General features: G+C 72.0%; 61 protein-coding genes (1 of these 61 running past the window's edge). 32 read left to right on the top strand and 29 right to left on the bottom strand.

Going from position 1 to position 53924, the window contains the following annotated elements; translation table 11 throughout:
- The first annotated feature begins 260 nt into the window (after nucleotides 1-260).
- From LL648_RS36645 to LL648_RS36660, 4 genes are all read left to right on the top strand, one after another.
- Nucleotides 261-1073 (top strand): AfsR/SARP family transcriptional regulator, encoded by an 813-nt coding sequence (locus LL648_RS36645; RefSeq protein WP_232667438.1) that lies wholly within the window; start codon nucleotides 261-263, stop codon nucleotides 1071-1073.
- 88 nt (nucleotides 1074-1161) lie between these two features.
- The gene (locus LL648_RS36650) at nucleotides 1162-2361 is read left to right on the top strand and encodes a cytochrome P450 (protein ID WP_232667439.1); all 1200 of its coding nucleotides are present in this window, start codon (nucleotides 1162-1164) and stop codon (nucleotides 2359-2361) included.
- An 18-nt stretch (nucleotides 2362-2379) separates the two neighbouring features.
- The gene (locus LL648_RS36655) at nucleotides 2380-3201 is read left to right on the top strand and encodes an endonuclease/exonuclease/phosphatase family protein (protein WP_232667440.1); all 822 of its coding nucleotides are present in this window, start codon (nucleotides 2380-2382) and stop codon (nucleotides 3199-3201) included.
- A gap of 25 nt (nucleotides 3202-3226) precedes the next feature.
- The gene (locus LL648_RS36660; RefSeq protein WP_232667441.1) at nucleotides 3227-3931 is read left to right on the top strand and encodes an alpha/beta fold hydrolase; all 705 of its coding nucleotides are present in this window, start codon (nucleotides 3227-3229) and stop codon (nucleotides 3929-3931) included.
- Between the two features lie 66 nt (nucleotides 3932-3997).
- On the opposite strand, the gene LL648_RS36665 is transcribed toward LL648_RS36660, so the two are convergent.
- On the bottom strand, nucleotides 3998-4693 hold the full coding sequence (locus LL648_RS36665) for an alpha/beta fold hydrolase (protein WP_232667442.1): 696 nt from the start codon (nucleotides 4691-4693) through the stop codon (nucleotides 3998-4000).
- A 59-nt stretch (nucleotides 4694-4752) separates the two neighbouring features.
- On the opposite strand from LL648_RS36665, the gene LL648_RS36675 reads away from it, so the two are divergent.
- Nucleotides 4753-5475 (top strand): TetR/AcrR family transcriptional regulator, encoded by a 723-nt coding sequence (locus LL648_RS36675; RefSeq protein WP_255687280.1) that lies wholly within the window; start codon nucleotides 4753-4755, stop codon nucleotides 5473-5475.
- Here the strand turns inward: LL648_RS36675 and LL648_RS36680 are convergent.
- Genes LL648_RS36680 through LL648_RS36690 form a run of 3 tightly spaced genes read right to left on the bottom strand, consistent with a single transcriptional unit; the run spans nucleotide 5423 to nucleotide 8491 of the window.
- Nucleotides 5423-5767, bottom strand: a complete 345-nt coding sequence (locus LL648_RS36680) for a DUF202 domain-containing protein (RefSeq protein ID WP_232667443.1) — start codon at nucleotides 5765-5767, stop codon at nucleotides 5423-5425. The two genes, LL648_RS36675 and LL648_RS36680, sit on opposite strands and share 53 nt — an antisense overlap.
- Nucleotides 5764-6120: a YidH family protein gene (locus tag LL648_RS36685; RefSeq protein ID WP_232667444.1), complete on the bottom strand. Its 357-nt coding sequence runs from the start codon at nucleotides 6118-6120 to the stop codon at nucleotides 5764-5766. Before LL648_RS36685 ends, LL648_RS36680 begins: the two co-directional genes overlap by 4 nt.
- A 10-nt stretch (nucleotides 6121-6130) precedes the next feature.
- Nucleotides 6131-8491, bottom strand: a complete 2361-nt coding sequence (locus LL648_RS36690; RefSeq protein WP_232667445.1) for an arylsulfatase — start codon at nucleotides 8489-8491, stop codon at nucleotides 6131-6133.
- Nucleotides 8492-8686: 195 nt separating this feature from the next.
- On the opposite strand from LL648_RS36690, the gene LL648_RS36695 reads away from it, so the two are divergent.
- From LL648_RS36695 to LL648_RS36720, 6 genes are all read left to right on the top strand, one after another.
- Nucleotides 8687-9598 (top strand): LysR family transcriptional regulator, encoded by a 912-nt coding sequence (locus LL648_RS36695; RefSeq protein ID WP_232667446.1) that lies wholly within the window; start codon nucleotides 8687-8689, stop codon nucleotides 9596-9598.
- Between the two features lie 181 nt (nucleotides 9599-9779).
- On the top strand, nucleotides 9780-10748 hold the full coding sequence (locus tag LL648_RS36700) for an ABC transporter substrate-binding protein (protein ID WP_232667447.1): 969 nt from the start codon (nucleotides 9780-9782) through the stop codon (nucleotides 10746-10748).
- Between the two features lie 5 nt (nucleotides 10749-10753).
- Nucleotides 10754-11290, top strand: a complete 537-nt coding sequence (locus LL648_RS44605; protein ID WP_255687281.1) for an ATP-binding cassette domain-containing protein — start codon at nucleotides 10754-10756, stop codon at nucleotides 11288-11290.
- Nucleotides 11236-11976 carry a CBS domain-containing protein gene (locus LL648_RS44610; protein WP_308190442.1) on the top strand — a complete coding sequence of 247 codons (741 nt, stop codon included), beginning with the start codon at nucleotides 11236-11238 and terminating at the stop codon, nucleotides 11974-11976. Before LL648_RS44605 ends, LL648_RS44610 begins: the two co-directional genes overlap by 55 nt.
- On the top strand, nucleotides 11973-12893 hold the full coding sequence (locus LL648_RS36715) for an ABC transporter permease (RefSeq protein ID WP_308190443.1): 921 nt from the start codon (nucleotides 11973-11975) through the stop codon (nucleotides 12891-12893). Before LL648_RS44610 ends, LL648_RS36715 begins: the two co-directional genes overlap by 4 nt.
- Complete coding sequence (locus LL648_RS36720; protein WP_232667448.1) at nucleotides 12890-13711, top strand: formylglycine-generating enzyme family protein; 822 nt, start codon at nucleotides 12890-12892, stop codon at nucleotides 13709-13711. Before LL648_RS36715 ends, LL648_RS36720 begins: the two co-directional genes overlap by 4 nt.
- Before the next feature lie 43 nt (nucleotides 13712-13754).
- Here LL648_RS36720 and LL648_RS36725 read toward each other — a convergent pair whose 3' ends face one another.
- Entirely contained in the window at nucleotides 13755-14543 is a 789-nt protein-coding gene (locus LL648_RS36725) for an AraC family transcriptional regulator (RefSeq protein ID WP_232667504.1), read from the bottom strand.
- Between the two features lie 88 nt (nucleotides 14544-14631).
- Between LL648_RS36725 and LL648_RS36730 the strand changes: the two genes are divergently transcribed.
- From LL648_RS36730 to LL648_RS36740, 3 genes are all read left to right on the top strand, one after another.
- A complete protein-coding gene (locus tag LL648_RS36730; RefSeq protein ID WP_232667449.1) occupies nucleotides 14632-15504 on the top strand; it encodes an SDR family NAD(P)-dependent oxidoreductase in 873 nt (290 codons plus the stop codon).
- A gap of 72 nt (nucleotides 15505-15576) precedes the next feature.
- Nucleotides 15577-16155 carry a TetR/AcrR family transcriptional regulator gene (locus LL648_RS36735; RefSeq protein ID WP_232667450.1) on the top strand — a complete coding sequence of 193 codons (579 nt, stop codon included), beginning with the start codon at nucleotides 15577-15579 and terminating at the stop codon, nucleotides 16153-16155.
- Nucleotides 16152-17807: an amidohydrolase gene (locus LL648_RS36740; RefSeq protein WP_232667451.1), complete on the top strand. Its 1656-nt coding sequence runs from the start codon at nucleotides 16152-16154 to the stop codon at nucleotides 17805-17807. The genes LL648_RS36735 and LL648_RS36740 overlap by 4 nt, the downstream gene beginning before the upstream one ends.
- On the opposite strand, the gene LL648_RS36745 is transcribed toward LL648_RS36740, so the two are convergent.
- Both LL648_RS36745 and LL648_RS36750 read right to left on the bottom strand, forming a co-directional pair.
- On the bottom strand, nucleotides 17796-18212 hold the full coding sequence (locus LL648_RS36745; RefSeq protein ID WP_232667452.1) for a nuclear transport factor 2 family protein: 417 nt from the start codon (nucleotides 18210-18212) through the stop codon (nucleotides 17796-17798). The two genes, LL648_RS36740 and LL648_RS36745, sit on opposite strands and share 12 nt — an antisense overlap.
- A gap of 51 nt (nucleotides 18213-18263) precedes the next feature.
- Nucleotides 18264-20105, bottom strand: a complete 1842-nt coding sequence (locus tag LL648_RS36750; RefSeq protein WP_308190444.1) for an FUSC family protein — start codon at nucleotides 20103-20105, stop codon at nucleotides 18264-18266.
- Nucleotides 20106-20269: 164 nt separating this feature from the next.
- On the opposite strand from LL648_RS36750, the gene LL648_RS36755 reads away from it, so the two are divergent.
- From LL648_RS36755 to LL648_RS36770, 4 genes are all read left to right on the top strand, one after another.
- The gene (locus tag LL648_RS36755; protein ID WP_232667453.1) at nucleotides 20270-20605 is read left to right on the top strand and encodes an ArsR/SmtB family transcription factor; all 336 of its coding nucleotides are present in this window, start codon (nucleotides 20270-20272) and stop codon (nucleotides 20603-20605) included.
- Nucleotides 20605-20883 (top strand): hypothetical protein, encoded by a 279-nt coding sequence (locus LL648_RS36760; protein WP_232667454.1) that lies wholly within the window; start codon nucleotides 20605-20607, stop codon nucleotides 20881-20883. The genes LL648_RS36755 and LL648_RS36760 overlap by 1 nt, the downstream gene beginning before the upstream one ends.
- Nucleotides 20880-21920, top strand: a complete 1041-nt coding sequence (locus LL648_RS36765; protein ID WP_232667455.1) for an NAD(P)-dependent alcohol dehydrogenase — start codon at nucleotides 20880-20882, stop codon at nucleotides 21918-21920. The genes LL648_RS36760 and LL648_RS36765 overlap by 4 nt, the downstream gene beginning before the upstream one ends.
- 135 nt (nucleotides 21921-22055) lie before the next feature.
- Nucleotides 22056-22619 carry a DUF1097 domain-containing protein gene (locus LL648_RS36770; RefSeq protein WP_232667456.1) on the top strand — a complete coding sequence of 188 codons (564 nt, stop codon included), beginning with the start codon at nucleotides 22056-22058 and terminating at the stop codon, nucleotides 22617-22619.
- A gap of 73 nt (nucleotides 22620-22692) precedes the next feature.
- Here the strand turns inward: LL648_RS36770 and LL648_RS36775 are convergent, their stop codons facing one another.
- From LL648_RS36775 to LL648_RS36790, 4 genes are all read right to left on the bottom strand, one after another.
- The gene (locus LL648_RS36775) at nucleotides 22693-22911 is read right to left on the bottom strand and encodes a helix-turn-helix domain-containing protein (protein WP_232667457.1); all 219 of its coding nucleotides are present in this window, start codon (nucleotides 22909-22911) and stop codon (nucleotides 22693-22695) included.
- Nucleotides 22908-23381, bottom strand: coding sequence for a hypothetical protein (locus LL648_RS36780; protein ID WP_232667458.1), 474 nt, complete (start codon nucleotides 23379-23381; stop codon nucleotides 22908-22910). The genes LL648_RS36775 and LL648_RS36780 overlap by 4 nt, the downstream gene beginning before the upstream one ends.
- A gap of 93 nt (nucleotides 23382-23474) precedes the next feature.
- Nucleotides 23475-24284: a helix-turn-helix transcriptional regulator gene (locus LL648_RS36785; RefSeq protein ID WP_232667459.1), complete on the bottom strand. Its 810-nt coding sequence runs from the start codon at nucleotides 24282-24284 to the stop codon at nucleotides 23475-23477.
- Nucleotides 24167-26050, bottom strand: coding sequence for an ATP-binding protein (locus LL648_RS36790; RefSeq protein ID WP_232667460.1), 1884 nt, complete (start codon nucleotides 26048-26050; stop codon nucleotides 24167-24169). The genes LL648_RS36785 and LL648_RS36790 overlap by 118 nt, the downstream gene beginning before the upstream one ends.
- Before the next feature lie 183 nt (nucleotides 26051-26233).
- On the opposite strand from LL648_RS36790, the gene LL648_RS36795 reads away from it, so the two are divergent.
- Nucleotides 26234-26626, top strand: a complete 393-nt coding sequence (locus LL648_RS36795) for a DUF805 domain-containing protein (protein WP_232667461.1) — start codon at nucleotides 26234-26236, stop codon at nucleotides 26624-26626.
- 6 nt (nucleotides 26627-26632) lie between these two features.
- On the opposite strand, the gene LL648_RS36800 is transcribed toward LL648_RS36795, so the two are convergent.
- Nucleotides 26633-27457: an alpha/beta hydrolase family protein gene (locus tag LL648_RS36800; RefSeq protein ID WP_232667462.1), complete on the bottom strand. Its 825-nt coding sequence runs from the start codon at nucleotides 27455-27457 to the stop codon at nucleotides 26633-26635.
- A gap of 114 nt (nucleotides 27458-27571) precedes the next feature.
- Between LL648_RS36800 and LL648_RS36805 the strand changes: the two genes are divergently transcribed.
- Nucleotides 27572-28999, top strand: a complete 1428-nt coding sequence (locus LL648_RS36805; protein WP_232667463.1) for an MFS transporter — start codon at nucleotides 27572-27574, stop codon at nucleotides 28997-28999.
- Nucleotides 29000-29106: 107 nt separating this feature from the next.
- On the opposite strand, the gene LL648_RS36810 is transcribed toward LL648_RS36805, so the two are convergent.
- Nucleotides 29107-30612 (bottom strand): FAD-dependent monooxygenase, encoded by a 1506-nt coding sequence (locus tag LL648_RS36810; RefSeq protein ID WP_232667507.1) that lies wholly within the window; start codon nucleotides 30610-30612, stop codon nucleotides 29107-29109.
- 58 nt (nucleotides 30613-30670) lie between these two features.
- Nucleotides 30671-31270 (bottom strand): TetR/AcrR family transcriptional regulator, encoded by a 600-nt coding sequence (locus LL648_RS36815; protein WP_232667464.1) that lies wholly within the window; start codon nucleotides 31268-31270, stop codon nucleotides 30671-30673.
- Nucleotides 31271-31441: 171 nt separating this feature from the next.
- On the opposite strand from LL648_RS36815, the gene LL648_RS36820 reads away from it, so the two are divergent.
- Complete coding sequence (locus tag LL648_RS36820) at nucleotides 31442-31900, top strand: MarR family winged helix-turn-helix transcriptional regulator (RefSeq protein WP_232667465.1); 459 nt, start codon at nucleotides 31442-31444, stop codon at nucleotides 31898-31900.
- A 13-nt stretch (nucleotides 31901-31913) separates the two neighbouring features.
- Here the strand turns inward: LL648_RS36820 and LL648_RS36825 are convergent, their stop codons facing one another.
- Nucleotides 31914-32222 (bottom strand): hypothetical protein, encoded by a 309-nt coding sequence (locus LL648_RS36825; protein WP_232667466.1) that lies wholly within the window; start codon nucleotides 32220-32222, stop codon nucleotides 31914-31916.
- A gap of 98 nt (nucleotides 32223-32320) precedes the next feature.
- Nucleotides 32321-33826 (bottom strand): sodium:solute symporter family protein, encoded by a 1506-nt coding sequence (locus LL648_RS36830; RefSeq protein ID WP_232667467.1) that lies wholly within the window; start codon nucleotides 33824-33826, stop codon nucleotides 32321-32323.
- Between the two features lie 194 nt (nucleotides 33827-34020).
- On the opposite strand from LL648_RS36830, the gene LL648_RS36835 reads away from it, so the two are divergent.
- From LL648_RS36835 to infA, 3 genes are all read left to right on the top strand, one after another.
- Nucleotides 34021-34248, top strand: coding sequence for a DUF3311 domain-containing protein (locus LL648_RS36835; RefSeq protein ID WP_232667468.1), 228 nt, complete (start codon nucleotides 34021-34023; stop codon nucleotides 34246-34248).
- 220 nt (nucleotides 34249-34468) lie between these two features.
- On the top strand, nucleotides 34469-35320 hold the full coding sequence (locus LL648_RS36840) for a GNAT family N-acetyltransferase (RefSeq protein ID WP_232667469.1): 852 nt from the start codon (nucleotides 34469-34471) through the stop codon (nucleotides 35318-35320).
- The gene (gene infA / locus LL648_RS36845) at nucleotides 35317-35541 is read left to right on the top strand and encodes a translation initiation factor IF-1 (protein ID WP_232667470.1); all 225 of its coding nucleotides are present in this window, start codon (nucleotides 35317-35319) and stop codon (nucleotides 35539-35541) included. The genes LL648_RS36840 and infA overlap by 4 nt, the downstream gene beginning before the upstream one ends.
- Before the next feature lie 38 nt (nucleotides 35542-35579).
- Here the strand turns inward: infA and LL648_RS36850 are convergent, their stop codons facing one another.
- On the bottom strand, nucleotides 35580-37778 hold the full coding sequence (locus tag LL648_RS36850) for an ATP-binding protein (RefSeq protein WP_232667471.1): 2199 nt from the start codon (nucleotides 37776-37778) through the stop codon (nucleotides 35580-35582).
- A 168-nt stretch (nucleotides 37779-37946) separates the two neighbouring features.
- On the opposite strand from LL648_RS36850, the gene LL648_RS36855 reads away from it, so the two are divergent.
- Together LL648_RS36855 and LL648_RS36860 are read left to right on the top strand one after the other, a co-directional pair.
- Nucleotides 37947-38402: a carboxymuconolactone decarboxylase family protein gene (locus LL648_RS36855; protein WP_232667472.1), complete on the top strand. Its 456-nt coding sequence runs from the start codon at nucleotides 37947-37949 to the stop codon at nucleotides 38400-38402.
- A 65-nt stretch (nucleotides 38403-38467) separates the two neighbouring features.
- Nucleotides 38468-38920 carry an iron chaperone gene (locus tag LL648_RS36860; protein ID WP_232667473.1) on the top strand — a complete coding sequence of 151 codons (453 nt, stop codon included), beginning with the start codon at nucleotides 38468-38470 and terminating at the stop codon, nucleotides 38918-38920.
- Between the two features lie 18 nt (nucleotides 38921-38938).
- Here LL648_RS36860 and LL648_RS36865 read toward each other — a convergent pair whose 3' ends face one another.
- Complete coding sequence (locus LL648_RS36865; RefSeq protein WP_232667474.1) at nucleotides 38939-39727, bottom strand: hypothetical protein; 789 nt, start codon at nucleotides 39725-39727, stop codon at nucleotides 38939-38941.
- A gap of 18 nt (nucleotides 39728-39745) precedes the next feature.
- Nucleotides 39746-41656, bottom strand: coding sequence for an AfsR/SARP family transcriptional regulator (locus LL648_RS36870; protein WP_232667475.1), 1911 nt, complete (start codon nucleotides 41654-41656; stop codon nucleotides 39746-39748).
- A gap of 33 nt (nucleotides 41657-41689) precedes the next feature.
- Here LL648_RS36870 and LL648_RS36875 point away from each other — a divergent pair, with 33 nt between their 5' ends.
- Nucleotides 41690-42592, top strand: coding sequence for an alpha/beta fold hydrolase (locus LL648_RS36875; RefSeq protein ID WP_232667476.1), 903 nt, complete (start codon nucleotides 41690-41692; stop codon nucleotides 42590-42592).
- On the opposite strand, the gene LL648_RS36880 is transcribed toward LL648_RS36875, so the two are convergent.
- Complete coding sequence (locus LL648_RS36880; RefSeq protein ID WP_232667477.1) at nucleotides 42574-42942, bottom strand: winged helix-turn-helix transcriptional regulator; 369 nt, start codon at nucleotides 42940-42942, stop codon at nucleotides 42574-42576. The genes LL648_RS36875 and LL648_RS36880 overlap by 19 nt on opposite strands.
- 97 nt (nucleotides 42943-43039) lie before the next feature.
- On the opposite strand from LL648_RS36880, the gene LL648_RS36885 reads away from it, so the two are divergent.
- A complete protein-coding gene (locus tag LL648_RS36885; RefSeq protein WP_232667478.1) occupies nucleotides 43040-43447 on the top strand; it encodes a nuclear transport factor 2 family protein in 408 nt (135 codons plus the stop codon).
- A gap of 148 nt (nucleotides 43448-43595) precedes the next feature.
- Here LL648_RS36885 and LL648_RS36890 read toward each other — a convergent pair whose 3' ends face one another.
- The gene (locus tag LL648_RS36890) at nucleotides 43596-44045 is read right to left on the bottom strand and encodes a hypothetical protein (RefSeq protein ID WP_232667479.1); all 450 of its coding nucleotides are present in this window, start codon (nucleotides 44043-44045) and stop codon (nucleotides 43596-43598) included.
- A 155-nt stretch (nucleotides 44046-44200) separates the two neighbouring features.
- On the opposite strand from LL648_RS36890, the gene LL648_RS36895 reads away from it, so the two are divergent.
- The 3 genes from LL648_RS36895 to LL648_RS36905 all read left to right on the top strand — a co-directional run bounded on the left by LL648_RS36895 (nucleotide 44201) and on the right by LL648_RS36905 (nucleotide 47484).
- Nucleotides 44201-44932, top strand: a complete 732-nt coding sequence (locus LL648_RS36895) for a hypothetical protein (RefSeq protein ID WP_232667480.1) — start codon at nucleotides 44201-44203, stop codon at nucleotides 44930-44932.
- Nucleotides 44933-45294: 362 nt separating this feature from the next.
- Entirely contained in the window at nucleotides 45295-46476 is a 1182-nt protein-coding gene (locus LL648_RS36900; RefSeq protein ID WP_232667481.1) for a heparan-alpha-glucosaminide N-acetyltransferase domain-containing protein, read from the top strand.
- A gap of 42 nt (nucleotides 46477-46518) precedes the next feature.
- A complete protein-coding gene (locus LL648_RS36905; protein WP_232667482.1) occupies nucleotides 46519-47484 on the top strand; it encodes an LLM class F420-dependent oxidoreductase in 966 nt (321 codons plus the stop codon).
- On the opposite strand, the gene LL648_RS36910 is transcribed toward LL648_RS36905, so the two are convergent.
- The 4 genes from LL648_RS36910 to LL648_RS36925 are packed head-to-tail and all read right to left on the bottom strand — an operon-like array spanning nucleotide 47485 to nucleotide 50472.
- Nucleotides 47485-48252 (bottom strand): helix-turn-helix domain-containing protein, encoded by a 768-nt coding sequence (locus LL648_RS36910; protein ID WP_232667484.1) that lies wholly within the window; start codon nucleotides 48250-48252, stop codon nucleotides 47485-47487.
- Nucleotides 48253-48255: 3 nt separating this feature from the next.
- Nucleotides 48256-48612 (bottom strand): arsenate reductase (glutaredoxin), encoded by a 357-nt coding sequence (gene arsC / locus LL648_RS36915; protein WP_232667486.1) that lies wholly within the window; start codon nucleotides 48610-48612, stop codon nucleotides 48256-48258.
- Between the two features lie 31 nt (nucleotides 48613-48643).
- Nucleotides 48644-49783, bottom strand: coding sequence for an FAD-dependent oxidoreductase (locus LL648_RS36920; protein WP_232667487.1), 1140 nt, complete (start codon nucleotides 49781-49783; stop codon nucleotides 48644-48646).
- Nucleotides 49780-50472, bottom strand: coding sequence for a TetR/AcrR family transcriptional regulator (locus LL648_RS36925; RefSeq protein ID WP_232667489.1), 693 nt, complete (start codon nucleotides 50470-50472; stop codon nucleotides 49780-49782). The genes LL648_RS36920 and LL648_RS36925 overlap by 4 nt, the downstream gene beginning before the upstream one ends.
- An 88-nt stretch (nucleotides 50473-50560) precedes the next feature.
- Here LL648_RS36925 and LL648_RS36930 point away from each other — a divergent pair, with 88 nt between their 5' ends.
- A complete protein-coding gene (locus tag LL648_RS36930; protein ID WP_232667490.1) occupies nucleotides 50561-51775 on the top strand; it encodes a M20/M25/M40 family metallo-hydrolase in 1215 nt (404 codons plus the stop codon).
- Nucleotides 51776-51849: 74 nt separating this feature from the next.
- On the opposite strand, the gene LL648_RS36935 is transcribed toward LL648_RS36930, so the two are convergent.
- The 4 genes in view from LL648_RS36935 to LL648_RS36950 are tightly spaced (at most 35 nt apart) and all read right to left on the bottom strand, a layout consistent with a single transcriptional unit that may run on beyond the window.
- A complete protein-coding gene (locus LL648_RS36935) occupies nucleotides 51850-52182 on the bottom strand; it encodes an alpha/beta fold hydrolase (protein ID WP_232667492.1) in 333 nt (110 codons plus the stop codon).
- A gap of 26 nt (nucleotides 52183-52208) precedes the next feature.
- Nucleotides 52209-52790 (bottom strand): helix-turn-helix domain-containing protein, encoded by a 582-nt coding sequence (locus tag LL648_RS36940; RefSeq protein WP_232667494.1) that lies wholly within the window; start codon nucleotides 52788-52790, stop codon nucleotides 52209-52211.
- 35 nt (nucleotides 52791-52825) lie between these two features.
- A complete protein-coding gene (locus LL648_RS36945; RefSeq protein ID WP_232667495.1) occupies nucleotides 52826-53554 on the bottom strand; it encodes an aspartate/glutamate racemase family protein in 729 nt (242 codons plus the stop codon).
- 10 nt (nucleotides 53555-53564) lie between these two features.
- Nucleotides 53565-53924: the 3' portion of an HNH endonuclease gene (locus LL648_RS36950; protein ID WP_374112159.1), read on the bottom strand. The gene runs 324 nt beyond the window's last position; only the last 360 of its 684 coding nucleotides appear in the window; the start codon falls outside the window, past its right edge; its stop codon occupies nucleotides 53565-53567.

Below are 53924 nucleotides of genomic sequence, written 5' to 3' on the forward strand. Positions count from 1 at the left end.
CGGCCGTTCCGCGAGCCGCGCCCCCACGGATTCTCATCCCTCGTAGCGGCCCAGAGGGCCATGGCGGACTTTCCTGAACCTCCCGGGCCTGCCTGCGGGCTGGCGGGGAGTGCCAGGAGAGTGGCTTTCCTGGCACCCTGCGCGTTGCACGCGCATCCTGCCCACCGGTACGCCGAGGGCGGGGCTGGGCCGGAGTTGAGTATCCCCGCTGAGTAGTCATCGCCATGTGCGTCGCGGGCGGGCCGGTTACAACGATGGTCATGATCGTGGAACAGGGCCTGGGTGCGGTAATCGACCGGGCGGCGGTGGCCCAGATGGATGTGCTCGTCCTCGGGCCGACCCGGATCTCCGTCGACGGGCAGGACGTGGTGCTGCGCAGGCCGCTCGAGCGCGCACTGCTGGTTCGGCTCGCGCTCGCCGGCGGCCGAGCCGTCCACGAGTCCCTCCTGACCGCGGACCTGTGGCCGGAGGGGGATTCCGGTGCGGCGCGGCGCCGGCTCCGGGTGAACATCTCCCGCCTGCGCCAAGCGCTCGGGCCGTGGGCGACGCTGCTCGAACACACATCGGGTGGCTACCGGCTCCAGGGCGGTCAGGTGCCGGATCGGCTTGCGGCGAGCCTGGCGACCATGCGGATCGGGGACGCGGTGCGGGCCGGCCGGCCCGCGGAGGTGCTGGACATCGCGACGACCGTGCTCGGGCAGTGGCGCGGGTACGCGCTCCAGGACCTCCGGCACGTCCCGTTCGCGGCGGCCGAGGCGCGGTCGCTCGACGAACGCCACCTCGAACTGACCGTGCACCGGCTCACGGCGCTGCTCAGCCTCGGCGCCGCCGAAATGATCATCAACGAGCTGGCGGGTCTCGCCGCGGTCCACCCCCTCAACGAGCGGGTGCACACGCTCCTCGCGCACGCCCTGTACTGCGCAGGGCGGCAGGCGGACGCGCTCGGCTCGCTCAGGACACTGCGGAAGGCGCTCGTCGACGTCGCGGGTCTCGACCCGGCGCCGGGCACCTCGCAGCTCGAATGTCGCATCCTGCGCCACGATCCGACGCTGCACCCGCAGTCCGTGGCCTGATCGCAGCCCTCGGTATCAGGCCCGGCGCACCAACGCTCGAGCTAGGAGCGTCCTGATATGTAGGCGACGTCGAGCGAGAAGAGCAGCGATGACCTTGCCGTCCTACCCGCCGCCCAAACCGCACCCCTCGGTCCCGAACGGTCCGCTGTACTCCGAGCTGCGCCGCGCCGCGCCCGTGTGTCCGACCCGCTTGCCGAGCGGGCACGACGCCTGGCTCGTCACCCGCTACGACGACGTGCGGTCGGTCCTGTCCGACCCGCGCTTCAGCCGCAACCTGCTCTACGAGGGTGCGCCGTGCGTGATCCAGCCCGGCGACTTCGCGACGGGCGAGCGCAGCATCCTCAACCTCGACCCGCCCGACCACACCCGCATCCGCCGGCTGGTGGCGAAGGCGTTCACAGCGCGGCGGATCGCGGGGATGCGCGGTCGGATCGAGCAGATCACCGCCGACCTGATCGACGACATGATCCGCACGGGCCCGCCGACCGACCTGCTCGCCGCATTCGCCTTCCCGTTGCCGACCGCGGTGATCTGCGAGCTGCTCGGCGTCCCGTTCGAGCAGCGCGAGCGGTTCAGCGCGTGGTCGACGACGATCGTCACGCCGATGCTGCACACCCCGGAGGAGGTCGTGGAGGCGCAGCGCCAGGGCGGCGCCGACATGCGCGCGCTGATCGCGGAGAAGCGCGAGCACCCGCGCGACGACGTGCTCACCGCGCTCGTGCAGGCCCGCGACGACGACGACCGGCTCGCCGAGGACGAGCTGGTCGACCTGACCACGCAGATGCTGCTCGCCGGCCACGAGACGACGGTCAGCCTCATCGGCACCGGCGCGATCCTGCTCGATCGGCACCCCGAGCAGCTCGAACTGCTCGAGCGGCACCCGGAGCTGGTCGCCTCGGCCGTCGAGGAGGTCCTGCGTTTCGACGGCCCGACCGACACCTCGTTGCTGCGGGTCGCGTTGGAGGACGTCCGGATCGCCGGCACCCTCGTGCGTCGCGGTGAGGCGGTGATGGCGGTTGCGGGCTCGGCGAACTTCGACGAGGCGCGGTTCCCCGAGCCGGAGCGGTTCGACATCACCCGCGTCGACCACGCGCACCTCGGGTTCGGCCACGGCATCCACTTCTGCTTCGGCGCCCCGCTCGCCCGGCTGGAGGCGCAGGTCGCCTTCACCGCGCTCTACGGTCGCCTGCCCGGCCTGCGGCTCGCCGTGCCGCACCACGAGATCCAGTGGCGGCCGCCGTTGTCGATCCGCGGGCCGGTGCGGGTGCCTGTCACGTGGGAGGCGTGAAACGGGTACGTCCGTGGCATGGATGTCGGCGCGCGGCTACGGGTGGCTACGTGGAACCTGTGGTGGCGGTTCGGGCCGGACTGGGCGGCGCGGCAGCCCGCCATCGCGGCCACGTTGCGGATGCTCGACGCCGACGTCGTCGCGCTGCAGGAGGTCTGGGGGAGCGGTGGGACGACGCAGGTCGACCGGCTCGCGGCCCAGCTCGGGCGGCACGCGGCGTTCGTCGCGCCGGGCCTGCCGCCCCCGCCGGACCCGCCGGAGCGCGCCGACCAGCAGGGGATCGACGTCGGGCTCGGGCTGCTGAGCCGGTGGCCGATCAGCGGCTGCCGGTCGGTGGTGATGCCGGCGCGGTTCCGGGACCCGGCACCGGTTGCGATGCTGGCGACCGTCGCCCATCCGGCCGGCCCGCTGCACGTCGTCGTCGCGTGCTTGGAGTGGGAGCCGCAGTTCCAGATCGATCGGGTGGCGCAGGCGGAGGCGCTCGCCGCGCTCGCGGCCGACGAACGGCTGGACGGGCCCGCGCCGGTGGTCGTGGCCGGTGACCTGAACGCGGCCTCGACCAGCCCGGTGCTCGCGCCACTGCACGCGCAGCTGGTCGACGCCTGGACCGCCGGCGGCGGCGACCCGGACGCGGTGACGTTGAGCTCGACCCATCCGTTCGCCCCCGTCGAGGCGAGCGAGCTGATCGACCAGCGGATCGACCACGTGTTCTACCGGCCGGGATCCCCCGATCAGCGGGTCCGGGTGGAGCGCGCGGCGGTGGCCGGTGATCCCGTCGACGGGCTCGACCCGTCGGACCACCGCGCGGTCGTCTGCGACATCACCTGGGCGGTGCGCTGAGGGCGGGCTTCGTTACGGTGCGGCCATGGCGAACTTCGTCCTGGTTGCGGGCGCTCGGTTGGGGGCCTGGGCGTGGGACGAGGTGGTGCCGCACCTGCGTGGGGCCGGGCACGGGGTGCACCCGTTGACGCTGTCCGGCCTCGCCGAGAAGCGGGGTGCTCCGGTGGGGCAGCAGCTGCACGTGCAGGACGTCCTCGACGAGGTCGAGCGGCTGGACCTGCGCGACATCGTACTGGTGGGGCACAGCTACGCGGGGATCCCGGTGGGTCAGGCCGCGGAACGGATCGGCGACCGGCTCGCCCATGTGGTCTTCGTCGACTCCAGCGTGCCGGCCGACGGTGCGGCGTTCGTCGCTGCTTGGCCCGACGGCGGTGCGGCGGTGACCGCCTCGATCGCCGAGAATGGAGGATTCTGGCCGCTCGTGCCCGCATCACACTACGACGGTCACGGCCTCTCGGATGCGCAGGTCGCCCGGATCCTCGCGGGCTCGACGCCGCATCCGGGTTCGACGTTGACCGAGCCCGCTCGGCTGGAGCGGCCGCTCGGCGAGCTCCCCGCGACCTACGTCCTCTGCCGGCTCGCCGGACCGGATCCGGACGACGCCGTCGCGGCGCTCCTGAAGAGCGGGTCCTGGCGGCTCGTCGAAATGGCGACCGGGCACTGGCCGATGTTCTCGCAGCCGGCGGAGCTCGCGACCGTACTGCTCGAAGCGGCGCAACCTGCCGTCTGACGCGGTCCAGCCCGACGACCCCACCCGCGGGCCGAACAAGGCGCGTCCGGTCACGGCAGAGCGGGTTCACGTCGCCTCGACGAACTCGGCGGTCGTCCGGTTGAACAGCTCGGGCTGCTGCAGGTTCCAGAGGTGGTTGGCGCCGGGGATGATGCGCAGTTCGGCGCCGGGCACACCGGCAGCGATGACTCTGGACGAGGCGAGGTTCGTCCGGTCGGCGCTGCCGCAGACGACCAGCGCCGGCACCGCGACCTGCGCCAGCCGATCGCGCAGGTCCAGGGCTGCCACCTCGCGCAGCGCGGCGAGCAGGGTCGCCTTGCCGCAGCGGCGGAGGTCCTCGACCGCTGTCTCGACGTGCTCCGGCCGACCCCCGGAGTAGACGTCGCGCAGCGCCCGTTCGAGCGCCGCCTGCGGCGCGAGCCGGGTCATCGCTCGATGGATCGGCAGGGTCCGCGGCGGCGTGGCGACACCGCCCGACAGCATCATGCCGGCCACTCCGGCGGGCGCGTCGAGGCATGCCAGCAGCGCCACGGCGGCCCCGCCGGAGATCCCGATCAGGTGCACCGGCCGCTCGGCGCTCTCGATCACGCCGTGGACGGTGGCGACGGCCCGCGCCAACGTGAACGGCGCCGGCGCGCCGCCGTGCCCCGGCAGGTCCGGCGCCGTGACGGCGAAGCGGTGCCGGAGGCCGGCGATCTGCGGTGCCCACGCCCGCGCGCTTGATCCGAACCCGTGCACGAGAACGACCGTCCGAGCAGCCATCCGCCCTCCTGTACGACGTATAGGAAACGTAGCACGGTCCTCCCGTACGCTGTACAGGTATGAAGCCGCGTACGCGGAACGGCCAGGACCTCCTCACGCCCGCCGCCGTCGTCGATCGCGCGCTGATGCTCGCCGACGCCGAGGGCCTGGGCGCCGTGACGATCCGCAGGCTGGCGCACGAGCTCGACGTCACCCCCATGGCGCTCTACTGGCACTTCGCGAGCAAGGAAGAGCTGCTCGATGCGATGGCGGACGGGCTGCTCACCGAGATGCTGGCGATCGCGGGTCCCGTGGAGACCGTCCCCGCCGGGCCGTGGCGACAGCAGCTGGCCGCGTTGCTCGACGCGCAGTGCACCGTCCTTCGCGCGCATCCCTCGGTGGCGCCGCTCGTCTGGACGCGGAACAACCTGTCCGATGCGGCACTCCGCCTGACCGAGCGGATGCTGGCGGTGCTCCGCCGAGCCGGGTTCTCGCCGACCGACGCCACCCGCATCGCCCGCCGAGCGGCCCGGATGACGACCGCGCTCGTCGCTGTCCGAGCGCAGTTCGTCGACGGGGACGGCGATCCCGACCGGGTCCGGGATCGGCTCTCCGCCCTGCCGATCGACGAGTTCCCGCGCGTTGTCGAGGCCGCCGTTGCGCTCAGCGGCTGCGACGGCCCTGACGAGCACTACGGGCTGGAGCTCGTGCTGGCCGGGATCGAGGCGGAGGCGGCGCGCCTGACGCCGTTCAGTGAGCCGAACCCACCACCCACACCAGACCGAGCGCCCCCGCAGCCGTGACGAGAGCGGCGACGGCGAAGAGCAGCCCGCCGCCGGGGAGTGGGAGCGGGCCCGCGAGCAGCGCCCGGCGTCCCGTCGCCGCCCGCCGGCCCGCGAGCACCCAGAGGGCGCCGCACAGCAGCAGTCCGACCAGCGACATCCAGAACGCCGGCGTCCCGAGCACGGGCGGGAGGAGCCGCAGCGCCACGAGCGCCCCGACGGCGAGCGCCAGCAGCGTCCGGCGCCACGCCAGCCAGGTGCGCTCCGGCTGCAGCCCCGGGTCGAACAGGGCGCCGCGCCCGGTCACGGTCACGGCACCAGCATCCCGACGACGACGAGCACGGCGACGATGCCGACGCCCGCCGCGAGCACCAGGCCGAGCCGGGTGGCGGGCAGCGGCTCGGTGCGGCGCAGCGCCCGCTCGGCGGCGCACCACCCGAACCAGGCGAACGGCGGCACGGCCAGCCCCAGCATGAGCAGCACGACCGCCGCCGCGAGGCGCAGCTCCGGGCGCAGCGGGATGGCGAGCGCTTCGAGCGCCACACCGCCGGCGATCAGGGCGAGCGCCGTGCGGATCCAGGCCAGGAACGTGCGCTCGTTGGCGAGCGTGAACCGCGGGTCAGGCTCGGCGCCCTCCAGGAAGACCCGCTGCGGGAAGCGGCTCACTGTGCCGTCATCATTGGGACGTCATGACCCGCCGGTGCAGCCCGCCGTCACCGCCCGCTGCGCCGTCTGTCGCGCCGTCCCCTAGGTCGACCCTGACGGTGTGGACGGTGCCGCGGAACTCGTTGTCGATCACCGGGTAGTCGTCGACGACCGGGGTGCCGAGGTCGACGCCGACGTCGAGCGTCTCGTCGAACGAGAAGTAGTAGGGGATGGTCTGCTCGACCCGCCCCTCGGCCTGCTTCTCGCCGTCGACCGTCAGCACGACCGCGCCGCCCTTGCCGACCCCGCCGCCGTCGTACTGGAAGTCCATCCGGATCTCGTGGCGACCCGGCGGGAGCGCCGCGCGGGTACGGACCCGGTACACCCGCAGCCCGAAGAAGTTGTAGGCGTAGCAGGCGTGCCCGTCCGCGCAGTACAACGACCACCCGCCGAAGCGCCCGCCCTGCGAGATGATCACGCCGGAGACATCGGTGGGGATCTCGATGTCGGCGACGATGCTGTGCGACCGGTTCTTGACGTTCGGCGTGGTCTCCTCGGTGAACCGGCGCATCCTGCCGCGGTAGGTCACCGACCGCCGCGCGCCGATCAGGTCGACGCGCCCGGCCAGCGTGGGGTTCTCGCGCTCGGTCACGCGGTCGTCGAGCGGGAACACCTTGTGCTTCGCCGCCTCGATGAGGAACAGCTCCTGCAACGCCCGCAGCCGCTCCGGCTCCTTCCATGCCAGGTCGTGCGCCTGCGTCCAGTCGGCTTCGAGGTCGTACAGCTCCCAGACGTCGGCGGAGAACGGCCGCCCCTCCGTCGGGACCATCTCCCAGGGCGTGCCGTGGCGGGTGACCGCCATCCAGTTCTCGTGGTAGATCCCGCGGTTGCCGCACATCTCGAAGTACTGCGTGCGCCGCCGGTCCGCCGCGCCCGGTGCGTCGAACGTGTAGCGCATGCTCGTGCCCTCGACCGGCTGCTGGACCACCCCGTTGACGCTCGTCGGCTGCGGGACTCCGACGCAGTCCAGCACGGTCGGCAGGACGTCGATGACGTGGTGGAACTGGTGCCGCAGCCCGCCGCGGTCGGCGACCTGCTGCGGCCAGTGCACGATCAGCCCGTCGCGGGTGCCGCCGAAGTGCGAGGCGACCTGCTTCGTCCACTGGTACGGCGTGTTGAGCGCCAGCGCCCAGCCGGCCGGCGCGATCGGGTAGGTGCTGGGGTCGCCGATGGCGTCGAGCTGGGTGATCATCTCGTCCGGGTCGTCGACGATCCCGTGGCCGAGCCGGTGCTCCACGACGGTGCCCTCGATGCCGCCCTCACCGGAGGCGCCGTTGTCACCGAGCAGGTAGACGAACAGCGTGTTGTCCAGCTCGCCCAGCTCGGCGAGGGCGTCGACGAACCGGCCGACCTGCGCGTCGGCGTGTTCGGTGAACCCGGCGAACGTCTCCATGAATCGGACGGCGAGCGCGCGCTGGTTCTCGCTCAGCTCGGCCCAGTGCGGCACGCCGTCCGCCCAGGGTGCTAGCTCGGCGGTGTCGGGCACGACCCCGAGCTCCTTCTGGCGCGCGAGGGTCAGCTCGCGCTGCCGGTCCCAGCCGTGGTCGAAGCTGCCGCGGTACTTCCGCTGCCATTCGGGGGCCACGTGCAGCGGGGCGTGCGAGGCGCCGAAGGCGAGATAGGTGAAGAACGGGCGGTCGGGGGTGAGCGTGCGCTGGGTGCGCACCCAGTCGATGGCGCGGTCGGCGAGATCCTCCGAGAGGTGGTAGCCGTCCTCGGGCCGCCGGTCCGGCTCGACCGGCGTCGTGCCCTCGTACAGCAGCGGGTACCAGTGGTTCATCTCCGCGCCCATGAACCCGTAGAAATGGTCGAAACCCTCACCTGTGGGCCAGCGTTCGAACGGGCCGACGGCGCTGATCTCCCGCGGCGGGGTCTGGTGCCATTTCCCGAATGCGGCTGTGCTGTAGCCGTTGCCTTGCAGGATCTGCGCGAGGGTCGCCGCGCTGCGCGGCCGGAAACCGTTGTACCCCGGCGCGGACGTCGCCATCTCGGTGGTGCCGCCCATTCCGACGGAATGGTGGTTGCGCCCGGTCAGCATGGCTTGCCGGGTGGGTGAGCACAGCGCGGTGACGTGGAAGCGGGTGTAGCGCAGCCCGCCCTCGGCCAGCCGGTCGGCGGCCGGCATCAGGCACGGCCCGCCGTACGAGCTGGACGTCCCGAAGCCGAGGTCGTCCATCACCACGATCACGACGTTGGGCGCGCCTGCGGGCGGCTCGATGGGACGGACCGGCTCGAACGGCGTCGTCTGGTCGCCGATGCCGACCGACGTCACGACGTTCTGCGCTCGTTCCGGCTCGGGCAGGATGTGCCGCCCTGCGGTGAAACCGCTCATGCTGACGCCCTCTCCCGGCGCCGGAAAAACGCCGGATCCGCAAGAAATGAGCATCCGAATTGAATGCAGGATCACACGGTGGTCGAAGCGGGGTCAACGAGATGGGAGGCCGCTCCGAGACCGGCTTTCGATCTCCCCGATAGACCGCTTCTATGGGAGGGTGTCGCCGGTGCGGGCGAAGGAGGAGGAGGAGCCGTGGATCGTCGGCAGCTGGAGTACTTCCTCGCGGTCGCCGCGCACGGCAGCTTCACCAGTGCGGCGTCGGCGCTGCGGGTGGCGCAGCCGTCGCTCTCGTACGCGATCAAGGCGATCGAGCGTGAGGTCGGCGCGATCCTGTTCCACCGGCTCAGCCGCGGGGTCGCCCTCACCGCGGCCGGCGAGGCCCTGGTCAAACCCGCTCAGCAGGTGATGCGGGACTTCGCCATCGCTCGCGCCTCCGTGCAGAAGGTCAGCGACGTGGCGGCGGGGCGGCTCGACATCGTGGCCCACACGACCCTGGCCGTGCACCCGCTGGCCGGGCTGGTCGGGGCGTTCCGGATGGCCTACCCCGCCGTTGCCGTCGGGATCGACGATCCGGAGTACGCCGCCGCGGTCGCCGAGCGCGTCCGCAGTGGGCATTCCGAACTGGGACTCACCGATTTCTCGATATCGGTCGAGGATCTGCGGACCTATGAGCTGCCCGCGCAGCAGATGCTGGTGGTCCTGCCGCCCGAGTCGGACATCGGCACCGAAGGCTCGGTGCCGATCGCGGAGGTGGCCGCGCTCGACCTCATCGTCGCCCCGCCGGGCACGTCGAGCCGGGCGCTGCTGGAGTCGGCGCTCGCCGGCGCGGGCGTGCCGCTGCGGGTGGCCGTCGAGACGCCGCACCGGGCCGCGCTCATCCCACTCGTGCTGGCCGGAGCGGGGGCGACGCTGCTGCCCCGCGCGATGGCGGAGGGCGCGGCCCGCCAGGGCGCGCGGGTCGCGACGCTCGACCCGCCCGTCGTGCGCCGCGTGCAGCTGCTGTGGCGGCGCGAGCAGCTCTCCCCGGCCGGCCGCGCCTTCGTCGGCATGGTGATCGCGGCAACCGGTGGTGATGCCACAGCGACGGCCGACGATCGCCCATAGCAACGCTCTATGGGTGCAGTAGGTATTCGCTCTGGAATGGGTGCCGGATTTCGTTGACGCGTCATCTGATTGTGAGGATCGTCTCGGCAAACGAAAATCCGATTGACGGTCATTTGCCGAGCGCGCCGACCGGTCGTGGTCCGCGCCGTGATCCACTCGTCGTGGGATGGGAGCGCAAGCGATGTCGAGGAAACTCCTCGGGACCGTGGCCTGCGCCGTCGCAGCCGCCTTGATGCTCGTCAGCGGCTGCAGCGGGGCCCAGCCGACCGGCTTCGGCGGCGCCGCTGGCGGCGGCGAGAACGCCGTCCGGTTCGTCCAGCAGCCGTGGGCCGACCTGGTCGTGGAGACCGAGCTCGCCATGCAGGTGCTGAACAAGCTGGGTTATACAGCCAGCACGCAGGAGGTCGCCGTCCCGCTGGCCGCCGAGGCGCTTGCCACCGGTCGCGCTGATGCCTACCTCGGGAACTGGTGGCCGAGCCAGGAGGCGGTGTTCACCAAGCACATCGACTCCGGGGCGGTCACCGTCGTCGGCACGGTGCTCGAAGGCACCGAGTACGCGCCCGCGGTGCCCGGTTACGTCGCGACCGGGCTCGGTGTGCGCTCGCTCGCCGACCTCGACCAGCACGCGGACGCGTTCGGCCGCAAGATCTACGGGATCGAGCCGGGCGCTCCCGGCAACGAGACGATCAGCCAGGCCATCGCGAAGGACGCCTACGGGCTGGGCGACTGGGAGCTGGTCGCGAGCAGCACCGAGGCGATGCTCGCCGAGGTCTCCCGGCGGGCGGCGACCGACCAGCCGATCGTCTTCCTCGGGTGGAGCCCGCACTGGATGACCACCGAGTACGACCTGCACTTCCTCGACGACCCGCAGAAGGTCTGGGCCGGTGCCGGGCAGGTCCGCTCGCTGACCCGCGCCGGCCTCGCGAAGGACGACCCCAACCTCGCCCGGTTCATCTCGCAGATCAAGGTCGACACCACGACGGCGTCGGACTTCATCCGCCAGGTCGACAAGGACGGCAAGCCCGCGGCGACCGTCGCGCAGGAATGGATGAAGGCGCATCCCGACCAGGTCACGGCATGGCTGGACGGGGTGACGTCGCGGGGCGGCGAGCCGGCGGCGAAGGTCGTGCTGGCGACGGCGGGCGGGTGACCGGCATGACCGGCATGACCGGCATGACCGGCCGGGTGGCAGACACCATCATCGAAGCCCGCGGGCTCAGCAAGGCCTACGGGCTCGCCCAGCGGCAGGCCGCGCCGCTGCTGCGGGCCCCCGACCCGCGGGCGGCGGTGCAGGAGGCGGGCGGCTTCCTCGGCGCCGACGCCGTCGACTTCAGCGTCGAGCGCGGCGAACTCTTCGTGATCATGGGGCTCTCCGGCTCGGGCAAGTCGACGGTCCTGCGCATGATCAACCGGCTGGTCGAGCCGACGGGCGGCGAGCTGGCGGTGGACGGGCACGACGTGCTCGCCATGGACGACGACGGCCTGCGCGACCTGCGCAACCGCACGATGAGCATGGTCTTCCAGCACTTCGCGCTCTTCCCGCACCGCAGCGTCCGGGAGAACGCCGCCTACGGCTGCAGGTCCGCGGGATCCCGACGGCGGAGCGCCACGCCGCGGCCGATCGGGCGCTGGAGCGGGTGGGGCTCGGGGACCGCGGCGACGCCGGCCCGCACGAGCTCTCCGGCGGCATGAAGCAACGGGTCGGGCTGGCCCGTGCGCTGGCTACCGACGCCCCGATCCTGCTGATGGACGAGCCGTTCAGCGCGCTCGACCCGCTGATCAAGCGCGACATGCAGGAGCTGCTGCTCAAGCTGCAGGCCGAGGACCAGCGGACGATCGTCTTCGTCACGCACGACCTCAACGAGGCCATGCGGATCGGGCACCGCATCATGGTGATGAAGGACGGCAAGGTCGTGCAGACCGGCACCGGTGAGGAGATCCTCTCCGACCCCGCCGACGACTACGTCAGCAACTTCGTCGCCGATGTCGACCGCTCCAGGGTGCTCACCGCGGGCTCGTTGCTGCGCCCGCCGCTGCTCACGGCCCGGCCCGACGAGAAGCCCGTCGACGTGCTGCGGGTGCTCGGCAACGCCGAGATGAACGGGTTGTACGTGATCGACGCTGCCGGGCGGCTGCAGGGCGTCGCCCGCGACGGCCTGCTCGCGGAGGCCGCACGCCGCGGCGACCAGGACATCGGCGCCTGCGTCACGCAGGAGTTCGAGTCGGTGGCGGCCGATGCGCCGCTCGTCGAGTTCTGCCACCTCGCCGGGCGGCACGACGTGCCGGTGGCCGTGGTGGACGGCGACGGCCGGCTGCTGGGTGTGGTGCCGCGAGCGGCGATCCTGACGTCGCTGGCCCGTTCCGAAGAGGACGCATGATGATCGACATCCCGATCGGTTCCTGGGTGGAGGTCGTCGTCGACTTCCTGCGCACCTACGGCAGCGCGTTCTTCGACGGCCTCGCGGCGCTGATCCTGGCCCTGGTCAACGCGATCTACCTGGCGCTCGTGCTGCCGCACCAGCTGGTGGTGATCGCGGTGCTGGTCGGGTTGACCGCGCTCGCGACCCGCCGCTGGCTGCCGCCGGTGCTCGCGGCGGTCGGGTTCCTGCTCATCGTCTCGATGCAGATGTGGGACGCGACGATGCAGTCGCTCGCCGTCGTGCTGCTCGCGTCGGTGATCGCCGTGCTGGTCGGTGTGCCGCTCGGCATCGCGGCCGCGCAGGTCGACAGGGTGCGGACGGTCCTCCGGCCGGCGCTGGACTTCATGCAGACCCTGCCGGTGTTCGTCTACCTGCTGCCCGCGGTGTTCTTCTTCGGCATCGGGGTCGTTCCCGGGGTCGTGGCGACGACGGTCTTCGCCATCCCGCCGGCGGTCCGGCTGACCGAGCTGGGGATCCGGCAGGTCGACAAGGAGGTCGTCGAGGCGGCGGTGGCGTTCGGCTCCCGACCCCGGCAGGTGCTGCGGGACGTGCAACTGCCGCTGGCGATGCCGTCGATCATGGCCGGGGTCAACCAGGTGATCATGCTGGCGCTGTCGATGGTCGTGATCGCCGGCATGGTCGGCGGCGGGGGACTGGGCTCGGTCGTCGTGCAGGCCGTGACCACACTCGACATCGGGAAGGGGTTCGAGGGCGGCCTCGCGGTCGTCATCGTGGCCATCTACCTGGACCGCCTCACCGCGGCGTTCGGGGAGCACGGGATCCGGCTGCGCCGTCGGGCGCCGGGTCGTCGGGTGCCGAGCCGTCGGTCCGTCGAGGTGGCTGCCGGACCGGCCGCCGAGGAAGTCGCTGCGTGATCGAGCTGCCCGGCGGGACGTTCCTGATGGGCTCGGACGACGGCGCCGGCCCGCTCGACGGCGAGGGTCCGGTCCGCCCGCAGACGGTGGCGCCGTTCGCCATCGCGGCGCACCCGGCTACCAACGCCGAGTTCGCGGCGTTCGTCGAGGCCACCGGGTACGGCACCACGGCCGAGCGGGAGGGCTGGTCGTTCGTCTTCGCCGGCCTGCTCCCGGACGCCTTCCCGCCGACCCGCGGAGTTGCGGAGGCACCGTGGTGGCGGCAGGTGCCTGGGGCCCGGTGGGACCGGCCGGAGGGCCCTGGCTCGACGGTCGAGGACCGCGGCGACCACCCCGTCGTGCACGTCTCGTGGATCGACGCGCGTGCCTATTGCAGCTGGTCGGGCACCCGGCTGCCCGGTGAGGCGGAGTGGGAGTTCGCGGCCCGCGGTGGGCTGGTGCAGAAGCGGTTCCCGTGGGGCGACGAGCTGACGCCGGACGGCCGCCGCCTCATGAACGCCTTCGAGGGTCCGTTCCCGCGCCGCGCCGGCGGCTCCGAAGGGTGGACCGGTACCTCGGCGGTGGGCATCTACCCGCCCAACGGCTTCGGCCTGCACGACATGACCGGCAACGTGTGGGAATGGACCGCCGACCGGTTCGGCCCCGCCCGGCCCGGCGAGCGGGCGCTGCGCGGTGGCTCCTACCTGTGTCATGAGTCCTACTGCGAGCGCTACCGCTGCGCCGCCCGGATGGCCAGCACCCCCGACAGCACCGCCGGCAATGTTGGGTTCAGGGTCGCCGGCCCAAGCGTCGACAACGACGTTCTGGCTGTTTGTTAGCGCTCACAACAGCCAAAACGTCGTTGTCGACGGCCAACTCCGGCTAGGCGCGCGCCGCGCTCGGTGCCATCCCGCGCTCGCGTTTGAAGGCCGTGCTGAACGTGAAGGCGTCGGCGTACCCGACGCGGTGGGCGACGGCGCCGACGGTCAGGTCGGGGTCGGCGAGGTACTCGGCGGCCAGTGTCATCCGCCAGTCCCGCAGGTAGGCCAGCGGTCCGCAGCCGACCGTCTCGCGGAAGCGGCGGGCGAACGCCGCGCGGCCGGAGCCGCCGCGCGCGGCCAGCTCCTCGACGGTCCAGCGGCGCGCCGGGTCGGCGTGCATGGCGGCGAGTGCGGGACCCACTACCGGGTCGGACAGCGCGGCGAACCAGGCCGGCCGGTCGGGGCCGCCCTCGGTGAACCAGGCGTGCAGCGTGCAGGTGAGCAGCCAGTCGAGGAGGCGGTCCTGCACGACGACACCCGGCCCGGTGGCGCAGATCTGCCGGCTGAGCAGCTCCAGGAGCGTGACGCAGTCGGGGTCGTCGGCGTCGACCATCGCCACCGCCGGTAGCGCGCTGGTGAGCCGGATCCCGCCGTCCCACGCCCGGTAGCCGCACACCAGGAGCGACGCGCCGGAGTCGGCCGCGCGCACGACGAGCGCGGGGCCGGGCTGCAGGATCGCGACGCTCCCCGGGCGCATCGAGGCACCCACCGCCGTCGCGCCACCGGACACCACGGCGCACAGCACCAGCGGCGCCGTCACGGGCACGGAAACCTCCTCGCCGGGCCCGAGCCGAACGGCTTGCAGCGTGCCCTCGTGGCTCCGGATCCCGCGGAGCAAGGCCTCCAGCATCGACACCCGTTCCAGCGTAGACGCGGGCACATGCCTCGCGGACGCGCGACCATGGCTGCCCGCCACTGCGAGACGTTGACTTGCCGGCATGGAACGAGAGATCAGCAGCCCGATCACCGTGCTGGCCGGAACCGGCAAATCGGGCCGCCGCGTCGCCGCGCTGCTGCGCGCGGAAGGACGCGACGTACGTGTCGCGTCCCGCAACGGCGAGGTGCGGTTCGACTGGGCGGCGCCAGCGACCTGGCCCGCTGTCACCGACGGCGTCGGCGCCCTCTACCTGGTCGCGCCGGACGACCCCGCCCCGCTGCGACCGTTCCTGGCCGCGGTGGCCGAGGCGGGCGTCGAGCGGGTTGTGCTGCTCTCCGGCCGCGGCGGGCCGGAAGCGTGGCGCGACCGGTTCGGGCACGCCATGGCAGTGGCGGAGGAGGCGGTCCGGAGAGCCGGCCCGGCGTGGACGATCGTGCGCGCGACCAACTTCATGCAGAACTTCACGGAGGACCTCTGGTTCCAGCCGATCCTCGACGGTCGGCTCGCGCTGCCCTCGGCCGGGGTGCCCGAGCCGTTCGTCGACCTCGACGACCTCGCCGCCGTCGCCGCCCGGCTGCTGACGGCGGACGGGCACGCCGGTCGGGTCTACGAGCTGTCCGGCCCGACCGCGCTGACCTTCGCCGACGCCGTGGCCGCGATCGCGGCGGCCGCCGGCCGGTCGATCAGCTACCAGGACCTCACGCCCGACGAGTACGTCGATGAGTTGCGGGCTGCCGGCCTCGACGACTGGGTGGACCCGCTTTCCGGCCTCTTCGCCGTGATGCGCGACGGGAGTTTCGCGGTCCCGACCGACGACGTCGAGCGCCTGCTCGGCCGCCCGGCCGGCTCCTTCGCCGACTGGGTCGCCCGCACCGCACCGAGCGGGATCTGGGCGGCCGGCGAAACCGTCGACAACGACATTCTGGTCGTGTGAAACGTTTCAGAACAGCCAGAACGTCGTTGTCGACGGTTGCCTCGTTCTGTAAGTAAGTGTTTACTTGCATGCGTGGCACGACTCGACGAGATCATCGACACGGCCGTTCGGCTGTTCGCGGAGCAGGGGTACAAGGCGACGACGATCGCCCAGATCGAGGCGGCCGTCGGGCTGCGGCCCGGGTCCGGCGGCCTGTACCGGCACGTTTCGTCCAAGCAGGAGCTGCTGGCCGTCGCGCTGGAGCGGGTGCTGGCCAGCCGGCGGGCCGCGCAGGCGGCGCCGCCGCTGGCCGAGCCGGTCGATCTTGCAGGCGCGATCGAGGCGGCCGCCCATGCCACGCTCGCGTACGTCGACGCGGACCGTGACCTCTACCGGCTGATCCTGCGCGGCGGCGACCTCCCGATCGACCTCGCGGAGACCTACGACCGGCTCTTCCAGCCCGGGTTCGACGAGGTCGGGGCGTGGCTCGGCCGGCTGGCGGGGGACCGGCCCGGGTTCGACGCCGCCGCGACGGCCGCGGTCGCGCTCTCGTCGCTGTTCTACTTCGCCATCAGCGAGTTCACCTACGGCCGACCGCCGGGTGGCATCAGCCGCGACCGGTTCGTCGCGGCCTGGGTGGCCGGCCTGCGCGCGCAGCTGGGGGAGTCGTGATCGTCTTCACCGGCGGGACGATCCGCACGATGGACCCGGCGGCGCCGCAGGTCGACGCGGTCGGTATCAGCGGCGGCACGATCGTCGCCACCGGCGACCTCGCGACCGTGCAGGCCGCCGTCGGGCCCGGCGCGCAGCTGCACGACCTCGCCGGGCGCACGCTGCTCCCGGGCTTCGTCGACCCGCACCACCACCTCTACCTCGTAGCCTCCGACGAGCACATGCGCTCGTTCGACAACTCCCCGCGCGACCTCGGTGAGCTGCTCGCCACCATCGCCACACTCGTCGAGGCGGACCGCAGGACGGGCTGGATCCGCCTGCACGGCGTCCGCCCGCTCGACCTCGCGGAAGGTCGATTCCCGACCGCCGCCGAGCTGGACGTGGTGTGCCCGGACCGGCCGCTGCACCTGCTCGCCGTCACCTACCACGAGTCGGTGCTGAACTCGGCGGGGCTCGCGGAGCTCGGCTGGTCGGCGGCGACGCCCGATCCGGTCGGCGGCGAGCTGGTGCGCGATCGGCGCGGCCGCCCGACGGGCGTGCTGATCGAGATGGCGAGCTTCGCGGCGGAGGCGGCGACCCGCCGCGCACTCGACGACCCGCAGGCGTGGGTCGACCGCGCGGTGGAGCACACGCACGAGCTGGCCGCACACGGCGTCACGCGCATCGGCGACATGGCCGTCCCACCGGACGGGGTCGCCCGGTACGCCGCCGCCGCACCCGACCTCGCCGTCACCGTGCACCGCTGGCACGTCGGTGCGGCCGCGATCGGTGACGCCACTGTCCCGATGATGGAGGCGCCGCTGCTGGAGGTCGGGCACCCGCGCACCCCGCTCGGCGGGTTCAAGCTGCTCGTCGACGGCGGGGAGCGCTGCGACCTGTGCATGACGCGCGGCCAGTTCCTGCGCTCCGCGTCGACGATGCCCGGCGCGGTGCTGCGGCACGGCCGCAAGGCGATCGCGCTGGCCCGCCGCAGCGGCACCCCGACCCGTCGCCACGACGGGCTGTGGCACAGCGGCATCCGCGTGCTCGACGACGACCGGCTCGCCGAAGCGGTGCGCGGCTCCGTCCGCGCCGGGATGGCGCCGGCGCTGCACGCCGTCGGCAACGGCGCCCTCGAAGCCGTGCTCGCCGCCGTCGACGGGCTGGACACGCAGATCCGGGTGGAGCACGCGATGGTCTGCGACGCGCGGCTGGCCGGCCGGCTCGCCGGCACCGGCGTGCACGTCGTCGCGCAGCCGTCGTTCCTCTACGACCTCGGCGACGAGCTCACCATGCTGCCGGTGCCGGCCCCGCTGAAGCTGATCCCGCTGCGCACGCTCGTCGACGCCGGGGTGCGCGTCGCCGCGAGCAGTGACTACCCGGCCGGCACCATGTCGCCGCTGGTCGGCATCCAGGCCGCGGTGACGAGGCAGGTCCGCTCCGGGGCGGTCGTGCACGCCGACGAGGCGCTCGGGGTGGAGGAGGCGGTTGCCGCCTACACCTGCGACGCCGCCGCGGCGCTTGGCGTCGAAGGCCTCGCCGGGGTGCTGCGCGCGGGCGCAGCCGCCGACCTCGTCGAGCTCGCCGCCGACCCGTGGACGGTCGCGCCCGACCGCATCAGCACGATCGAGGTGACCGGCACGTGGTCGGCCGGGCGCCGCTCACGAGGGTGACCCGTCGAAGATCATCCGGTGCCCGCGGGCGGTGTCGACGTACTCCCGCACCCGGCTGACCAGCCCGTCCCGGAGCTCGAAGACGAAGCAGTAGTCGTTGTCGTACCGGCCGCCATCGGCGAGCGCGGCCGTCAAGGTCGACTCGACGGTCATCCGCTCGGTGTCGCCGTGGACGCCGTGGAAGACGATGTCGACGTCCTTCACGAACAGGCGAGGGAAGTCCTCGGCGAAGAACCGCACGATCTCCTTCCGTCCGACCATGTGGTGGGTCGCCCCGAGGGCGGTCGCAACCGCGTTCCCGGGCGGCGACAGCCACTCCGCGTCCTCGGTGAAGATCGCGGCGATCCGGTCGGGGTCGTAGCTGGCGAGCGCCATGAAGGTGCTCTGGACGATGTCGTGGCTCACGAACCGAAGGGTCGCCGGGCGGGTGTGCCTGCGTCTTGGAGGAATGTTCCGCTACTGCGCGAGCGCCGCGCCCCCGTGGCGGACGCGGAGGACGTCGGCCATCAGCATGTCCATCACCAGGCGCTGCTCGTCGTCGGCCGGCTCCGGCGGCGCCGGGAGGTCGGTGGCGCTGTCGAGCGCCTCGGCAACGTGCTCGACGAAGGCCGCGATCTCCGGCGCGGGGTCGCCGCGCAGGACCATCGCGCCCGCCGAGGCGGCAAGCCCGCGCAGGCCCTCCGCGGCCTCCTCCAGCGCCGCGGTCTGGTCGGCGGCCGGTGCGGCGCTGCCGGGTTCGGGTGCGAGCAGGTCCTGCTCGGCCCGGGCCGCGGCCCGGAACCGGATGCCCAGCTCGGCCGGGTGTGCGGGCTGCGTGCCGCGCAGGAACCCGGCGACGCCCGCGAGCAGGTCCCGGGCCGCCCCGGTGGCCTCGGCGAACCGCGCCTGCAGCGACGGCTTGCGCACGCCGGGGACGGTGGCGAAGCCGAAGAGCAGCGCGATCACCACGGCCAGCGCCATGAGCAGCACGTATTCGACGAGCAGCGCCACCGGGTCGAGGTTGCGCGTGCTGGCGTTCATGCCCACGGCCATCAGCACCATGCAGCCGTTGAACAGCACCGGCTGGGTCTGCATGAACGGCATCCCGACGAGCAGCGCGGCGATCGCGAGCGGCAGCAGTGCGGCCTGCGGCAGCAGCCAGATGGCCAGCGTCAGCACGACAGCCCCGCCGAGCGCGCCGCCGACCCGCTGCCACGCCTTGCTCAGCGTGTCGCGCCACTCCGGCTGCATGATCGCGAAGGTGGTCATCAGGAACGTCACGGTGAGCGGGTCGCCGGGCCGGAAGCCGGCGACGACCAGCGCGATCAGCATGCCGAGCGCGCACCGCACGGCGTGGCGCAGCTGCGCCGACCGCCACGAAAGCGTGCCCTCCGCCTCGCGCCGCAGCACCTGGCCGACGAGCTTCTCCGGGAACCGCAGCGGCGAGCCGTCCCGCTCGACGACTGCTTCCCGGACGCGCTGCAACGCCGTCCACAGGTCGTCGACCAGCTCGGCCGTCTCGCCGGGGAAGGACCGGCCGACGGGCGGCCGCTCGATCGCATTGACGTCGGACGGCGGCGTCTTCGCCCGGACCGCATCGGCGAGCCCCACCAGTTCGGCCCGCGCGTTGTCGAGGACGGTGCCGAGCGCTCTCGCGTCGTCAGGGGTCATCGCACGCCGGCGGTCGTCGAGAACGGCGAGCATCGCGCGGGCCCGCATGCCCGCGCCGAAGACACCGGCGTGCCAGCGCACCGGCCGGTCCGCCAGCCAGAACCGCACCGCGCGGTCGGCGGCGCCGGGTGTGTTCCCGACCAGCGCGTCCGCGAGCGCCGTGCGGGTCGGCCGGGTCGGGTCGCCGATGCCCAGCAGCAGTCGCAGGACGATCACGACGGCGATCGCGAGCACCGGCGCGCCGACGATCTGCGCGACGCTCGCCGTGCCGGTCAGCTGGAAGCCGTACCCGAACACCGACGCCATGCCCAGCCCGAGACCGACCGTGACGAACCGCGTGCCCAGCGCCGGGAGCAGCCCGGCGACGAACAGGACGACGGTGAGCAACGCGATCGCGGCGACGTGCGACACCTCGCCCAGCAGCCGTGGCGCCGCCGCACCGATCACGACGGCCGGCGCGAACACCGCGAGCAGTCGCAGGTCTGGCCGCAGCGGGCCGCCCATCGCGGCGATGAAGCAGAACAGGGCGATCAGCCCGGCCAGGATCATCGCGTTGCCCAGTCCCAGTGCGGCGCCGAGGCCGACGGTCCCACCGACCACGACGACGATCATCACGAGCATGCGGGCGCCACCGGCCAGCGCTTTCACGGCACCTCACAGTTGATCCGGGGGCGTCAGGCTATCCACGGCAGGACGCCGGGAGCGCCGGCGCCGCTCGCCGGTCGGGTGATTCGGGGCATTGCCCACCGCCAGGTGCCGCTGCTAACCTGCGCTGTCAACATTTTCTGACAGGTGAAGGACTGCGTTTTCACGTGAAAGGCGACGAGCTGCTGGTTGTGCTCTCGGCACTGGCCAACCCGATCCGGCTGCGGATCGTGGCGACGCTCGCGACGGGGCGCGATTACGTCAGCCACATCGCGCGAGAGATCGAGGTCAGCCGGCCGCTGGTGCACATGCACCTGCAGCGGTTGGAGGCCGCCGGCTTGATCGTCGGCAGTCTCGAATTGTCTGCCGACGGCAAGGCGATGAAGTTCTACGAGCTCGCCGACATCGACGTCCACCTCACCGCGGCCACGCTCGCCGGCGCGGCCGCTTCCCTCACCGGTCCCGACCAGGCGAAGAGCCCCGTCTCCGAGGAGCAGTCCTGATGGTCGACAAACAGCGAGTCAGCGGACCGGAGGCGACCGCCTTCATCGGCCTGGTCGCCGGCGGCGCGTTCCTGGTGGCGGCCGTCACCGGCGCGCTGCTCGAACTCCGCAAAACCAAGATCCAGGCCATGCAGCACGACGACCTGCGACAGCTCGTGCAGCGCTACGAGCACCTCGCCGAGACCAGTCTCGACGCCCAGCAGCGTGCGGCCGCCGACATCGTGGAGCTCCGGGCGCGCGCGGCGGCGATCGAGCAGATCCTGCGGACCGTCGAATGAGCGCCGAGAGGTCGGGTGAACGCGCGGCGAGTCCGCTCCTGCCTGCGACGATGCGGGCCGTCGTGCAGGAGGCGTACGGCTCCTACAAGGTCCTCGAAATCCGGGACGTCCCGGTGCCGGAGCCGGCCGAGGGCGAAGTACTGATCAAGGTTCACGCCAGCTCGCTCAACGCTGCCGACTGGCACGTCATGGCCGGCGAGCCGGTGCTCGCGCGGTTGGCGCTCGGTCTGCGCCGCCCGAAGGAACAGGTCCAGGGCAGGGACGTCGCGGGACGTGTTGTGCGCGTCGGGGCCTCGGTCACCGCGTTCCGGCCGGGCGACGAGGTGTTCGGCCGGCCCGGCCCGCAGGTGCTCAGCGGCGGTGGGTTCGCCGAGTACGCCCGCGCTCGCGTCGACCGGCTGGTTGCGAAGCCGGCGGGGATCACGTTCGAGCAGGCGGCGGCGGTGCCGCTGGCCGGCAACACGGCGCTGCAGGGCCTGCGGCACTACGGCGAGGTTCGAGCAGGGCAGAAGGTGCTGGTCAACGGCGCCTCCGGCGGGGTCGGCACGTTCGCGGTGCAGATCGCGAAGGTGCTCGGCGCGGAGGTCACGGGGGTGTGCAGCACTCGCAACGTCGATCTCGTGCGCTCGATCGGCGCCGACCACGTGATCGACTACACCCGTCAGGACGTCACCGATCTCGGCGTCCGCTACGACGTCGTGCTCGACCTGGTGCCGTTCCGTTCGGTCTCGCGCGTGCGGCGGATCCTCGAACCCGGCGGGACGTTCGTGCTCGGCGGCGGGGGCGGCGGGCGCCTGCTGGGGCCGTTCCCGGTGATGCTGCGTTCGAAGATCGTGGCGCCGTTCGTGAGCCAGCGGTTCACCGGGCTCGATGAAGTGCCCGACGCGGCCAGCCTCGGCCGGCTGGCCGAGTGGGTCCGGGATGGCAAGGTCAAACCGGTCGTCGAGCGCGTCCATCCGCTGTCCGAGGTGCCCGAGGCCATGCGCTACCTGGTCGAGGAGCACGCCAGCGGGAAGATCGTGATCACGGCGAAATGAGCGCGATTGCGAATGGATCAACGTTCATGCCCATCTCGCTCGCGGAGCCGCCCTGGTGAGCGTCGACGGTGTCGGCTCTAGTGTCGAGACGAGTGGTCGTTTACTATAGGATACGCCATTTGCACCATAGTTGGCGTGCAGTTGCTCACATCCACTTCGTCGCTTGGAGCTCGAATGAAGCTTCCTGTCGCACTCGCGTTGGTCATCGGCGTGATCGGCGCCATCCTGACCTGGCTGTATGTCGGACCATTGGCAGCAGCCGGCCTGTTCATCCCAGCCACCTTCCTCGGCGCGGCGAGCTACTTCACCGCGGGCGGCACGACGGCCAGCCTGGTCCCGTCGATCGCCTCGAACATCTGGGGAATCATCGGCGGCGTCATCGCGCTGCTGCTGGTCGGCATGTCCGGCGGAAACACGCTGCTCATCGGCCTGTATGTAGGCATCATGACGGCGATCGTGATCCTCGGCGCGCTGGTACCGCTGCTGTCGCACGTGCCCGGCACGGTATTGGGATTCGCAACGACTGCCGCGTTCGGGCTGCTCACGAGCGCGGCGGCGCTCGACTTCGCGCTCGGCACCGGTCCGTTCACGGTGATGGTGCTGTCGTTCGTGATCGGCAACCTGTACGGCTGGGTCAGCAGCTTGCTGGTCGGGCGTCTGGTCGGCAGCCCCTCGTCCGACACAGCGGCCGCAACGTGATGTTCGGGGCTTGATCATGACCTGATCACCGGGGCCCGCGCCCCCGATCGGGAGCTTTTCAGAACGGTGGAAATCAGAAATGCCGCTCACGCTGGTGATACATGATCGTGGCCAGGACCCGCCGGTGTGATGTGTTGTCGGGGCGCAGCTGCAGCTTGCTGAAGAGTCGATTGATGTGGCACTCGACGGTCTTCTCGCTGATGCGCAGCTGCGTGGCGATCGCGTAGTTCGACAGGCCCGCCGCGATGAGCCGATGGATGTGGGCCTCGCGGGTCGTGAGCACCGGGCTCACCGGTCGACCCGGTAGGTGACGTAGTACGCCGAGCGTTCTGCGACGGAGATCGCGAGCTTGGTGATCTCGCCGGCGCCGCTCTCGTCGAGCAGGATGGTGACCGCTCCTACCAGGTCGCTCGCGGAGATCCGATCGTGGTCGTAGATCGACAGCGTCGCCGGGGCCGCGACCGAGACCCCGGGCCACACGGACTGGCCCGCGCTCATGTCGACCGTTCCGCCCGCACCTGGCCATAGGGCCTGGTCGATGTCGCCGCTGGTGTCGACGGTGAGGAAGACGTTGTCCGGCTCGGGACGGGCGTTGTCGATGGCCGTCGCAACCCCGGGCTTCGCCATGACGAACTCGTCGAGCACAAGTCCGTCGAGCTGCTCGGGCCGGATGGTCCGGTCGAGCCCGGCGAACGCGTCGAGCGCCTCGACGCCCGCGGACGACGTCAGGCACCACACGCGGATGACGGTGGCGGTGGCCATGGCCCAACGGTGGCAGCGTGATCACGGCGGATCCATGAGGACACCCACCCAGGAATGCCGCCGCGATACCCCAATTACTACCTGTAGCTCCCGCTACGCCTCGTAGCGGCGCAGGGCCTCGGCCCTGGTGTGCGCGCCGAGCTTCGTGAAGATCGCTTCGGTGTGCCGCGCGACGGTCTTGGGGCTGATGTGCAGGCGGCCGGCGATCTGCGGGCCGGTCAGCCCCTCGCGGAGCAGCCCGATCACGTCCTGTTCCCGGGCGGTGAGGCCGTGGCGGTTTGTCCGCGTCGCGCCCCGAGGACCGCGGACGCCCAGCCGGAAGCCTGCCGCCTTGAGCTTCGCCCGTGCCCTGGTCGCGGCCGGTCGGGCGCCCAGCTTGCTGAAGGTCTCCAGCGCATCGGTCATGGCGTCGACGTCGCCGCCCAGCCGCGCGAGCGCGGCGTCGTACGGGCTGCCGATCTCCGTCCACCGCTGCGCGGCGGACGCCCAGTCGTCGCCCTCCTCGCGCTTCCCACCGGCGATGTCCACCCAGCGGGCCAGGAAGCCCGCGGTCCACGGCTCGCGCCCGTCGCGCGCCGCGGCGAGGCCACGACGTGCGATCCCGGCGGCCGCGGTGTCGTCGCCGTCGAGCCACGCGACCTCGGCCATCGCCTCCCAGACAGGGGCGAGGCGCACGAAGTCGGTGGGGTGGCCGTACGTGACCGCCTCGGCCAGCAGGGTGTGCGCGCCCGGCTCACCACGGCGCGCGCGCACCAGCGCCAGCGCGACGAGCGCGAAGATCCGGCTCAGCGGTGCGCCCAGCGGGGCCGCAAGCACCTCCTCCGCCTCGGCCGCGGCGTCGTCCCACCGGCACTGGTGCACGAGCCCCAACGCGTGTGACGAGGCGAGGAAGCGCAGGAACATGTCCATGTCGTAGTCGCGGCAGTACGCCCGCGCCCGCTCGGCGTAGCGCTCGGACCGCGCGAAGTGCCGGTGCACCGCCGCCACCCCCGTCGCGACCGGGCCGAACATCCCGGCCTGCTCCGGCAGGTCGTGGTCGACCGCGGCCTGCCAGGCCTGCTCGACCTCGTCCCAGCCGTCGTCGTGGCACAGCACGCGGACCAGGCCGGCGTGGAACCTCGCGCGCACCGCCACCTCGACGTTGCCCAGCGTCCCGCCGAGCTCGACGGCCCGCTGCGCGGCAGTGACCGCCTCGTCGAGATCGCAGGCGAAGCAGTGCTGCTCCGCGAGGTTCGCGTAGGCCCGCGCGAGCGGCAGGGACGGGCCGGCGGCGGCGAGCAGGTCGACGGCGCGCAGCCCTTCCGCGAGCGCGCCTCGTCGTTGCGGCCGAGCAGCCACAGCATGTACGAGGCCCACCGGACGTCGTCGCCCTCGCGCAGGCGGTCGCCCTCCTCGCGGCGCAGCCCGGCGGCCTCCCGCCAGGCCGCTTCGGCGGCCGGGATCTGGTCGATCAGGTAGAGCGAGTAGGCCTGTCCTTCGAGCAGCTCGGCGCGGCGGTGCCCGCGGTGGGCGCCGGCGTGTCGCAAGGCGCGGCTGTACTGCGCCGCGGCCTCCCGGTGGGCACCGAGCGATGTCGCCCGTCGGGCCGCGCGGAGGGCGAACTCCCGCACGGCCGGCTTGTCGCCCGCGTCCTCGGCGAGCGCGGCCAACCGGGGGAGCTCGTCGGGCGAGACGTCGGGCCCGCGCATGGCCGCGAGCGCCCGGCCGCTCAGCTCGAAACGCCGGATGTCGGCCACCGCGGCCAGCACGGCCTGGCGGGCCAGCTCGTGCCGGAACGAGACGGCGAGACCGGCTGCCACGAGCACGCCGCTCTGCACCGCCGACTCGACGGCGAGGCCGTACCCGTCGCCCAGCACCGCGTGCAGCACCTGGGCCGGCGCGGGGGAGCCGAGCACGGCCACCACGTCGACGACCCGCCGGGACTCCGGCGACAGCCGGGCCACCCGCCCCAGCACGGCGTCCCTGATCGATGCTGGCGTCCCGGCCGCCCCCGCCGCCAGCAGCTCGGTGACGAAGAACGGGTTGCCGCCGGTCACCCGGTACAGCTCGTCGGCGTCGGCCCGGTGCGTCGCTGCAGGTGCGGCCGCCGACGCGAGCGCGCGGACGGCGTGCGGGCTGAGCCGGTCGAGGCCTTCGCGATGGGTCGACGCGGTGTGCGCGAGGTCCCCGAGCACGACGGAGAACGGGTGCGCCGGCCCGACCTCGTCGTCGCGGTAGGTCGCGATGAGCGTCGCCGGGGTCGCGGAGATCCGCCGGCCCAGGTAGCGCAGCAGGTCGAAGGTCCCGCTGTCGGCCCAGTGCACGTCCTCGAAGACGATGACGGTCGGCCGGCTGCTGCGGTCCAGCTCGTCGAGCAGCGCCGCGAACACGGTATTGGGCGGCGCCGCCCCGTTCGCCGCTCCCTCCATCGATCGCGCAACGGCCGGGCCGAGCCGAGGTGCGATGTCGACGAGCGGGCCCAGCGGCCGGGGCGTCGTCAGCGGGTCGCAGGATCCGACCAGCACCCGGGCGTCCGGCCCGATCCGCTCGGCGAGGCTGCGCACGACGGAGGTCTTGCCGATGCCGGCCTCGCCGTAGAGCAGGACGAGCCGGCCCTGCCGTGCGGAGGCCCGTTCCACGTGTGACAGGAGTGACCGGAGAACGCTCTCGCGCTCGAGCAGGGCAGCCACCCCAGAAGTAAACAGGGTCGGGTGGTGGCGACAAAGGACGGCCAGCGATTCGTCCTCGTTCGGACAGCCAACTCTCACCGTTTCGGCAGTGTGCGGGCCCGGCCGCGTCGACATCATTGCGATTCCGGCAATGGCGGCGTCGATCGCGGCCATTGCGAATCACCATCGTTCGGAGGAGTTGTCATGGGCTGGTACCTGAAGGTGCTCAAGCAGTACGCCGATTTCCGCGGCCGCGCCCGACGCACCGAGTACTGGATGTTCACACTGGTGACCGTGCTCGTCGCCGTCGTGCTGTCGGTGCTGGATCACGCCCTGTTCGGGGCGGTGACATTCGGGTCCGTAGGCGAGATCACCGGCCTCGGCTGGCTCTACGTCATTTACATGGTGGCGACGTTGATCCCCAGTCTTGCGGTCAGCGTCCGGCGGCTGCACGACATCGACCGGTCAGGGTGGTGGGTGCTGATCGGCTTCGTTCCGCTCGTCGGTTTCATCGTGCAGCTCGTCTTCGCCGTGACCGAGGGCACCCGCGGCGCCAACCGGTTCGGTCCCGACCCCAAGCGCGGTGCGATGGTCTGAGCAGGTTCAGGTAGCAGCGAGTACGTGGCGCCGGAACCACGCTGCCAGCCCGGCGTCCACCTCGCGGGTCAGCGGCCGCTGCGGCGCCGGCTCGATCCCGGGCTCGTCGGCGAGCGGGTGCTCCAGCCCCGGGATCGACAGCAGCTCTGCTGCGTTGCCCATGGCGTCACCCACGGCGTCGACGAGGTCGATCGCGTCGGCGCGCAGGTCGGGATGGTCGCGCTCGCCGCTGACGACCAGCAGCGGCGCGCGGCCGGCGATGGAGCCGGCCTTGGCGACGAAGTCGAGGCCGTCGACGATCCGCTCGGACCCGGCGTCGTACGGGTAGTCGCCGGGGAACAGCCGCACGACCGACCGCATCCTGATCGCGGGGTTCACCAGCGCAGCGGCGAAGACCGGGATGTCGGTCTCGGCGAGGATCGTCAAAGCTACGGCTCCGCCCAGCGAGCCGCCCAGCACACCGATCGGGCCGTCGGCGACCGGCAGCTGCTCCCGGAGCGACGCCAGCGCTGCCGGGAACTCCTCGGCCGCCTGCTGGACGAACGGGTGCAGGAAGGCCAGCAGCGGGTCCTTCTGGAACAGCGCCACGACCGCGTCCGTCTTCCCGTCGACCATGCGCGCCCCGCACATCGGCATGCCGAGGTGCACCCGCCACGCGGGGACGTCGTGCATCGGCAGCGCGGCGGCGAAGGCGGCGTCCGATCGCGGCGCGTCCAGCATGTGCCAGGTGACGATCAGCGGGGCGGCGCCCTCGCTGTCGCTGGCGCCGTCGGCCGGCGGGAGCGCGGTGAACGGCACGCCGGCGGCCGTGCCCGTGATCGGTGGGTGCATGCGGTCACGTTAGGGCGGCTGCGTGCGGCCGGACGCCGATATCGCCTGCGGCGAAACGTTCGCGGTCGGCAAAAGCGGATGTCGGATCCGGGCGGTGCTGGCACCGTCCTGACGATGGGCGACCCGGCTGCGAGCCGCGACGCGGCGCTCGGGCGTCCGGTCGGCCGCCGCTGGGGCGCGTTTGCGGTCGTGCTCGTCGCCAGCTTCATGAGCTCGCTCGACGTCAGCGTGATGGCCGTGGCGGGCCCGGCGGTGCAGCGTGGGCTCGCTTCGAGCCCGGCGCAGGTGCAGTGGGTCATCACCGGTTACGCGTTGACGTTCGGTCTGGGACTGATCCCGTTCGGACAGCTCGGCGACGCCATCGGCCGTCGACGGGTCTTCCTGTTCGCGCTGGCCGGGTTCGTGCTCAGCAGCGCCGCGGCGGGCGCGTCGCCGACCCCGGTGATCCTGATCGTGGCCAGGCTCGTGCAGGGGCTGTCGGTGGGCGCCATGGTGCCGCAGTGCACGGCGCTGGTCATGCAGCTGTTCCCGGACGCGGATCGGGGTCGGGCCTTCGGCACGATGGCGGCCGCCGGCGGTGTCGCGATGGCATCCGGGCCGGTGGTCGGCGGGGCGGTCCTGACGGTCGCCGGTGAACCGGACGGCTGGCGCTGGACCATGCTCATGAACGTGCCGATCGGCGTCGCTGCGCTGATCTTCGGCATGTGGTTGATCCCGGCGTCCGATCGTCCGCGCCGGCACACGTTCGATCTTGTCGGAACCGCGCTGCTCGGCATGTCCGTGCTGGCAGTCCTGTTGCCGCTCGGGGAGTCCGCGTCGGGCGGTCTGGCCCGGCTGTGGTGGTTGCTGCCCATCGGGGTGGCATTGGGAGCGGTCTTCGTCGGCTGGGAGCGGCGGTTCGTTGCCGCGGGGCGTGAACCCGTGCTCGACGTCGGATTGCTATCAGGATCGCCGGGTTTCGCGCGCGCGGTGGGCGTGGCGAGCTCGTACTTCGCCGGGTTCAGCGGTGTGTGGCTGTCGTTCGCCCTGTTCTTCCAGGACGGGCTCGGCCACAGCCCGTTGCAGTCGGCCCTCGCCGTCACGCCGTTCGCCGTCGGCGCGACGGTGGCCGCATCGCGCAGCGGCCGCCTCCAGCGCAGGTGGGGCTACCGCGTCCTGATCTCCGGCCTGAGCCTCAGCCTCGTCGGGCTCGCGGTGACGACCGCGCTGCTCGTCGTGGTGCCGGGCGGTCTCGTCGCAGGTGCGGTGGCCGCGCCGTTGTTCCTGGCCGGAATCGGCGGCGGGCTGGTCGTGGCGCCGAACACGACCTCGGCCATGCGGTCCGTTCCGGCGTCGGATGCCGGCGTGGCCAGTGGCGTCCTGCAGACCGGGCAGCGCATCGGCGCCGCCATCGGCACCGCCGTCGTGGCAGGCGTCTACTTCTTCGTCCGCGCCGCAACGGGAGCCGACGCGCAAGCCATCGCGGCCGCGGTCGCCGTCGCGGCGCTCGGTGTGGCGGGTGCGCTGGCGATCGCCCTGCGGCGCCGGGCTACCTTCGATTAGGCGAGTAGCGCCGCCTACGCCGATGGGAGTACGCAGAAAGCCTCCCCCAGTACGACGCCGTCGATGTTGATGCGAAAGCGGCATGTTGCTCGGAACTGTGATCGTCCTTATGGGCCGAACCACTCACCGATGACGGCGCGTAGGGCGTCCACGTCGGGGTGTGGGTCGTTCGAAGCCCATGCCACGTACGAGTCCGGGCGGAGCAGGAGAGCGGTGGTGTCGGTGTCGGCCTTGGCGTGGATGACCTCGACGTCGTCGCTGCCGCTGTCGAGGTCACCGCTCGGGGTGAGATCGATCAAGATCGGCCGCCCTTTTCGGACCAGCTCGGCCAGTCGAATGATGCCGTCCGGTCCGTGCAGCTCGAGGTCGGGTGCAGGCCAGCCGGCGAGGGGGTGGGGCATGTCGCCGGCTGGGTAGCGTACGTCCGCGCCTGCGACGAGCTCGGCGAGCTTTTGCACGACAGCTGGTTGGGCGAGCAGTTCACCGAACAGTCGGCGCAGACCGGTGACCTCATCGCCGGGGGCCAGCAGCGCCGCCTGGGCTTGGGAGTACGTGACGGTCCGGTCAGCGACCGGGCGCCGCTCGGTCTCGTATGTATCGAGGACATCGATGCCGGTCCTGAACGCAGCTGCGAGCTTCCAGCCGAGGTTGATCGCGTCCTGCATGCCGAGGTTGAGGCCGGTCCCACCGGCGGCGAACACGTGTCCGGCGTCGCCGACGAGGAACACCCGGCCGGATCGGTAGCGCTCGGCGACCCGGGTGCTGCCGCCGTTGATCCGACGCAGCACGTGCGGACCATCGCCAGATGGCCGTTCGACCGGGACGTCGACGCCGAGCACGCGGTTGATGCTCGCCCGCATCTCGCCGAACGTCATGGGCTCTTCGGATACCGGCTGATCCCATTCGACGGTGGCGACCAGTGGTGCGTGCCCGGGGAGTGGTGCGTAGGAGAAGCCGCCACGCGCCGTGCGGATGGGCAGGAACGGCATGACCGGCCCGTGGCCGGGCACGTTGAGCGCGCCGCTGGCCGGGTCGAGCCAGTCCGTCGGGACGGTGGCGTGCGCCGCCCGACTGGTGGTCCGGTCGTAGGTGACACCTGGGAAGCCGATGCCGGCGGCCTTGCGGACCGGACTGTGCGCGCCGTCTGCGCCGACGACGTAGCTGGCGCGCAGCTCGTATGCCTGTCCGTCGGGGAGGCGAGCGGCAATCGTGACGCCGTCGGCGTCCTGGGTGAGGCCGACGAACTCGTGACCGCGACGGATCTCAACACCGAGTTCACGAGCGCGTTCTTCCAGTGTTCGCACCGTTGCGAGCTCGGGTACCGGAGCGCTGTACAGCGGACTGGCCTCGAGCAGGCTGAGGTTCAGCGGCATCGCAGCGAACATGAAATAGCCGCTGTTTGGCTGCGGCGGACCGGGCCGACCGCTGAGCCGCTCGAACAGTCCGCGCCGGTCGACCATCCGCACGACCTCGCCGACGAGGCCGTTCGATCGCGGTTCCGTGCTCGGCTCGGTTCGACGTTCGAGGACGACAGCACGTACACCGCCGAGCGCGAGTTCGCAGGCGGTCATCAGGCCGTTGGGGCCACCTCCGACGACAACAACGTTTTCCATGAGATGTGCTCCTTCTGAGCATGCTGGATCAACTGCATTCCGCCGGTTGTGCAACGAATCAGCCGGGAGTGGGCAATCCGGCGCGGATCTGATCGAAGACCTCGTGAAGTTGCGACACAATCGATCGATCGGGATTGCGCGTCCAGCGCGTCATCGCTGTGTCGACCGCGGCGCCTACTGTCGCAGCAACGAGCTCTGGGTAGAGATCGGTGTCGGCAACACCTGTGCGGCCGGCGATGGTCGCGGCCAACTGGGCCTCCGCCAGGGAACGAGCACGAAACACCTCGTACCGGATCTCCGGCTCAGCCAGCAATTTTTGCAGATCCGTGACCTGGACGTCGCCGCGTGCCGGGATGTTGGCGGGTTCGAACTGGGCTACCACCGCGGCGGTCAGCGCATCCCAGAGCGGTTCCGCTTTCGGCCGTTCCTGCAGGACCTCGGCGATGCGCTGCCCCCGGTCGACGTGCGCCGCAACGATTGCTTCGGCTTTGCTGCCGAAGTAGTTGCGAAACGTGCGTGCGGAGACGTTGGCCGCGGCGGCGATCTCGTCCACCGACACGTTCTCCAGCCCGCGCTCCAGTGCGAGCCGGATGGCGGCGTGACTCAACGCGAGGCGGGTCTCACGCTTCTTGCGCTCGCGCAGGCCGGGGACCGACATGCGAGCGAGTCTAGCAAAACGTTCCATGTTGGCAAACTTGCCAGACTGGAAGCGTTGCTGATGGTGGTCCTCTACAAGATCTTCGTGCCTTAAGTAGTCGGCTACGCTGTAGCGGTGGACCCCGATTTCGCCGACCGGGTGGTCGCCCAGTGGGGCCGCGAGCGACCCGAGATGCCGCTCGACTCGATCGGCGTCGTCGCCCGCGTGCTGCGCATCGCGAAACTCGTCTGGGACGTGCGGCGCCGCACTCTCGCGGCACTCGACATGGACAGCGCCACCGTTGATCTGATCGCGACACTGCGGCGCAATGGTCCGCCCTACTGCATGACGCCGTCCGCCCTCGTCGACGACATCCTCGTGAGCGGGCCTGCGATCACCCAGCGGGTCGCGCGTGCCGAAGCGCTCGGCCTGGTGAGCGTCGAACGGACACCGTCAGGGCGTCGCACGGTCCACGTCACCCTCACGTCGGAGGGTCACCGGACGATCGAGCGCAACATCGAGGAGCTCATCGAACAAGAACGCGCGCTGCTGGTCGGCCTCACCGATGCGGAACGCGCCGAACTCGAGACATTGCTCCGCAAGCTCCTGATCACCATGTCACCGGACGGCCGGTCAACCCCCGATCGATGAGCCTCTGCTCGGCCTACGGCGAGCCCAGCATGGATCCGGGGTCGATGCCGGCGGGTGGCTCCGTGTCGGAGAAGATCACCTGCGGGATCGAGTCGGCGCTGTTGAGGGCCCAGAGACCGACGACGTCGACGGCGGCGAAGACGATCGTGGCGAGGATCGCGACGGTCAGCCGGCGGCGGCGGTAGCGGTCCTTCCACCCGGCGCTGACCCGGGCGTAGGACTGGTCGTCGTGGACCTGCACGCCATCCGCGAGGGCGCTGAACGCCGATCGCAAGTGCTCGTCGGTGAGCGGGCCGGGGGAACCGCCGGCGGGACTGCTCATCGGCGCTCCTCGTACCTTCCGCGTCAACGCCGCCGGTCCACGCGAGACGTGGACCTTGACCGAGCCAACCCTAACACCCGGCGCGCTCGCGATCTCGCTCAATCGACCCCGGCAGCACCGCGCGGTTGCTCGGCGCGTGGGAGCCCCGCTGCATCGAAGATCATCGTCAGGCCGGCGGCCACGACGAGGTTGAGCACCAGCGCGAGCATCCCGACGGAAACCGAGAACGAGGGGAAATGGACGAGTGAGCTGAATCCGCCGGCCACTGCGAGCCAGGTTCCGCCGGCCATGCCGACGGCCCAGCCGGCCAGTAGGGCGCGGGGGTGCAGCCAGTTGGTGAAAAGGCCGATGGCGACGGTCGGGAGGGTTTGCAGGATCCAGAGGCTGCCGAGCAGTTGCAGGTTGATCGCGACCTGGTCGCGCAGGCCGAACACGAATCCGAGTGCGGCGACCTTCGCCAGCAGCGATACCCAGCGGGCTACCCGTACCTCGCCCTTCGGGGTGGTGTGCGGGGCGAAGAACTCGACGTAGACGTTGCGGGTGAACAGCGCGGCGAGCGCCACCGACATCACGGCGGCGGGCACGAGCGCACCGACGGCGATCGCGCCGAACACGGCCCCGCTGGCCACCGCCGGGAGCATGTGCGCGACCAGGAGCGGCGCTGCCACCTCGGCGTTCCCCGGAGGAGCCGCGATGCCGGCCGCCAGCGCGGCGACACCGAGCAGCCCGAACAGCCCGAGCACCATCGTCCAGGCGGGGATGCCGATGACGGCCCTGCGCAGCGTCTCGGGCCCCTTCGCGGCGAAGGCGGCGGTGAGGACGTGCGGGTACATCGGCAGCGCCAACGCCGAACCGAGCGCGAGCGTGGCGAACGCGAGGTACTCCTCCGGTTGGATCAGCATGTCGACGTGCGGCGATCCGACGGCCCGCTCGGAGGCGGCGGCGAACATCGGACCGAAGCCGTCGAACTCGCGCAGCACCGCGAGCGTGAACCCGAACGTGGCGCCGAAAACCAGCACACCCTTGGCGACGGAGATCAACGCGGGAGCCCGCAGCCCGGTGTTGAACGTGGCGACCGCGAGAACGGCGAAGACGGCGGTCAGCGCGAGGTCGCCGACGATCCCCGCCGGGTAGAGCCCGACCGCGAAGAGCACGGCCCGCACCCCGACGAGCTGCAATGCGACATAGGGCATCGTGGCCAGCATCCCGGTCAATGCCACGGCGAGCATCAGGCCGGGGGAGTCGTATTTGGCGCGCACGTGGTCCGCGATCGTGACCGATCCGGTGCGTCGGGCGGCGGCCCACATGCGGGGCAGCAGCACGAAGAGGATGGGCGCGAGCATTCCGGTGTAGGCCAGCGAGAAGAACCCGAGCGCGCCGACCCCGAAGGTGCGCCCCGGAACGGCGATGAACGTGTACGCGGTGAAAACGGAGCCGCCGAGCAGGAACCAGGTGATCACGGCGCCGTATCGGCTGTCGGCGAGCGCCCAGTCGCGCATGTCGGGCAGTCGGGACCGGCGGTGGAAGCGCCGGGCAGCCAGGGCCAACAACGATGTTCCGGCGAGCACGGCAATGAGCGTGAGAGCAGAGTCGAGCTCCTCCACCGGCCCCCCTTGCCCGCGTGCAGGGTGATCTCCCGCGACGGAGAATAGGAGTCGGCCGCTGCGGCTGTCCATCGGCTGGAGGTGTTCGGGCAAAAATCTTCCGCATCGGTGTCAACCCGAAGGGCATCCATCGCAACTGGACCTTCGTCCGGCCGGCGGCAATGATGCCGTGGGTGGCGAGGGGAGCGCGTCAGATGAAGTTCGGCGTGTTGGGCGACGTGCGGCGACTCATCGCAACGGGCTGCCTGATCGCCCCGGTCGTGGGGTTGCTGGCGGTGCCGCTCTATGCGGGGTCCGAGCCTCGACTGGCCGGACTGCCGCTCTTCTACTGGTACCAGCTCGCGTGGGTGCTGGCGACGCCGGCGTTCCTTGGGATAACTCTCCTGATCAGGCGCCCACGACCGGCCGACGAGCAGGTATGAGCCCGGACCAGGAGATCGGCGCGACCTGCGCGATCTGAAATTCGGTGGCGGGGTGAGGTACCCGCGCTGATACCGTGCCGGCGATCGCGACCCGGCTGTTGGAGGTGGGACCCATGCTCGTAGTACGCACGTGGGTGCTCCCCTCTCCGTCTCGATCGGGCGACTGACGCAGGTGTCGCCAGGAGCGCCTCCCACCAGGCACTCCTGAGAGGGCGAACCTATGGACCCTTTGCAATTCAATGCAGGGCAGTTCAACGCAGGGCAGTTCAACGCAGGGCAGTTCAGCGCGGCCGCACCCGCGACCGTCGGCACCCGGGCGGTGCTCACCCGGGTCGACGACCAGCGGTGGCAGGCGGTGGAGGACGACCGGACGGTCGGCGAGGGCGAGGCGTCCCGCCGGACCGACGGCCGGATCTTCCTCAGCATCGACACGTGGCACGGCGCGGTCTTCGACCGGCTCGCGGCCGCGATGCTGGCGGACCTGCCGGGCCCGCTGTACACGATGGTCGACGAAGCCGACCACGACCTGACGGCCCGCTGGCAGCGGGCCGGCCTCACCGTCCGGCGCCGGGAAGTGGAGTACCACGCCGCCACCGAACAGTTGATCACCGGCCTCGGGCCGGGGCCGGCGCCGTCGGGGGTGACGATCCTGGGCCTCGGTGCGGCGCGGGAGCCCGCGCTGCGTGAGGTGTACGAGACCGTCCGCGCCGAAGTCGACGCCCGGCTGGGCTGGGACTCGATGCCGGTCGAGGTGCCACCCCGCCCGGTCGGGGCCGCGCTGGACCCGTCGAGGTACGCGGTGGCCGCAGTGGCAGACCGGTACGTCGGGCTGGTCCGGGTGGTGTCGCGCCGGCGGCACGCCCGGATCGGGTTGCTCGCGGTCCGCGAGGACCAGCGCCGTCGGGGCATCGCCAAGGCGATGCTGGCCGAAGTGCTGGGCGCGCTGCACCGCGCCGGCGTCGAGACGGTGTCGACCGAGGTGGACGAGCGCAACAGCGCAGCGACGGCGCTGTGCGAAGGCATCGGCGCGCAGCGCGTGAGCAGCGCGCTGGAAATGGTGCGTGGCGCATGACCAAGTCAGCAGGGGCCATCGAGGTCGACGGCACCGTCATCGAGTGCCTGCCCAACGCCACCTTCAAGGTGGAGCTGGAGAACGGGCACAAGGTGCTCGCGCACATCAGCGGGAAGATCCGCAAGCACTACATCAAGATCGTGCTGCTCGACCGCGTGCTCGTGGAGCTGAGCCCGTACGACCTGAACCGGGGCCGGATCCTCTTCCGGTACCGGACGTAGCGCTCGATCCCACACAGCCGATGGTGCCGTCACACGGGTCATGCCCTGTGTGACGGCACCACGAGGTGTGTGAGCAGGGCCGCCGCCTCGTCGTCGCGGCCCGCCGCCCGGAGCGTCTCGGCGTACGTCGGCCGGAAGTCGATCTCCATCTGCCTCTCGGCCAGCGGTTCCAGCAGCTCGAAGGCACGCCGGTGGTGGTCGAGGCCCTCCTCCGGCCGGCCCGCCAGGCGCATCGCGACACCGAGGTAGTTGTGGCACAGCGCCTGGTTGTGCGGGAGGTTGTGCTGCTCGGCCAGGAGCAGCGCGTCGTGCAGCGCCTGCAGTGCCTGGTCGGGCTCGTCCGGTGCGAGCGCGACGCCCAGCGTGACCAGCCCGGTGATCCGTCCAGGCCCGTCGGCCACCGCGATCGACGCCCTGGCGAGCTCGACGGCCTCGGCGCGCTGCCCGAGGCGCAGCGTCACCCAGCCCTCGAACGCCAGCGCCTGCGCCTGCCCGGCGCGCACGCCCATCGACTCGAACAGCTGGCGGGCCCGGCGGAACCGCTCCTGCGCCGCTGTGAACTCGCCGAGGTCGCGGAGGACGAAACCGGTGCGCAACGCGAGACCGGCCTCCAGCGCGACGTCGTCGGGCCGGCACCGCTCGGCCTGCTCGTACGCCGCGAGCGCGTCGGTGAGGCGTCCGGCGGCGGCGCGCGCGAAGCCGAGGTCGGAGAGCAGCGCCGCCTGCTGCTCGTTGCGGCCGAGCCGGCCCGAGGCGGCCGCGGCGGCGTCGAGCAGCCTGATCTGGTCGTCGGTGCCGCGGTGCCGGAAGAACCAGACCTGCATGGCCTTCGGCAGCCCCGCCACCACCTCGTCCACCCCGAGCCGCACGGCGGCGTCGAAGCCGGCGATCAGGTTGTCGTACTCGGTGTCGAACCAGGCCATCGCCGTCGCCGGGTCGCCCGGCGCCGGGTTAGGCCGGTGCGGCGAGGGAAGCGTCCGGTCGTGGGCGACGGCCTGGGCGAGGTAGTGGTCCAGCACCCGGCGCAGCGCCGCCTCGGCCTGGGGTTCCTCGTCGGCGGCGAGGTCGGCGGCGTACCGGCGGAGCAGGTCGTGCATCCGGTAGCGGCCCGGCGACGACTCCTGCACCAGGTGGGCGTCGACCAGCTCTTCGAGCACCTCGTCCACCTGGCGGGGCGGGACGTCGGCCAGTGCGGCGGCCGCTGCCGCGTCGAAGTCGGCCCCCGGCAGGACGCCCAACAGCCGGAACAAGCGGCGGTGGCCGGGGTCGAGCTGCTGCAGCGACATTCCGAACGCCGCGTCGAAGCGGCCCGCGTTGTCGCGCAGCCGCTCGGCCAGCACGGCCACCGTCCAGCCCGGCCGGTGGCGCAGCCGGGCGCCCGCCATCCGAAGCGCGAGCGGGAGCCCGCCGCACTGCCGCAGCACCTGGGCCACCGCTTCCGCCGCTTCCGCCTCGGTGGGGGCGAGGCCGGCGGCCGTGCCGAACAGGTGGGCGGCGTCTCCGTCGGTGAACGGCACGAGCGAGACGGGCGGCACCCCGTCGAGGCTCACGAGCCGCGACCGGCTGGTGATGAGCACCGCTGACTTTCCTGCGCCGGGCAGCAGCGGGCGCACCTGCTCGGCGTCGACGGCGTTGTCGAGCACAACGAGCGCCCGCCGGCGCGAGAGCTCCGAGCGCCACAGCGCTGCGCGCTCGTCGGCGTCGCCCGGGATCCGCGTGAGGTCCAACGCGCCCAGCAGCTTCCCCAGCGCCGCCTGCGGCTCCAGCGGCTCGTGGCCGGGTGTGAAGCCGTGCAGGTCGAGGTACAGCCCGCCGTCGGGATACGCCGGGGCGAGCCGGTGGGCGACGTGCACCGCGAGGCTGGTCTTCCCGACCCCGGCCATCCCGTCGATCGCGACTGCGCCCACTGTCCGCAGCAGCTCCCCGACCAGCGCGTCCTCGGTGTCGCGGCCGGTGAAGTCGATCAGGTCGGCGGGTACGTCGTTGCGGCGCGGGGGAGGGGCCGCGCCGGCCTTGGTCGCCTCGGCCCACAGGGGGCGCAACGGCCGCGGGTCGCGGCTCACGGCCCGGCACAGCGCGACGACGGCCTCCCACGGCGGCACGAGTTGCCCGCTGAGGTACCGGGAGAGCGACGAGCTGCTGAGCTGCGCCTCACGGGCGAGCGCACGCAGGCTGAGCCCGCTCAGCTCCTTGATCCTGGCGAGCTGGCCGACCAGTCGGTCGTGGGGGCTCGACACGTGCAACACGCTACCTGTCCCGGCCCACCCGAACGGATCGGCGCGATGTTTGCGCTGGTCAGGTCGTTCCCGAGTGTCCCACGGTGTCCCACGGACCGCGCGCGGCACACGGCGCCGATGGTCGCATTCCTCCTGTCAGCAACGCCCCACAGCAAACAGGAGAAGACGATGGCGACGCAGCGGATGCCCAACCCGGCGGCTCTGGTCCCGGGTGCGACGGAAGCCCTGATGGCACTCAACTCGGCCATCGGCAGCGCCGGGGTCGACGGCACGGTGCTGGCGCTGAGCCACCTGCGGGCCAGCCAGATCAACGGTTGCAGCCCCTGCGTCGCCGGCGGCGCCGCGCACGCCCGCAGCAGCGGCGCGACCGAGCAGCAGGTGGACGCCGTCGCCGCATGGCGCGAGACGCCGTGGTTCACCGACGAGCAGCGGGCCGCGCTGGCGTTGACCGAGGCCGTGACCCGGCTCGCCGACCGCTCGGACCCGGTGCCGGACCAGGTGTGGGACGTCGCCGCGACGCACTTCGACAAGGACGAGCTGGCCGCGCTCCTGCTGAACATCGCGATGGCCAACGCCTTCAACCGGCTCAACGCGCCGACCCGCCAGCAGGCCGGTGCCTGGTGACCACCTCCCCGACCCCAACCCCGACCCCGTCCGACCAGCTCGAACCAACCCGGAAGGACAGCACCATGGCCACCACCGAGAACCCCCAGAACAACGCCAAGTACGACGGTTTCACCGACGAGGAGCGCGGTGCGATGAAGGAGCGCGCCAAGGAGCTGAAGACGCGCGCCAAGCGCGGCGCCAAGGCCGACACCGAGCCCGAGGTGCTGGCAAAGATCGCCGAGATGTCCGACTCCGACCGCGTGATCGCCGAGCGGCTGCACGCCGTGATCAAGGTGACCGCGCCCGAGCTCACGGCGAAGCTCTGGTACGGGATGCCCGCCTACGCCCGCGACGGCAAGGTGCTGTGCTTCTTCCAGAGCGCCGGGAAGTTCAAGACGCGCTACGCCACCCTCGGCTTCAGCGACGAGGCGACCCTCGACGACGGTGCCCTGTGGCCGACCTACTTCGCCCTGAAGGAGATGACCGACGAGGTCGAGGCCCGGATCGGCGAGCTGGTGCAGCGCTCGGTGGCGTGACGGGTCGGGCCGGTCGGGTCAGGCGTCCTGGCCCGACCGGAAGTAGGGCGAGAAACCGAGCCGGTTCAGCTCGCCGTCCCTGTCCATGAACCACGAGCTGATCGCCGGCCAGCCGCAGCTGCGGTCGGGATCCCGACCCGGTTCGGAGCTCCCCGGCACCCGGCCGATGACCTCGAACCCGTGGTCCGCGGGGCGCTCCCGAGCCGACTCGATGACGACGGCGTCGGTTGCCGCCGTGTCGGCGATGTCGGGGATCGCGGCAAGCCCCTCCGGGCTCGGCAGCGCACGCTCGGCGTAGTCGAGGATCCGGATCAGCGGGCTGCGCTGTGCTGCTGTGTCGATCATCGCGGCGACCCTGACCAGGAAGATCCGTCCGGATCGGGCGCGATACCCGAGAACCTCCCCTTCGCTGAGCGAGGAGACGGGCCGAGCGGGCCGCCGGACGCGCCGCGGCGCCGGCTGCGGTCCCACGAGCTGCTGGCGCACCCGATCGAGCGCCGCAGACCGCGCGCGGGCGGCCTTTTCGCCGACCGCACGCCACCGGTCGACGTCGGCACCCGAATCGAGTATCGCCAGCGCGGTGCGGAGGGTCTGGTCGTCGAGGCGCCCCAACTTCGACTGGGTGTGTGCGAGCGCGAGCCAGAAGACGGCCACCTCGTCGGGATCGTCGAGCGCCTCGGCGAACGCGGTCAGGACGAGGTCGCGGGCGGCTTCGGCACTGGCCCCATCGGCGACGGCGTCCGGATACGCGTCCCGCACGTCGCACGCGGTGTCGTCCGAGAACAACCCCGGCCCGTCTGCCCCCACGGCCGCGACCGTACTCGATCACCCGCGGACTTCGTCGAGCGCGGCGAGGTGTTCGGCGACCGTGCCGAGAGTGACGAGACCGCTCGCCGCCCCGGCCTGCTCGCCTGCTGCGGGGGTGAGGGCGGCGCTGACCCGGTCGGCGGCGGCGCAGTCGGCGGCGGTGCGGCCGGCGATCGCGATCGCGGCTCGGGCCATCAGGCACCAGTGCAGTTCCTGGAGCAGCCCGGGCGGCGGGTCGGGGAGTTCCCGCAGCAGCCCGGCCGCCCGTCCAGGATCGCTCGGGGCGAGCAGCAGCGGCGCCGCCCATCGCTGGTGCGACCCGAGCCCATGCGTGTTGTCGACCGGCGAGCCGTCCCGGAGGGCGACGCACAGCCGGGCGAGCGCGGGCAGGCCGGCCGTGAGACCGGGCATGCCGGCGCCGTCGAGTGCGCGGATCGCGGCGTCGTAGGTCGCCGTTCCGCGCAGTGCCCGGTACCAGCTGGTGAACAGCCCGACGAGCGGTCGTTCGTGACGGGACGCGAGATCGTCGAGCGCGCCGGCGTGCTCATCGGCTCCGGCGAAGTCGCCGAGCCCGCTGCGGGCCTGCAGGCGGACGAGGTGCCCGAGCACCTCGGCGTTGGGCAGGTCGTTGCGGGTGGCGAGGTCGACCAGCTCCGCGCCGATCCGGTCGCGCGCGGATGCGAGGCCGGTGCGGTGGAACGTCTGCATGAACGAGCCGTTGAGGGCGAAGGCCAGCAGCGCCGGGTCGCCGATCGCGCGGGCGAGCCGTTCGGCTTCGACAGCGGCCTCGCGGGCACGTGGGTGGCGGCTGCCGCGTGACTCCAGCGCGATCGTCGCGAGCAACCGGGCCCGCGCCGCGGCGCGTTCGGACGGGACTCGGGTGAGCGTGCGTTCGGCGGCCTCGACGACGGCTGCGGCCTGCTGCGGGTCGTCCGAGCTGGTCCAGATGGCCGGCACGTCGTAGGCGCCGATCACCCGGGCCGTCAGCTCGGGGTCGCCGAGCGTCTCGGCGGCGCCGATGACGCCGACCCGTTGCCGCTGCGCGGCTTCGAGTCCGCTCCCGCCCGTGGTGGCGAGCGTCCGCAGCAGCCCGACGGTGGACTCCAGCCGGGCCTGCCGGCCGACGCCGACGTCGTAGGCCGTGGTGGCCCGCGTCCAGACCCGGTCGGTCGGTCCGACGTCGACGCCGGGGTGCGGCACCTGCCGCAGGATGTCGGCCTCCAGCCGGCGCAGCGCCGGCCCGGGATCGATGCCGAGCTGTTCGACGAGCACTGCCCGCGCCCTGCGGAGCACGGCCAGCGCGTCGCCCTGCCGATCGGACCGGTGCAGCGCTCGGGCGAGCAGCATCCAGGACTGCTCGCGCCAGGGATGGGTCTCGACGTGGGCGTCGAGGTCGGGGACCGCCTCGGCCGCCCGGCCCGATGCGACCCGCGCCTCGCCGAGCCGCTCGACCGCGGTGGCGTGCAGCTCGGTCAACCGGCCGCGTTCGGCGCGGGCCCAGTCCTGGTCGGCGACGTCGGTGTAGGCCGGCCCACGCCACCACCCCAGCGCCTCCACCAGCTGAGGTACCGACGCCGTCGGCCCGGTGGTCGCGGCCTCGAACCGGGCGGCGTCGGTGTCAGCACGCAGGGCGTACCCCGGGCCGTCCGTCACCAGCAGCGTTGCGGGGGAGCGCGGTGGCCGGTCCGGCTCCAGGGCCCTGCGCAGCGCGCCGACGAACGTGCGGACCGCGGAGAGCGCGCCCTCGGGCGGCAACGTCCAAAGGTCGTCGACGAGCGTCGTCACGGGCACCACCCGGCCACGGGCGACGAGCAGCCTGGCGAGCACCGCACGATGGCGCGGCCCGCGCAGCGGCAGCGCTGCACCGGTGGCGTCCCACGCGGTGACCGGGCCGAGCACCCCGAACGTTGTGGACGGTGTGCTGCTCATCGGTTGCTCATCGTCCCCGCTCATCGTGGCGGCATGACCCCCGCCATCGCCGGCTTCGCCGAGCACCGTATCCGCGTCACCCCCGACGTCTCGCTGAACGTCGCCGTCGGCGGCGGCGGCGACCCGATCGTGCTGCTGCACGGCTTCCCGCAGACCCACCTGATGTGGCGGCACGTCGCCGCCGACCTCGCCGCCGACCACACCGTGATCTGCCCCGACCTGCGCGGGTACGGCGCGAGCGACAAGCCGGCCGAGACGGGGCGCGACGTCTACTCCAAGCGGACCATGGCCGCGGACGTCGTGGCGCTCGCCGGCGCGCTCGGCCACGAGCGGTTCGCGCTCGCCGGGCACGACCGCGGCGCGCTGGTGGCCTTCCGGGCCGGGCTCGACCACCCCGACGCGGTCAGCCACCTCGCGTGCCTGGACGTGCTGCCCACACTGGACATGTGGGGCGTCATGCACGGTGTGTCCGCCGCGGTGGGCTTCCACCTCTACCTCATGGCCCAGCCCCCAGGGCTGCCGGAGCGGCTGATCAGCGCGGCGCCGGACGCGTTCTTCGGGCACTTCCTCGACGTGTGGACGGCCGATCCGTCCGCGCTACCGGCCGACGTGCGGGCCGCCTACCTCGATGCCTGCCGGTCCGCGGTGCCCTCGATCGTCGCGGACTACCGGGCGTCCGCGGGCGTCGACGTCGAGCACGACCGCGCCGACCGGGCTGCCGGCCGGCGGCTGGTGATGCCGGTGACGGTGCTGGCTCAGGACTGGGGCGCTGCGCTCGGCTTCGATGCCGCGGCGGTGTGGCGAGCCTGGGCGCCGGACCTCGACCACGTCATCCTCGACGCCGGGCACTTCATGGCGGAGCAGGCGCCGGACGACACCGCTGCCGCGCTCCGCAACCTGCTCACCCGGAGGGGCGATCACCGCCGGGCGTCGTAGCTCTGCCGCGCGACCAGCACCTCGGCGATGTGCTCCTCGGCCCAGCGGCTCAGCACGAGCAACGGGCCGTGCAGGGTGCGCCCGAGCGCCGTCAGCTCGTACTCCACGCGCGGCGGCACCTCGGCGTACGCACGACGTTCGACGAGGCCGTCACGTTCCAGGTCGCGCAACGTGTCGGTGAGGACCTTCCCGCTGATCCCCTCGACCGCGCTGCGCAGGTCGCCGAAGCGCATCCGCCCGTCGCCGAGCACGCTGACGATCATCGCCGTCCACTTGTTGGCGATCCGGGCGAGCGAGGTGCGCGACGGGCAGGTGGCGACCAGCACGTTCCAGGCGGGCTGCTGTGACACGTGGCACATCCGTCCGATAGTTACGTTGAGGTAATTGGTTACTGAAAGAGACTATAGGCGCTCACCAGCGAGAATCGAACCAAGGAGATGACCGGACGTGAGCACCACAACCCCGCTCGAGGTCGTGCGGCGCTATTTCGACGCGCTCGCGGCGAAGGACTTCGCCACGGTCGCCGGCATGCTCGCCGACGACATCGTGTGGCACCAGCCTGGCGCCAACCGCTTCTCTGGCACCCACCACGGCAGCGCCGCAGTGGGAGAGATGATCGGCGGGATGATGACCGTCAGCGAGGGCACGTTCGAGCTCGCGACCATCGGCGCTCCCATGGTCAACGGCGCGCTGGTCGGGGTTCCCGTCCACTTCACCGGGAAGCGGGAGGGGGCGGCGATGGCCCAGGACGGCATCGACCTGCTCAGGATCGAGGGCGACCGGATCGCCGAGGTGTGGCTCTTCTCGTCCGACCCCCGGTCCGAGGATGCGTTCTGGGGTGCAGCCTCGGCGTAGTTGGGGCAGACAGGCCTACCTGCCCGCGTGATCCTGGCGGGGTCGGGGCGAGCGCGATGGCGCACCCGTCGACGTCGAGCGCTCCGTACGCGCTCGACAGCATCGTCCCGACCTCGCCTGCGCCGGCCTGATCACCGGTCCGCCCTGATCACCGGTTCTCGCGGATGGTCCGCAGGATGATCCGGTACTCGAGCAGCGACGTGGCGGCCGCACAGATCCCGGCGAACAGGCCGACCAGCATCCAGGTCGGGACGCTGTTGGACCAGCTGGTCGCGATGACCCACACCACGAGGACCAGCACTCCCATCAGTGCCACGGTGAGGATCATCGGAAGCACGACCGAGGGCTGGAGATCTTTGCCGCTCACCCCCAACCTGGGGTAGACGACGGTCTGTTCGAGGACCGCCCACGGCACGAGGACCGCCGCGCACGCCCACATCGCTCCGGTCATGTCGGGCTGGATGTACCCGGCTGCACCGAGCGCGAGCACGGGCAACAACACCAGCAGTGCCAGGTACCACTTCGGTAGCGGGCGGGGTGTCGGGGTGTCAGTGGGAGAGGTGTTCTCGCTGGTCGGGAGTTCGTTGTGGTTGGTCATTCGAGGCTCCAGGTTCGTCGGATCGCGGTACCGATGAGCCTGCTCGGCGCGCCCGTCGACGTCATCGCCAGCAGGACGGACTCCCCGCTATGTCCCAAGGCGGACTCGACGACCGCACTAGCCTCCGGTGCATCCGAGTTGGAGGGGGACGGGCGATGGATGCGACCGACGACACCGGGGCCACCAGCAGCACGCCGACGGACGGGGGATCTCCGCCTCCGCAAGCGCCGTCGCACTCGCTCGGGCCGGACGCCGTGGCGATCCTGTCCACCGAGCACTGGAGCCTGCTCAGCTCGCGGTCGTTGATCTGGAGCGAGGCGATGAACCGCAGCACGGTCTTCCTGAGCCTGCTCTCGGCGACGATGGTCGCGCTGGCGCTGCTGGCCGACACGAACGACTTCGGCCGCCGGACCACAACCCTCGCGTTGGTGCTGCTGCCCATCGTGCTGCTGCTCGGCGTCGTGACCCACGTGCGCCTCGTTCAGATCAACAGCGAGGAGGTGCGGACGATGCTGGCCATGAACCGGCTGCGCAATGCCTACCTCGAGATCGCGCCCGACCTGCGGCCCTACTTCAGCACCGGTTTCCACGACGACGAGCGCGGCCTGGCCGCCAGCTACCTGATGTCCGGGACGCGACGGATGCGGCCGTGGCGGCAGTTCCTGCAGGCGATGGCGACGCTCGTCGCGACCGTCGACGCCGTGCTCGCCGCGACCATCGTGGTGATCGCCGTGCAGGCCGCCGGCGCGTCGACGGGCCTCACCGTCGTCGCCGGGGTGCTCGTGTTCCTGCCGGTGTGGGTGGCCCTGGTGTTCGCGCAGCGCCAAGCGCTCCATCCGCTGCGCCGAATCGCGCCGCGGTTCCCCAGCCCACCCGAAGGTCCCTGACGGTCACGACGCCGGCCGGTCTGATGAACGACCTCACACGGCCTCATAGATCGGATGTTTGAGTCGACCGGGCTCGCGATGACCGAGTGGAGGTCGTACAAAAGCCCGAACACATTGGATGTACGACCCGCGCGAATGGGCAGCCCAGGCTCGTCGCGCCGGTGCGGCAGCCGGAGGTGGCGGTCCCTGTGATCGAGCCTTTCCTCAAGCGGAAATGACTCGCCGTAGCCCACACACAGCGCAGCGTCGTCATATCGAGTGAGTCTCGAAACGGTCACGACTCCATGTCGACGTAGCGTGACGGCGGTTGTTAGTGTGCGCCCGGTTCAGCGGCCGGTCGAGTGAGGAGACAGGGCATCGACATGTCATCAGTGACGACGGTCGAGACCGTCGCACCGCCCGTACGGACCCGGTTGCTCGGGCTCGATGCGGCCCGGTTCGTCGCACTGATCGGGATGTTCGCGATCCACGTGCTGCCGCTGGAGACGGCGGACGGCCGGCCGACGGTCACCGAACTGGTCGCGGGCGGCCGGTCGGCGGCGCTCTTCGGTGTGCTGGCGGGGGTGAGCGTGGCGCTGGCGACGGGCGGCGTGCAACGGCCGGCCGCGGGCCGGGCGCACCGCGCGGCGGCGGCCGGGCTCGCCGTGCGCGGGCTGCTGATCGGGCTGCTGGGGCTCGGGCTGATCGAGATCGGCACGCCGGCGATCGTGATCCTGCCCTTCTACGCCGTGCTGTTCGTGCTGGCAGGAGCGCTGGTGCGGCTGACGCCGCGGGTGCTGGCGGGCTGTGCGGCGGTGGCCTGCGTCGTGACCCCGGTGATCAGCTTCCTGCTGCGGCCAGGCCCGCTGCCCGACGGCTCGGTCGAGCCCACGGTCGCGACGCTGGCCGCGCCGGGGGAGTTCTTCACCATCCTGTTCGTGACCGGCACGTACCCGGTGCTGACGTGGATCACGTTCCTGCTGGCCGGGATGGCGATCGGGCGCTGCGACCTGTGGGCGCGCGCGACCGCGGTCAGGTTGATCGTGGGTGGGGTGGCGCTGGCCGTCGTGGCGAAGATCGGGTCGCTGGTGCTGCTGGCAGCGGGCGGGGCGGAGGCGATCGGCGACGACGGGCTCGAACGGCTCCTGCTCGGCGTCACCCCGACCGACACGTGGTGGTGGCTGGCGGTCGACAGCTCGCACTCGGGCACATCGTTCTTCCTCGCCGGCTCGGTCGGGACGTCGATGGCGGTGCTGGGGGCGATGCTGCTGCTGGCGCGGTGGTCGGAGCGGCTGGTCTGGGTGCCGGCGGCGGTCGGGTCGATGCCGCTGACCATGTACACGATGCAGCTGCTCGTGCTCGACGCGACCGATCCCATCCCGGCCATCTGGACGTGGGTCGGGTACGTGATCGGCGCGGTGGCGCTCGGCGTCGGGCTGCGCTGGACCGGGCAGCGGGGCCCGCTGGAAGCGGTCGTGGGTGGGGTGAGCAGCGCCGCCCGCCGGGCCGTCGAGAACCCGTACGGCCGGCACGCCATCGACGTCGGCGGGCTCCCTCGCCGATGATCAGGAGTTGCGACGGGAGCGGCTCGTCGGTGGTATAGGCCGATGGACATCTCCGTCGTCGTCGCCTCGCGGCCCAACACCCCGCCGGAACAGGACCTGGAGACGGCCGTGGTCGCGGACCGGCTCGGCTACGGCGAGGTGTGGGTCGGCGAAGGGTGGGTGTGGGACTGCTTCACGCTCGCGACCGCCATCGGGCAGGCCACGGAGCAGGTCGCGTTGACCGTCGGACCGGTGCCGGTCTCGCTGCGCGATCCGGCGATGATCGCCGTCGGGGCGGCGTCGATCGCGGCGCTCACCCGCCGCACGGTCGGCGTCGCGCTGGGCGCGTCGAGCGTCCGGTTCGTCGAGGGCATGCACGGGCGCTCCCGCAGCCGACCGGGCACGGCGCTGGTCGAGAGCGCAACCGCCGTGCGGTCGCTGCTCGACGGCAAGCGCACCGACTTCCAAGGTGAGGTGCTCTCCACGCACGGCTACCAGCTGCGGCTCGCCCCGCCCGGCGGCCCGCTCACCATCGCGGCGTTCGGCGACCGTGCGGTGCGCACCGCCGCCACCCACGCCGACCGCATGGTCCTCGACCTCGTCTCGACGGAACGCGTGGTCGAGTACCGCGCGAAGCTGCAAGCGGCCGCGGCGGAGGCCGGGCGACCGGCCCCCGCGCTGGCTGCGTGGCTGCCGGCGGCGGTCGAACCGGACGCCGATTCGACCGCCGAGCTGACCACCAGCCTCGCCGGCTACCTCGCGGTGCCCGGCTACGGCGAGATGTTCGCTGCGGTCGGTTTCGGCGACGCCGTGCAGGCCGCCCGGGCGGGGGCGGACCTTCCTGCGCTGCTGGAGGCGCTGCCCGCCGACGCCGCGAGCCGCGTCGGTCTCGTCGGCGACGCCGACGTCGTGGCCGCGCGCTTGGAGGCCTATGCCGACGCCGGGCTCGACGAGGTTGTGCTCGTGCCGGCAACCGCGGGCGACCCCGGTGGTGAGCGGACCCTGACCGCTTTGGCGAAGTTCAGGTAGTCACCCGAGGTAGACGAGCACCCGGTGTTCGTCGGTGCCCGGTACGGCCAGCGCTTCGTAACCCAGGTGCAGCTCGCCGCGGTCGGGGTGCCGCCAGCGTTCCGTCCCGGTCCAGCGTGGGACGCGGGTCGCGGCGGCGTACCGCTCCGCGAAATCGCTGCCGGGGGTGAGCGCGAGCTCCGCGGCGACGTCGGCGGCGTGCGGATCGGCCAGGTCGGCGGCGGAGCGCAGCCGGGCCGCCCACTCCTCGGCGACCTGACCCCAGTCCGGGAAGGTCGTGCGGGCGCGCGGGTCGGTGAAGACGAACCTCGGGATCGACGCGGCGTCGAGCACGCCGGCGGGCCCGGCCAGCTTGCGGAAGCCCTCCGTGCAGGCCAGCACCTCGCCGGACATGTCGATCAGCACCGCCGGCGTCGGATCGAGCTGGTCGAGCAGCAGCCGCAGGGTGGGGCGGACCGGTTCGCGGGCCGCCGCGGCCGCGCACGTCCGCCCTCCCGAGGTCTTGACCAGCCGCAACAGGTGCACGTGCTCGTCGTCGCGCAGTTTCAGGGCGCGGGCGAGCGCGGCCAGCACCTCGGGCGACGGCCTGCGGTCGCGGCCGCGTTCCAGCCGGGTGAGGTACTCGACGCTGACGCCGGCCAGCTCGGCCAGCTCCTCGCGGCGCAGCCCCGGCGTGCGCCGGCGCGGCCCGCTCGGGAGCCCGGCGGCGATGGGTGTGACCGCTTCCCGGCAGGCCCGCAGGAACTCGCCCAATGGGTTGTCGCTCACCGCTCAACTCTCGGGGTCGAGGAGCTCGCGCACCAGCTCCGGCGGCCGTCCGACGACGGCGCGGGTCGACGTGATCACGATCGGCCGCTCGATCAGCACCGGGTGCGCGGCGAGCGCGTCGAGCAGCTGTTCCCGGCCGGCATCCGCGAGAGCGAGCTCGCGGTAGACCGGCTCACCGGTCCGCATCATCGCGCGCGGGTCGTCGGTGCCGAGCTTGCGCAGCACGTCCTCCAGCTCGGCCCGGCTGGGCGCCTCGTCCAGGTAGCGCACGACCTGCGGTTCGACGCCGAGCTCGTCGAGGATCGTCATGGCACCGCGGCTCTTGCTGCAGCGCGGGTTGTGCCAGATGGTCACGTCCATGCCGGACATGCTCCACCACGGGCGCCGGCGGTCAGCCGTGGGCGGCGAACATTTCGAGCAACCCGCGCAGCGCGTCGTCGCCGAACATCATCTCCAGGTTGCCGGCCGACTCCGCGGCGGAAACCGCACTGCGTGGGAACAGGGCGTCCTCGTAGGCGGTGAGCGCCGCCTCTGCGTTGCCCGGGTGCGCGACGATCGCGCGGCCGAGCTCGGCGCCGTCGAACATGGCGAGGTTCGCCCCCTCCCCGGCGAAGGGCGACATGACGTGCGCGGCGTCGCCGAGGAGCGTCACGCCGGGGGAGCGCGCCCAGCGGTGCCCGACCGGCAGCGCATGGATCTTGCGCGGGACCAGCGCACCATCGGCGTCGGCGATCAGCGCGCGCAGCCCGTCGCCCCAGCCGAAGAACTGGTCGAGCACCACCTTCTTCGCGGTGTCGGCATCGGTGAAGTCGATGCCGTCGAGCCAATGCTCTCCGACGGCGAGCGCGGTGTAGACGTGCAGGCTGCCGTCGGCCTCGCGGTGGACGAGGAAGCCCTTGTGGTCGCCGAGGCAGAAGAACGAGCCCGTCCCGATCAATGCGGCGGCGGCCGGGTGCCGGGTGTCGGCCTCAAGCAGATCGATCTCCACGAAGGAGACGCCGGTGTAGGCGGGGGCCGCGCTGGAGAGCAGTGGACGGATCCGCGACCACGCCCCGTCCGCCCCGACCAGCAGGTCGGTGGTGATCGTCGACCCGTCTACGAACGTCACCTCGTGGCGGCCGTCGTCCAGTGCGCGGGCCCCGGTCGTCTGCCGGTCCCACCGGACAGTGCCAGCAGGCAAGGAGTCCAGCAGCAGGTCGCGGAGCCGGCCGCGGTCGACCTCGGGCCGGCCGCTCGTCCCCTGCTCGTCGGTGGCGAGCTGGATCGTGCCTTGCGGGTCGGCGATGCGCATGGCCTCGCCGCCGGGGGTGATGAGCAGGCGGAACCCGTCGTGCAGCTGCGCGGCGCGCAGCGCCTCCTGCCCGGTCTCCTCGTGGATGTCGAGCTGGCCGCCCTGCGTGCGGACGGCGCGCGATGCCTCCCGTTCGAACACTGCCGCTTCGATGCCGTTGACGTGCAGGACCCTGGCCAGCGTGAGGCCGCCGAGGCCGGCGCCGATGATCGTTATCGGGTGGTGGTGGGTCGTGGTCATGATCGCTCCAGGTGCGGGTCGGGGGTGGGGACGTCGGTCATGCCGCTGAGCACCACCTGCAGGCACCAGCCGAGGCGTTGCTCCGGTGATCCGGCCAGCAGGCGCCCGGCCAGCGCGTTCGTGTGCGGGTGGGTCCGCGCGGGGGCCTCGTGGATGGCGCGGGCGAGCGCGTCCCACTCCTGCTCCGCGGCGCCGGACTGCTGACGCGTGGAGTGCTCGGCCGCGGTGGTCGTGGCGAACTGCAGTAGCAGGTCCACGCCCCATGCGGCCTGCGCCGGTGGCACCCCGCCCTCGTCCAGCAGGGCGAGCAGCCGCTCCAGGAGACGCAGGTAGTGCTGCCCGTGGGGGCGTGCGCTGAGCGCGGCGCGGGCCAAGGCGGGGTGTGCGAAGAGCACGGTGATGAACGAGGTGAGCACGCCCGTCACCCGTCGGCGCCAGTCGCCACTGCTCGCGGCGGCGTCCAGGTCGACGGCGCCGAGCAGCTCGTCCAGCACCGCGGCGTGCAGCTCCGCGGTGTTCGCGACGTACACGTAGAGAGACGCGGCGCCGGTGTCGAGTTCCTGGGCCAGCCGGCGCATCGTCACCTTTTCGAGGCCTTCGTCGCGCATGACGGCAACCGCCGCCGTAACGATGCCCTCGCGGCTCAGCGCGGGCTTGGCGGGACGCTCCCGTCGGCTCATCGGAGTCATGGATCCACTATAACGAACATGTTCGTAACAAACATGTTCGTCGCGTTGTTCCCTTGAAGTGACGCTGCGGCCCACATACGGTACGAGCGTGGGTGACGACACCGGGCGCGTGCTGGACTGGGTGGAGCGGCGGGCCGACGAGATGGCGGCGCTGCTGGCGGAGCTGGTGGCGGTGGACACCGAGAACCCGCCGGGCCGTGGGCTGGGCGAGTGCGCCGAGGTCCTACGCGGTGCGATGGAGCGGCTCGGGTTCACCGCGGAGGTGCTCGACCTGCCGGTCGCCGACCACCTCGACGACCGGCCTCGCCTCGTGCGCGGCGAGATCGGGTCCGGCCCCGAGTTGATCTACCTGCACGGCCACTTCGACGTCGTCCCGGTGCAGGATCGCGCGCAGTTCACGGCACAGCGCCGGGACGGGCGGATCATCGGCCGCGGCACCGCCGACATGAAGGGCGGCATCGTCAGCATGCTCTACGGTGCCGCAGCGGCCGCCGACCTGGGGCTGCTCGGCGCCGGACGCGTTGTCGTCCACCTGGTCTGCGACGAGGAGACCGGCAGCGTCGCGGGCGGCGGCCACCTGCGCGCGGCCGAGCTCATCGACCCGTCGGCCCGCGCGATGGTGACCGGCGAACCGAGCGGCGGGAACGTCTGGGCCGCCGCACGCGGCGCGATCAGCCTGCGGGTCGACGTCCGCGGGCGCGAGGCGCACGTCGGCCAGGCCGACCGCGGCGTCAACGCGTTCAGCCACATGACGCACATCGCCCGCGCACTGGAGCCGTACGCGCAGGAGCTGGCGGCGCGGCACACGGCGTTTGCGATGGACCCCGCCGACGGGCCCGGCTCGATGGTCGTGATCGGCGGGCTCTCCGGTGGCGGCTCCAACTTCAACGTCGTGCCGGGGCACGCCTGGTTCACCGTGGACAGCCGCTTCAACCCGGAGGAGGACCTCGACAAGGAGCTGGCGCGGCTGCAGGGCCTGATCGAGGCGGCGGCGGTCGAGGTCGGCGCCGACGTGTCCGTCCGGGTCACCCAGCTGCAGCCGGCGGCGAGCACCGACCCGACCGGCCCGGCCGCCACCGCGCTGACCTGCAGCATCGCCGCCGTGGACGGCGCGGCGCCGCGGTTCGAGATGTGCGCCGGGATCCTGGAGATCCGCTGGTACTCGCAGCTCGGCATCCCCGCCTTCGCGTACGGCGCGGGGCGGTTGGACGTCTCGCACGGCCCGGACGAGTACGTCGACGAGGCCGCGCTGCGCCGGTGCGCGGCGGCCTACGCGCTCTTCGCGGGGGAGATGCTGGGGTGACCGGGATGGCCTCGACGGTCAGGAGGCCAGGAACTGCAGGAGCTCGCGGTGGAAGATCGTGGGCTGCTCCAGGTTCACCATGTGCCCGGCGCCGGGGCGAGCGCGAAGTCGATCGACGTCCGGGCGCCGAGGGACAGCCCGACCAGCGACGCGCGTGTGATGCCGAGGCCGGTGAGCAGCTGCCGGAGGTCGTCGTAGTAGCTGAAGGTCGCGCTCGCGGTGGACGACCGGCCGTGGTTGCGAGCATCGAAGCGGATCACCGTGTGGTCCCCTTCGAGCAGCGCGACCTCGGCGTCCCAGGTCCGTCCGTCCAGCCCGCCGCCGTGCAGCCGGACGACGGGATCTCCCGCCCCGCGGAGCTCGTAGCTCAGCTCGCCGCCGTCGATCGCGAGCGCCTCGGTTGCCATGATCGGAACGCTATCGGGCCGCCGGTTCAGGACGGGGGGTAGCTCATCACCAGTACGGCCCGGCCGCCACCGGCTCCCGCGGCGTAGACGTGCGGCGTGCTGCCGTCGAATTCGACGCTGTCGCCGGCCGTCAGCTCGACGATGTCACCGACCGGCCCGCTGCGGACCCTGCCCGCCGCGCAGTAGACGACCTCGGTGGTGCCGGGAGGGTGCGCCTCGCCGTCGAACTGGGCGCCCTCGGGCAGGTCCAGTTCGAACACCTCGGTGCGGTGCGGGCGGGAGTCGGTGCGCAGCAGCCGCCCGTGCATCCCGGTGCCGGAACGCACGACCGGGCCCTCGCCGGCGCGCAGCACCCGCAGCGACGCCGGCTCGGTGCCGTCGAACAGCTGGCCGATGCTGAGGTTCAGCGCCCGACCGAGCCGCCACAGCGTCTCCAGCGACGGGTTCGCCTCGGCGTTCTCGATGCGGGAGAGGCTGGTCTTGGACAGCCCGGTCGCGCGGCTCAGCTCGCCGAGCGAGCGGCTGGTCGCCGCGCGGTGCCGGCGCACGACCGCCGCCAGCCGGCGCGCCTGCTCCTCGGCGGCTCCGGCCTCCGGCGTTCCGCTCATGTCACGACCCGTCACGTGTACGGAACCTACTCGCGTCACGGTTGGGGGTGTCCGCCGCGCCATTCGGGGAGCGGTCGACGGTCGGCCGCGATCTCGAACGCGGAGGCGGCCAGCAGGCGCGTTGAGTCGAGTGTCGGCAGCGGGGCCGTTGCGGGGTCGACGAGCAGGGGGATCTCGGTGCAGACCAGCGCGACGGCGTCGCAGCCGCGGTCGCGGAGTGTGCCGATGATGGTGTGGAACGTCGAGCGCGACGTGTCGGTGAAGACGCCCTCGACCAGCTCGTCGAAGATGATCCGGTTGACGACGGCCCGGTCGTCGGCGTCGGGGACGGCGGCGTCGATGCCGTGCTTCGCGAGCGCGCGCGGGTAGAGGTCGCTGTCCATCGTGTACGCCGTCGCGAGCACCCCGACCTTGCGGTATCCGGCGTGCGCCGCCTCCTGTGCGACGACCTCGGCGATATGCAGCCCCGGCAGGGCGAGCGGCTCGCCCGGCACCTCCAACGCGAGGTGGGCCGTGTTGTCCGGGCAGACGAAGAAGTCGGCCCCGGCCCGCGCGAGACGGGTGACGCTGGTCGCGAGAGTGTCGCGGATGCTCGCGTGGTCGCCCGCGTCCCACGCCGGCATGCTGCGCCCCATCGCGATGCAGTCGAGCGTGACGTCCGGGTGCTGGTGCGGTCCCGATTCGGCGAAGCCGAGCTGGCAGAACGTCCGAAGGCACAGCGACGCACCTTCGACGCTGTGGGCGAGGATCCCGAGGTGAGGCATGGTTCGAACCCTAGACGGCAAGCATGGTGCTTCGTCGAGGAATTTGGTCCGGATCGACCCATCTCGGCGGAATGAATTCCGGCCGCCCATCACCTATCCAGACGATCCATTCGGTGGCATGGATTTCCCGGTGATGCATTTTGCACAGCATCACCAGATTGTTGATTTCGGTTGGTCCGCCGTTTTGCCATTCAACAATATGGTGGATGTCGCACCAACTCGCCGGGCGGCCACACCGTGCGCATCCGCGGTCACGGGCGGCGACGGCTCGTCGCATTCCGTCGGGGATCACGCGGTTTGCGCGGCCGATGTCGAGCGGTTGGCTGTCGCCGTTCATGACGATCGGGATGACACCGGCGTTGCAGGCGAG

The sequence above is a fragment of the Pseudonocardia sp. TRM90224 genome (assembly GCF_021245725.1).
In the GTDB taxonomy this organism is placed as follows: Bacteria; Actinomycetota; Actinomycetes; order Mycobacteriales; family Pseudonocardiaceae; genus Pseudonocardia.

What these genes read in the sequence shown, in the direction of transcription:
- LL648_RS36940 (WP_232667494.1), bottom strand. Translation starts at nt 52,790, where the DNA reads ATGAGCGGAACGCCGGAGGCCGGAGCCGCCGAGGAGCAGGCGCGCCGG.
- LL648_RS36860 (WP_232667473.1), top strand. Translation starts at nt 38,468, where the DNA reads ATGGCCACCACCGAGAACCCCCAGAACAACGCCAAGTACGACGGTTTC.
- LL648_RS36795 (WP_232667461.1), top strand. Translation starts at nt 26,234, where the DNA reads ATGGGCTGGTACCTGAAGGTGCTCAAGCAGTACGCCGATTTCCGCGGC.
- arsC (WP_232667486.1), bottom strand. Translation starts at nt 48,612, where the DNA reads ATGGACGTGACCATCTGGCACAACCCGCGCTGCAGCAAGAGCCGCGGT.
- LL648_RS36780 (WP_232667458.1), bottom strand. Translation starts at nt 23,381, where the DNA reads ATGGCCACCGCCACCGTCATCCGCGTGTGGTGCCTGACGTCGTCCGCG.
- LL648_RS36675 (WP_255687280.1), top strand. Translation starts at nt 4,753, where the DNA reads ATGAAGCCGCGTACGCGGAACGGCCAGGACCTCCTCACGCCCGCCGCC.
- LL648_RS36655 (WP_232667440.1), top strand. Translation starts at nt 2,380, where the DNA reads ATGGATGTCGGCGCGCGGCTACGGGTGGCTACGTGGAACCTGTGGTGG.
- LL648_RS36760 (WP_232667454.1), top strand. Translation starts at nt 20,605, where the DNA reads ATGGTCGACAAACAGCGAGTCAGCGGACCGGAGGCGACCGCCTTCATC.
- LL648_RS36815 (WP_232667464.1), bottom strand. Translation starts at nt 31,270, where the DNA reads ATGTCGGTCCCCGGCCTGCGCGAGCGCAAGAAGCGTGAGACCCGCCTC.
- LL648_RS36800 (WP_232667462.1), bottom strand. Translation starts at nt 27,457, where the DNA reads ATGCACCCACCGATCACGGGCACGGCCGCCGGCGTGCCGTTCACCGCG.
- LL648_RS36925 (WP_232667489.1), bottom strand. Translation starts at nt 50,472, where the DNA reads ATGACTCCGATGAGCCGACGGGAGCGTCCCGCCAAGCCCGCGCTGAGC.
- LL648_RS36890 (WP_232667479.1), bottom strand. Translation starts at nt 44,045, where the DNA reads ATGACCAACCACAACGAACTCCCGACCAGCGAGAACACCTCTCCCACT.
- LL648_RS36825 (WP_232667466.1), bottom strand. Translation starts at nt 32,222, where the DNA reads ATGAGCAGTCCCGCCGGCGGTTCCCCCGGCCCGCTCACCGACGAGCAC.
- LL648_RS36650 (WP_232667439.1), top strand. Translation starts at nt 1,162, where the DNA reads ATGACCTTGCCGTCCTACCCGCCGCCCAAACCGCACCCCTCGGTCCCG.
- LL648_RS36900 (WP_232667481.1), top strand. Translation starts at nt 45,295, where the DNA reads ATGTCATCAGTGACGACGGTCGAGACCGTCGCACCGCCCGTACGGACC.
- LL648_RS36920 (WP_232667487.1), bottom strand. Translation starts at nt 49,783, where the DNA reads ATGACCACGACCCACCACCACCCGATAACGATCATCGGCGCCGGCCTC.
- LL648_RS36855 (WP_232667472.1), top strand. Translation starts at nt 37,947, where the DNA reads ATGGCGACGCAGCGGATGCCCAACCCGGCGGCTCTGGTCCCGGGTGCG.
- LL648_RS36805 (WP_232667463.1), top strand. Translation starts at nt 27,572, where the DNA reads ATGGGCGACCCGGCTGCGAGCCGCGACGCGGCGCTCGGGCGTCCGGTC.
- LL648_RS44605 (WP_255687281.1), top strand. Translation starts at nt 10,754, where the DNA reads ATGACCGGCATGACCGGCATGACCGGCCGGGTGGCAGACACCATCATC.
- LL648_RS36820 (WP_232667465.1), top strand. Translation starts at nt 31,442, where the DNA reads ATGCCGCTCGACTCGATCGGCGTCGTCGCCCGCGTGCTGCGCATCGCG.
- LL648_RS36785 (WP_232667459.1), bottom strand. Translation starts at nt 24,284, where the DNA reads ATGTTCCTGCGCTTCCTCGCCTCGTCACACGCGTTGGGGCTCGTGCAC.
- LL648_RS36700 (WP_232667447.1), top strand. Translation starts at nt 9,780, where the DNA reads ATGTCGAGGAAACTCCTCGGGACCGTGGCCTGCGCCGTCGCAGCCGCC.
- LL648_RS36715 (WP_308190443.1), top strand. Translation starts at nt 11,973, where the DNA reads ATGATGATCGACATCCCGATCGGTTCCTGGGTGGAGGTCGTCGTCGAC.
- LL648_RS36765 (WP_232667455.1), top strand. Translation starts at nt 20,880, where the DNA reads ATGAGCGCCGAGAGGTCGGGTGAACGCGCGGCGAGTCCGCTCCTGCCT.
- LL648_RS36905 (WP_232667482.1), top strand. Translation starts at nt 46,519, where the DNA reads ATGGACATCTCCGTCGTCGTCGCCTCGCGGCCCAACACCCCGCCGGAA.
- LL648_RS36835 (WP_232667468.1), top strand. Translation starts at nt 34,021, where the DNA reads ATGAAGTTCGGCGTGTTGGGCGACGTGCGGCGACTCATCGCAACGGGC.
- infA (WP_232667470.1), top strand. Translation starts at nt 35,317, where the DNA reads ATGACCAAGTCAGCAGGGGCCATCGAGGTCGACGGCACCGTCATCGAG.
- LL648_RS36875 (WP_232667476.1), top strand. Translation starts at nt 41,690, where the DNA reads ATGACCCCCGCCATCGCCGGCTTCGCCGAGCACCGTATCCGCGTCACC.
- LL648_RS36725 (WP_232667504.1), bottom strand. Translation starts at nt 14,543, where the DNA reads ATGCTGGAGGCCTTGCTCCGCGGGATCCGGAGCCACGAGGGCACGCTG.
- LL648_RS36870 (WP_232667475.1), bottom strand. Translation starts at nt 41,656, where the DNA reads ATGAGCAGCACACCGTCCACAACGTTCGGGGTGCTCGGCCCGGTCACC.
- LL648_RS36730 (WP_232667449.1), top strand. Translation starts at nt 14,632, where the DNA reads ATGGAACGAGAGATCAGCAGCCCGATCACCGTGCTGGCCGGAACCGGC.
- LL648_RS36660 (WP_232667441.1), top strand. Translation starts at nt 3,227, where the DNA reads ATGGCGAACTTCGTCCTGGTTGCGGGCGCTCGGTTGGGGGCCTGGGCG.
- LL648_RS36945 (WP_232667495.1), bottom strand. Translation starts at nt 53,554, where the DNA reads ATGCCTCACCTCGGGATCCTCGCCCACAGCGTCGAAGGTGCGTCGCTG.
- LL648_RS36935 (WP_232667492.1), bottom strand. Translation starts at nt 52,182, where the DNA reads ATGGCAACCGAGGCGCTCGCGATCGACGGCGGCGAGCTGAGCTACGAG.
- LL648_RS36645 (WP_232667438.1), top strand. Translation starts at nt 261, where the DNA reads ATGATCGTGGAACAGGGCCTGGGTGCGGTAATCGACCGGGCGGCGGTG.
- LL648_RS36810 (WP_232667507.1), bottom strand. Translation starts at nt 30,612, where the DNA reads ATGGAAAACGTTGTTGTCGTCGGAGGTGGCCCCAACGGCCTGATGACC.
- LL648_RS36690 (WP_232667445.1), bottom strand. Translation starts at nt 8,491, where the DNA reads ATGAGCGGTTTCACCGCAGGGCGGCACATCCTGCCCGAGCCGGAACGA.
- LL648_RS36895 (WP_232667480.1), top strand. Translation starts at nt 44,201, where the DNA reads ATGGATGCGACCGACGACACCGGGGCCACCAGCAGCACGCCGACGGAC.
- LL648_RS36665 (WP_232667442.1), bottom strand. Translation starts at nt 4,693, where the DNA reads ATGGCTGCTCGGACGGTCGTTCTCGTGCACGGGTTCGGATCAAGCGCG.
- LL648_RS36840 (WP_232667469.1), top strand. Translation starts at nt 34,469, where the DNA reads ATGGACCCTTTGCAATTCAATGCAGGGCAGTTCAACGCAGGGCAGTTC.